Origin of the sequence: Pseudomonas sp. 15A4 (assembly GCF_016925575.1) — a bacterium.
Taxonomy (GTDB): domain Bacteria; phylum Pseudomonadota; class Gammaproteobacteria; order Pseudomonadales; family Pseudomonadaceae; genus Aquipseudomonas.
Genome location: NZ_CP068986.1, coordinates 2,550,494 through 2,607,888 on the forward strand (window position 1 = coordinate 2,550,494; position 57,395 = coordinate 2,607,888).

Sequence of the window (57,395 nt, forward strand, 5' to 3'; positions counted from 1 at the left end):
CCGAGACCGATAAGAATCAGGATCACGCTGGCGAACAGGCTGCGATAGCCGCGCAATAACGTCCCGTTATGTGAAAGCTCCAGCTCGACCCAGCCCAGCAGGTGGTCGGCTTCAGCGGGAACGACGTCGCCCGTCAGGTGGCGACTGCGCCCGAACACCGGCATCAGGTAGCGTGTGGCGTCGTTTTCCGACCGCTGCAGCATGTGCGTGCTGTTACCGATGGGGGCCTGGTTGATCATGCTCGGGCCGGCGTGGGCCAACATCCCCCGGTCGGCATCGAGGAACGACACCGCACGCACGTCGGCCTGCTCCAGCACTTGCCCGGCAATCCGTTCAAGCATGGCCTGATCACCGCTGGCCAGCGCGCCGGCCGACAGCGGCGCCAGCTCGTTGGCAATCATCTCGCCACGTTTGAGCAATTGGGTCTGCAACTCGGTCAGCTGCATCCAGGTAAAATACCCCCCAGCAATGCCGCCATCAGGCAGGCCGGGAGCAGGGTCAGCAGCATGACGCGGCCTTTGATGCCCACTTTTTTCAGCACACTTCTTCTCCAGCAACCCGGCACGAATTCAGGCAAATGCAGCGCCCATGCAGCGCGTGAAGCGCAATCACTGCGCAGTGTAGTCATTTGCGCCTCGTGCACACAGTGGGGCCGGCGCGTGCACATCTGATGGAGCGGGACACTTCCCTTGTAGGACTGGCTTTAGCCGGGAAGGCGTCAAGTGTTACGCCGCAGAATTGAGGGTGTCCAAACCCGCCTCTTCCCGGCTAAAGCCGGTCCTACAGGACCGCGGGGTGTGCACATGATGGGACTGGACACTTCCCTAGTAGGACCGGCTTTAGCCGGGAAGGCGGCAGTCATCACACCGCAGATTTGATGGTGTCCAACTGGCCTATTCCCGGCTGAAGCCGGTCCTACTAAAGATCACCGCTCCGGCAGGCCAGCATTGCCCCGCCGCACGCAATCTTGAATAATCCCCTTCTTGAGAATCAGTCGCAGACGCCAATGACTCCCGCCAGCCTCCATCGCCCCCACATACTCGCCATCGAGGACGATGTCGTGCTCGGCGCTTTTGTCCACGATCAGCTTGATCGCTGCGGGTTTCAGGTGACCTGGTGCCAGAACGGTGCCGAAGGGCTGGCCTGTGCGCAACGCGAACCCTTCGATGTGGTGCTGATGGACATCCTGCTCCCTGGCATGAACGGCCTCGACATCCTCACCCATCTGCGTCGTCGCCATACCGTGCCGATCATCCTCATGTCCGCCCTGGGTGCCGAGGCCGACCGCATCACCGGCTTCCAGAACGGCGCCGACGATTACCTGCCCAAACCGTTCAGCGTCGATGAGCTGCGCGTGCGCATCGAGGCGATCCTGCGACGGGTCGACCTGGAACGACGCTTCCACGGCCTGACTGCCAACGAGCCCGCTGCCGGCGTGGAGAAACCTGAAGCAGACGGCCTGACCTTCGACGACGGACGCTGCGATGTCTTCTTCGTCGGCACCCCGGCGCAATTGACCGGCAGCGAATACCGTCTGCTGGAAACCTTGTGGCGCAACCAGGAAGACGTCCTCAGCAAAGCCTTCCTTTATCAGCACGTCCTGCAGCGCGGCTATTCCCAGCACGACCGCAGCCTGGACATGCACATCAGCCAGATTCGCCGCAAGCTCAAGGCCGTTGGCTATCAGGCACGGCAACTGCGCACGGTCTGGGGCAAGGGCTACGTGCTGACGGCTGCGGTGCTGGATGGTTGAGGTGTTGAATGGTTGAGGTGTTGAATGGTTGAGCCGCGCAAAAAACTGCCCGGTCGGCATTCGCTGTTCTGGAAACTGGCCGTTCTGCTGGTCGGCTTTTGCCTGCTGATGATCTGGCTCAGCTGGTATTGGGGCCGCTACATCGAGACCCGCAACGCCTATCTGAACGCTGAAGCCCACCAGGTGCTCAACGGCTATGCGGCGCAGGCCGAACAGGCATGGAACACAGGCGGCCAGCGTGGCATCGACGATTGGCTAAAGCAGGTCCGGCTGCAGGAAACGGGCTGGGTCGGGGTCATCGGCAGCGACTTGCAATCCCTCGGCAGCACGCCGCTGACCCGCGAGCAGTCGCAACGGCTGACCTTTATGCGCGGCATCGACTGGCCCATGAGCACGCGGCAGAAGACCGTGCCTTGGCTGAAGATCGCGTTTCCGGGCAACCCGGACGCCGGCAGTCTGGTGATCGAACTGCCCGAGCGCTTCAAGCCGGGCCGTTACGCGTGGATCGGGCAAATCCTGACCAACGGGCTGATTCCCGCGTTGTTCACCTTGCTGCTGTGCGTTGGGCTGTATCGCCTGCTGATTCGCCCGCTCAACCAACTGCGCGAACAGGCCAACGCGTGGCGCGCCGATCGGCTGAGCAGCAGGCTGTCGCCGCAGATGACCGAGCGCCGTGACGAGCTGGGCGAGCTGAACCGCGCCTTCGATCACATGGCCGCGCGCCTGCATTCGACGGTGCAGGTTCAGCAGCAGTTATTGCGTGACCTTTCCCACGAACTGCGCACGCCCCTGAGTCGCCTGCGGGTGGCCTGCGACAGCGAGCAGACCCTGCCCGAATTGCGCGAGCGCCTGAGCCGGGAAGTGGACGGCATGCGCCGCCTGGTCGACGACACCCTGCAACTGGCCTGGCTTGACACCGAGCGCGAGAAACTTCCCGGCGAGGATATTCAGGTGGTGGCGCTGTGGGAGATGCTGGTGGAGAACGCCTGTTTCGAAACCTGCTGGCCGTCCCGTCAGTTGCGCTGCGATCTAGACAGCGAGTGCTGGGTCAGTGGCCATCTCAATACGTTGGCGCAGGCGCTGGAAAACATTCTGCGTAACGCCATCCGCCACTCACCGCCTCACGGCATCGTGCGCCTGGACGGTCGCCGGGAAGGGGACGACTGGCTGTTGTGGCTCGAAGATCAGGGGGCGGGATCGACGAGGGCGATCTCGAGCGGATCTTCGCACCCTTTATCCGCCTGGATGGCGCCCGCCCCGGCGACGGCGGTTTCGGCCTGGGCCTGAGCATCGCGCGCAACTCGCTGCGCCTGCAAGGTGGCGACTTGTGGGCTGAGAACACGGGGCAGGGCCTGAGGATGATCATGCGCTTGCCGGCCCGTCAGGCCTGATGTCGCTGTTGGCTCTGGTCCCATTCCGAATTGTAGGAGTGAGCTTGCTCGCGATGCGGAATGTCTGTGACCAATGTTGCCGGCCTGAGTGCAATCGCGAGCAAGCTCACTCCTACAGCGTTCAGTACCCGGCCCACAAGCCCAAGAACACGCCTTATTCCATTCAGCGATAACCACCTCACTTTGCGTGATATGGCCCGGCAGCGATTGCCGGTATGATGGGCGACCCCCGCACGTCTGGATCGCGAAAACGCCATGACCCTGCAGTATCAAACCATCGCCGATTGCGTCGGCAACACCCCGCTGGTGCGTCTGCAACGCATGGCCGGGAACACCAGCAACACGTTGCTGCTCAAGCTCGAAGGCAATAACCCGGCCGGTTCCGTGAAGGACCGCCCGGCGCTGTCGATGATTACCCGTGCCGAAGCGCGCGGGCAGATCCACCCCGGCGACACCCTGATCGAAGCCACTTCGGGCAATACCGGCATCGCCCTGGCCATGGCTGCGGCGATCAAGGGCTATCGCATGATCCTGATCATGCCCGACAACTCCAGCGCCGAGCGCAAGGCGGCGATGACCGCCTATGGCGCCGAGCTGATTCTGGTCAGCAAGGAAGAGGGCATGGAAGGCGCCCGTGATCTGGCCGAGCGCATGCAGGCTGAAGGCCACGGCAAAGTGCTCGACCAGTTCGCCAACGGCGACAATCCTCAGGCGCATTACGTCGGCACCGGCCCGGAAATCTGGCGGCAGACCGGCGGCACTATCACCCATTTCGTCAGTTCCATGGGCACCACCGGCACCATCATGGGCACCTCGCGTTTCCTCAAGGAACAGAACCCGAACATCCAGATCGTCGGCCTCCAGCCTATGGATGGCGCGTCGATTCCAGGCATTCGCCGCTGGCCTCAGGAATACCTGCCGAGCATTTATCAGGCCGACCGCGTCGACCGGATTCTGGACATGGGCCAGGCCGAAGCCGAGGACGTCATGCGTCGTCTGGCCCGGGAAGAAGGCATTTTCTGTGGCGTGTCGTCAGGCGGCTCTGTGGCCGGGATGCTCCGGCTGTCCCAAGAAGTCGAGAACGCGGTGATGGTCGCGATCATTTGTGACCGCGGCGACCGTTACCTGTCGACCGGCGTCTACGATGCGCCCAACTGATGGCCAAGCGTGATGCAGGCCTGCGTTTCCAGCCCAGCGGCGGCACCCGGACCCCGCAGGTCCCCACCGGTAAAAAACAACGCCTGAATATCGAGCGGCTGGCCAATGACGGTCGCGGCATCGGTTTCGTCGACGGCCGCACCTGGTTTGTCATGGGCAGTCTGGCCGGCGAAGAGGTCGAGGCCCGCGTGCTCAATGCCCACGGCAAAGTCGTCGAAGCCCGCACTGAGCGGGTGTTCCAGGCCAGCCCGATACGGCGCCCCGCAGCGTGTCCGCATTTTGGCCGTTGCGGCGGTTGCAGCACCCAGCACATGCCCCACGCCGAACAGCTTGCCCTGAAACAGAGCATGCTCGCCGAGCAATTGAGCCGCATTGCCGGGGTCGAGCCGCAGGAGTGGGCCTCGCCGCTGACCGGTGATGAATACGCCTACCGCCGGCGCGCCCGCGTCGCCGTTCGCTGGGACGTCCGCGCCAAACGGCTGGACGTCGGCTTTCGCGCCGCGGCGAGTCAGGACATCATCGCCATCGAACAATGCCCGGTGCTGGTACAGGCCTTGCAACCGATCATGACAGCGCTGGCGCCCATGCTTCGCAGCCTGAGCAAACCTCAGGCGCTGGGGCATGTCGAGCTGTTCAGCGGCTCGGCCACCGCCGTGCTGCTGCGGCACAACCGCGCCGCTGCCTGAAAACGATCTGGCCATCCTCAAGGCGTTTTGCGAAACCCATGACGCGCAACTGTGGTTGCACGGCGAAGGCGAGCCACAACCGGTCGATCCGGCCGCGCAACTGGGCTACCGCCTGGAGCCGTGGAATCTGTCCCTGGCCTATCGCCCCGGCGACTTCGTGCAGGTCAATGCTCAGGTCAACACCGCGATGATCGAACAGGCCCTGGACTGGCTCGCGCCGGGCAAGGACGAACGAGTGCTGGACTTGTTCTGCGGTCTCGGTAACTTCGCTTTACCGCTGGCGCAAATGTCGCGCGACGTGGTAGCCGTGGAGGGCGTCGACGCCATGGTTCAGCGGGCGACGGCCAACGCTACCCGCAACGGTTTAAGCAATGTGAAGTTTTATCAGGCCGATCTGTCACAGCCACTGGACAAGGCGGCCTGGGTGGCGGAAGGTTTCGCCGCAGTGCTGCTCGATCCGCCCCGTGACGGGGCGTTCGAAGCAGTGGGCAAGCTCAAGTTGTTGGGCGCTCAGCGCGTCCTTTATGTGTCGTGCAACCCGGCTACGCTGGCGCGCGACACGGTTGAATTGATCAAACAGGGCTACCGTTTAAAACGTGCCGGAATCCTCGATATGTTCCCGCAGACAGCGCATGTCGAGGCGATGGCGTTATTTGAAGCGAGCAAGTGAAGCAGCGGCTCAGGAAAAGCCCATGCCTCACACGGAGTCTCGTTTAATCCGACTGGCCCGCGCGTTCGCGACCTTGCATGGCCCGCAAGGCGCACGCGCTCAAGAAGGCCGGCGACTGATGGCGCATTTCATCGCGCCGTAGGGAAGGTAAGCAACATGGTACAGGTGAGACCCCACCAGCCGATCAACACAGACGGCAGTATCAACCTCGACGCGTGGCTGGATCACGTGGTCAGCGTCGACCTCGCAGTGGACCGACAGGCCCTCAAAGAGGCCTGTGAATTTGCCCGGCACGCCGAGCAACAGGACAACGCCGCCAAGAACCTCTGGGCGGAGGGCACGTCGAGTTTTCAGACGGGTCTGGAAATCGCTGAAATCCTGGCCGACCTCAAGCTCGATCAGGACTCCCTCGTTGCCGCCGTGATTTATCGCGGCGTGCGCGAAGGCAAGATCTCGCTGCCCGACGTCAACCAGCGCTTTGGCCCCACCGTCGCCAAACTCATCGACGGCGTGCTGCGCATGGCGGCGATCAGCGCCAGTCTCAGCCCGCGTCAGTCCCTGGTGCTCGGCACTCAGGCCCAGGTCGAAAACCTGCGCAAGATGCTGGTGGCCATGGTCGACGACGTGCGCGTCGCGTTAATCAAGCTGGCCGAGCGTACGTGCGCCATCCGGGCGGTGAAGAACACCGACGACGAAAAGCGCAACCGCGTCGCCCGGGAAGTCTTCGACATTTACGCACCGCTGGCCCACCGACTGGGCATCGGTCACATCAAATGGGAGCTGGAGGACTTGTCCTTCCGTTACCTGGAGCCCGAGCAGTACAAGCAGATCGCCAAGCTGCTGCACGAACGCCGCCTTGATCGCGAGCGCTTCATCACCGATGTGATGTCCCAGCTTGAGAACGAACTGCTGGCCACTGGCGTGACGGCCGACATCAGCGGCCGGGCCAAGCACATTTATTCGATCTGGCGAAAGATGCAGCGCAAAGGCCTGGAATTCAGCCAGATCTACGACGTTCGCGCCGTTCGTGTGTTGGTGCCGGAGATGCGCGATTGCTACACCGCCCTCGGGATTGTCCACACGTTGTGGCGGCACATTCCCAAGGAATTCGACGACTACATCGCGAATCCGAAGGAAAACGGCTATCGCTCGCTGCACACGGCAGTGATCGGTCCGGAGGGCAAGGTGCTGGAAGTGCAGATCCGCACCCACGCCATGCACGAAGAGGCCGAGCTGGGCGTCTGCGCCCACTGGAAATACAAGGGCACCGACGTCAAATCCGGCTCCAATCATTACGAAGAGAAAATCTCCTGGCTGCGTCAGGTGCTCGAGTGGCATGAAGAGCTGGGCGATATCGGCGGGCTGGCGGAACAGCTGCGCGTCGATATCGAACCCGACCGCGTTTACGTGTTTACCCCGGACGGCCACGCGATCGACCTGCCCAAGGGGGCGACGCCGCTGGACTTCGCCTACCGCGTGCACACCGAGATCGGCCACAACTGCCGTGGTGCGAAGATCAACGGGCGCATCGTGCCCTCAACTACAGCCTGCAGACCGGCGAGCAGGTCGAGATCATCACCAGCAAGCACGGCACGCCGAGCCGCGACTGGCTGAACTCGAACCTGGGTTACATCACCACGTCTCGGGCGCGGGCGAAGATCGTGCACTGGTACAAGCTGCAGGCGCGCGACCAGAACGTCGCCGCCGGCAAGGTGTTGCTGGAGCGCGAGCTGGCGCGTCTGGCGCTGCCGCAAGTGGACTTCGACAAGCTGGCCGAGAAGGCCAACATGAAGATGGCCGAAGACATGTTCGCGGCCCTCGGTGCCGGCGACCTGCGCATTGCACAGCTGGTCAATCTGGCCCAGCAACTGGTGGAGCCTGAACGCGGCAACGAGCAGTTGGAGCTGATTCCGCGCAAGGCCACCGGCTACAAGCCGGGCAAGCGCGGCGACATTCAGATCCAGGGCGTCGGCAACCTGATGACGCAGATGGCCGGCTGCTGCCAGCCGCTGCCGGGCGATGCGATCGTCGGTTACATCACCCAGGGCCGCGGCGTGAGCATTCACCGTCAGGACTGCGCCTCGGTGCTGCAACTGGGCGGGCGCGAACCCGAGCGCATCATTCAGGTCAGCTGGGGCCCAGTGCCGGTGCTCACCTATCCGGTGGACATCATCATCCGTGCCTACGACCGCTCGGGGCTGCTGCGTGACGTCTCGCAGATTCTGCTCAACGAGCGCATCAACGTCCTGGCGGTCAACACCCGCTCGAACAAGGAAGACAACACCGCGCTGATGTCGCTGACCATCGAGATCCCGGGCCTGGACGCGTTGGGCCGGCTGCTGGGGCGCATCTCGCAACTGCCGAACATCATCGAAACGCGGCGTAATAGAACGCCGTGATTTTACGGCGGTTGATCGTTCCCACGCTCTGCGTGGGAACGCAGTCCGTGACGCAGAGCGTCACTCGTGGGACGCAGAGCGTCCAGGCGGGCATTCCCACGCAGAGCGTGGGAACGATCAGCTTCAAGCCGTACGCGGATAACTTGAAGCTTGTGGCTTGTCGCTTACAGCTGCGAACGAAGAGAGACCCCCATGTATAGCCTCCAAGACCTGCTCACGCTCATGGCCCGTCTGCGCGACCCGCAATTCGGTTGCCCGTGGGACGTGAAGCAGCATTACGCGAGCATCGTGCCGCACACCCTTGAAGAAGCCTACGAAGTGGCCGACGCCATCGAGCGCGGTGACTTTGATGACCTGCGCGGCGAGCTCGGCGATTTGCTGTTTCAGGTGGTGTATTACTGCCAGCTGGCGCGGGAAGAAGGGCGCTTCGAGTTTGACGGTGTGGTCGACGGCATCACCCGCAAACTGATTCGCCGCCATCCCCACGTGTTCCCGACCGGCGATCTGTACGCGCCGCTGGAAACGCCGCGTCTCAGCGAAGAGCAGGTCAAGCATCGCTGGGAAGAGATCAAGGCCGAGGAGCGTGCCGAGAAGGCCAGTGCCCCTGAGCAGCTTTCCCTGCTCGATGATGTGCCGGCGGTATTGCCTGCGCTGTCGCGGGCGGCGAAGTTGCAGAAGCGTGCCTCCCGGGTCGGTTTCGACTGGCCTGATGCGTTGCCGGTGGTCGACAACGTGCGCGAGGAACTCGACGAAGTCCTCGAGGCCATGGCCGACAACGACAGCGCTGCCATCACCGAAGAGGTCGGCGATCTGCTGTTTGCCGCGGTCAATCTGGCTCGGCACCTTAAGGTCGACCCGGAAAATGCCCTGCGCGCCGCCAATGCCAAATTTGAGCGGCGTTTCAGATTTATCGAACAGACCTTGCGCGACACCCGGCGCCCCATCGAAGATTGCAGCCTCGAAGAGATGGATGCGCTCTGGGGCGAAGCCAAGCGTCAGGAAAAGATCACGCCCAACTGCGGTTGAGTTGACTATTTAGAGAGAGAAGACAGATGGCGGGTATTTCCCTTCGTGACCAGTTGCTGAAAGCCGGACTGGTCAATGAGAAGCAGGCCAAGCAGGCCAGCAAGAGCAAGCAGAAGGAGCAGCGTCTGGTGCATAAGGGCCAGGCAGTGGCGGACGACACCAGCCAGCGCGCGGCCCAGGAAGCGATGGCCGAGAAGGCCAGACGGGATCAGGAGTTGAACCGTCAGCAGCAGGAAAAAATCGAGCAGAAAGCCCGTGCCGCCCAGGTCAAGCAACTGATCGAAGCCACGCGCCTGCCGAAGCTGACCACCGAGGACTACTACAACTTCGTCGACGACAAGAAGGTCAAGCGCCTGTCGGTCAACCCTCTGATGCGCAGCAAGCTAAGCAGCGGCGCGCTGGCTATCGTGCACCACGGCGGTACTTACGAGGTGATCCCCCGGGAAGCCGCCCTCAAGGTGCAAGAGCGCGATCCGCGCCGCATCGTCATGCTCAGCGCCCCGACCGAAGAGCCGGAGGGCGACGATCCGTACGCCGCGTACAAGATCCCGGATGACTTGATGTGGTAAGCGCCCGTCGCTCAATCAGCTAAAACAACAAAACCCGCCGAGAGGCGGGTTTTGTTTTGCTGCGATTCCGAAATTACGAATGACTGGCCTGAAGCTTCGCTTCCTGCTCGGCTAGTTCTGCTGCGTAACGCTGTGCGTCCGATTCGTAATGAAACATCCCTACCAATTGGTCTTGCTGGCGAACATCCCAGATCTGGATGCCATCGGCGATGGTTTCGTGGGAGATATGGGCGTCGTCGCGTTCAGTAACAGTTACGGTCATAGTGCAAACTCCTGACTCTTGGGTATCTGCGGCAGGACGTCGCAGGCCTTCTTTATAGTTTTTGGTAGCCAGCTAAGTAAATGTGCGCATCCAGCAACAGTTATTTACCGAATCCGTAACAGTGCGCTAAATGCTTGTATTCGAAGGGCGTGCGACGCTTTGTCACACCCGGTTGAGGGCCATGAAGAATCTTTCATGTAGGCAAATGTGTCTCTCGGCGCCAAGAAAAAACCCGCCATGGAGGCGGGTTTTTCGTAGTGCGCTCGGCGCTGGCGTGGATTAACTGCCTTTGACCGACTTACCGTTCACCGTGCCGTCCTGCAGCATGATGTTGTATTCCTTGCCGTCGGTTTCAACCTGTTGCAGGCGAACCAGCAGGTAGTCGTAGTCCTTGGCGAACCACATCACGGTGATGCGCTTGTTCTGCGTCGGGTCACGCACGCGCTCGACCTTGATGGCGTCGACCGAACCTACTTTGGTCTCGACCTTTTCAGTGCCCAGGACGCGGAAGTCATAGGTGTCGATCTCGTCACCATCGACCACCTGATACGACATGCTCTTTTTGCCCGCTGCCACGTCATGCTGCAGCGCGAGCTGGTATGTGGACTTGTCGAGAACGCCGGCATTCAGCGGGATTTTCACCGCGTCGCCACGGTCCGAGCCGGTGATGAATTTGGTGGGCCAGTCGAACACCAGATCGACCGTCTTGCTCTTGCCCAGGCCGCCACGTTCGAAGTGGTAGGTCTGCGGCAGCAACTGATCCTTGTCGACCTTGAGCGTGCTGACTTCGGTCAGGCTGGCGATCATCATCGATGCCTTGAAGTTCAGGGTCCAGGTGCCGTTGGCGTTCTTTTCGAGGCTGCGGCTGGCGCTGCCACCGCTCATGGGGAGTTGTTTCCAGTCAGCGGTGTAGCTGGCGGAGAAAGGTTGAAGATCGGCCGCGTTGACTGCGGGAAGTGCGAACAGAGCGAAAGCGAAGAGCAAAGCGCGACGCATAATATCTCCTAATGTCGGATCAAGTGGCCGCTGGGCCCTAGGCCCTGGCCGTCCAGTGAGGCGCCGTGTTCGTCGAGGGTCAAGCGTCCTTCGGCGAACCAGCGAATGGCCAGGGGATATATCAGGTGTTCCTGGGCGTGAACCCTCTGTGCCAGCGTGGCGGGCGTGTCGTGCAACTCTACAGAAACAACTGCCTGTACGACCAGAGGCCCCCATCGAGTTCCTCGGTGACAAAGTGCACGCTGCAGCCATGCTCGGCATCGCCGGCGTCCAGCGCCCGTTGATGGGTGTGCAAGCCTTTATACAGCGGAAGCAGGGAAGGGTGAATGTTCAGCAGGCGGCCATGGTAATGGCGCACGAACCCTGGCGTCAGGATACGCATGAATCCGGCCAGCACCACCAGCGAAGGCTGAAACGAATCGATGGCCTCGATCAGCGCTGCATCGAAGGCCTCGCGACCTTCGTAGCCGGTGTGATCGAGCACGCGAGTGTCGATCCCGGCGCGGGCGGCCCGCTCGAGCCCGAAGGCATCGGCGCGGTTGGAAATCACCGCCCGGATGCGCGCAGGGCTCGCGCTGTCCTGAAAGCTGTCGATCATCGCCTGCAGGTTACCGCCGGTGCCGGACAGCAGCACCACCACGTCACAGGGTTGGGGCATGTCAGGCATTAATGAGCCTTGACGTTCTTCAGCTCGACTTGTGCAGCGCCTTCGGCAGCGGTGCCGATCTGGCCGATGACCCAAGGCTGCTCGCCGGCTTCACGCAGGGCGTTCAGCGAGACTTCAACGTGTTCCTGGGCAACACAGATGACCATGCCGACGCCGCAGTTCAGCACGCGGTGCATTTCGTGCTCATCCACGTTGCCATTTTCCTGCAGCCAGTCAAACACCGCCGGGCGGGTCCAGCTCGCCACGTCGACGATGGCCTGTGCGCCTTCAGGCAGCACGCGCGGAATGTTATCCAGCAAGCCGCCGCCGGTGATATGGGCCATGGCTTTTACCGCGCCGGTGTCTTTGATCAGCTTGAGCAGTTGCTTGACGTAAATGCGGGTCGGCGCCATCAGCAGTTCGGTCAGCGGCTTGCCGTCGAGCTGGATGGTGTCGATGTCGGCGCCCGACACTTCGATGATCTTGCGGATCAGCGAGTAACCGTTGGAATGCGGACCGGAAGAGGGAGCGCGATCAGCGCGTCGCCCGCAGCAACCTTGGAGCCGTCGATGATCTCGGCTTTTTCCACGACGCCGACGCAGAAACCGGCCAGGTCGTAGTCTTCGCCTTCGTACATGCCGGGCATTTCAGCGGTTTCGCCGCCGACCAGGGAGCAGCCGGCCAGTTCGCAGCCCGCGCCGATGCCGGTGACCACTTGAGCAGCGGTGTCGACGTTCAGCTTGCCGGTGGCGTAGTAGTCGAGGAAGAACAGCGGCTCAGCGCCGCAGACCACCAGATCGTTGACGCACATGGCGACCAGGTCGATGCCGATGGTGTCGTGTTTGTTGAGATTCAGTGCAAGACGCAGCTTGGTGCCGACGCCGTCGGTGCCGCTGACCAGCACAGGCTGCTTGTAGCCGGCCGGGATTTCGCACAGAGCGCCGAAGCCCCCGAGGCCGCCCATCACTTCCGGGCGCTTGGTGCGCTTGGCGACGCTCTTGATGCGTTCGACCAGCGCTTCACCGGCGTCGATGTCTACACCGGCGTCTTTGTAGCTCAGGGAGGGTTGCTTGCTCATGATCCAGGCCTTTAAGGGGGGATTCGGGGTAACGACCGAGTGGCAACGACGCGGGGCCTTGTCATCGCCGGTCTGCGAAGGCGCGCGATTTTATCAGGGTTGGGCGCAAGCGGCCATCCTTGGGCCGACGGGCAGGACGACCGTGAAGAAAAAATAACCCGGTTTATCCTGCCGCACCCGTTCGTCGCCGCAAGGATCCGGTGTAACGTTGGCGCCTGAGTGAGCGATTCGGCTGCACCTGCGGTCTGAGTCGATTCATTCAAGTTTATGCAGCTATTTATAGCGTTGCCTTTTTACCCAGCGGGAATCCTTCATGCGTCCACCTTCATTCATGCGCGTAAAAAACTGCCTGTTCGTGGGTTGCCTCTCATTGATGAGTCTGCCGGCGCTCGCCGAGACGGTGAACACGCTTTATCAGGTGCGCGAGCCCGTCAGCGGCCAGACCCCGGACGAGAAAACCCGTGCCACCCAGGCTGCGCTGGAAACCCTGGTCATCCGCCTGACCGGCGACCCCAAGGCGGTGCAGAACGGCGGCCTTGCCGAGGTGCGCAAGGACCCTCAGCAAATTATCAGCCAGTACGGTTATGACGCCGGCCCACCCGAGACCCTGCAGGTCGACTTCGACCCGGCGAGCACCGAACGTGCAATGCGTCAGGCGGGGCTGTCGTTGTGGGGCTCCAACCGCCCGGTGATCATGGCCTGGTGGCTGAACGACGCGACTGACGGTGCCAATCTGGTCGGTGACGGCCAAGCCTCTGCCGAACCTCTGCGCCGCGCCGCCCAGCATCGCGGTCTACCGTTGCGTTTGCCGCTGGCCGATCTTGGCGAACAAGGCATCGGCAACGCCAAGACCCTCGACGGCAACGACGTTGGCCCGCTCAAAGAGGCTTCCGAGCGTTACGGTTCAGACGCGATTCTGGCGGTTCACGCTCAGGAAAACGGCGGCCAGTGGCAGGGCAAATGGCACCTGTGGCTGGGCGACAAGATGGAGCAGGGCAGCGCCAGCGGCGCGAGTTCGGCGGAACTGGCCGACGCGGTGCTGTTGGCGGTGAGCCAGCGTCTGGCGCCGCGTTTCGTGGTCAAGCCGGGAGCGGCGACCGGCATGGTGCTGGATGTGCAGGGCATGAATCTTGAGCGTTATGCGCAGCTGTTGCGCCTGCTCGAACCGTTCGGTGGCCGCCTGAAATCAGCCGACGGTGATCGCATCGCTTTCGACGTCAGCGGCAGCCCCGATCAGTTGCGGTCCCAGCTGTCGCTGGCGAAGTTGCAGGAAGTGCCGGCCAGTGAACTCGCCAGCGCGCCGGTCACCGCCGCGCCCGTTGCTGCGGATGGCACGCCGGCAGCACCGCAGCCGCCCGCTGTTTCTGATAGCGCATTGCACTTCCGTTGGTGAACAGGTTCATAACGACGTTGCGTAAAGCACATCATCTTGGGGAAAGAGGCAGTAATGACTGATACGCGTCGTTGGTTTTGGCTGGGCGGGGTCGTCCTGGTCTGTTTGTTCGTCTGGCTGCTGCATTCGATTCTGACGCCGTTCCTCGTGGCCTTGCTGCTGGCGTACATGGGCGATCCGCTGGCAGACCGGCTGGAAAAACTGAAAATGTCCCGCACCATGAGTGTGGTGACGGTATTCCTGTTGTTCACCCTGATTTTCATGGGACTGCTGTTGGTGCTGGTGCCGATGCTGGCCAAGCAGCTTTATCGCCTGTACGAACTGGCACCGCAGATCCTCGATTGGCTGCAGCACACCGCCATGCCGTGGACACAGGCGAAGCTGGGTCTGGCCGACGGGTTCTGGAAGTTCGACAAGGTCAAGGCGGCGATCTCGGAGCACATGGGTCAGACGGGCGACATCGTCGGCATCGTCCTGTCCCAGGCCACCACCTCGACCCTGGCGCTGATCGGCTGGCTGACCAATCTGGTGCTGATCCCGGTGGTCTGCTTCTACTTGCTGCGTGACTGGGACGTGATGACCGCCAAGGTCCGCAGCCTGTTGCCGCGTCACCGCGAGAAGAAGATTGTCGCCCTGGCGGACGAGTGCCATGAGGTCTTGGGCGCGTTCATTCGTGGTCAGTTGCTGGTGATGGTCGCGCTGGGCGTGATCTACGCCGCCGGGCTGATGCTGGTCGGGCTGGAGCTGGGGCTGTTGATCGGTGTCATCGCCGGCCTGGCGGCCATCGTGCCGTACATGGGTTTCGTGATCGGCATCGGCTCGGCGATACTGGCGGGCTTCTTCCAGTTCGGCGGCGACCTGTACCCGATGCTGGGCATCGTCGCAGTGTTCATGGTCGGTCAGGCGCTCGAAGGCATGGTGCTGACGCCATTGCTGGTAGGCGACCGCATCGGCCTGCACCCGGTCGCGGTGATCTTCGCCATCCTGGCGGGCGGCGAGCTGTTCGGCTTCACCGGCATCCTGCTGGCGCTGCCGGTGGCGGCGGTGATCATGGTGTTGGTGCGCCACGTTCATGACCTGTACAAGGATTCTGACATCTACGGCGGTCTGGACGACCCGGATCTCTGATTCCCGCGAATCAGGATGCGTACCGGCGCGCGGTGCTCACCGCGCGCCTCCTTTCTCGGCGGGTTTTGCCCGTATTCCCCAGTGATACCAGTGACCTACGCAAGCCTTTGATTTTGCTGGCGGTCTGCCGCATTGTGCGGCTAGCCTTGCGGGTATAGACTTTGCGCACTTTTCACAGAGGCCATTTGGCGGTTCGTCTCGAACCGTTCAGCCAGCATGAAACCAGTTCAGCTGCCCCTGAGTGTGCGTCTGCGTGATGACGCCACCTTCATCAATTACTATCCAGGCGCCAATGCCGCTGCACTCGGCTATGTCGAGCGGCTGTGCGAAGCCGAGGCTGGCTGGACAGAAAGTCTCATCTATCTGTGGGGCAAGAACGGGGTAGGGCGCACGCACCTGTTGCAGGCCGCCTGCCTGCGATTCGAGCAGATGGGCGAGCCAGCCGTTTACCTGCCGATGGCCGAGTTGCTCGATCAAGGCATCGGCCTGTTCGATCATCTGGAGCAGTACGAACTGGTGTGCCTCGATGACCTGCAAGCGGTGGTCGGCAAGCCTGAGTGGGAAGAAGCCTTGTTCCATCTGTTCAACCGTCTTCGCGACAGCGGCCGACGCTTGCTCATCGCGGCTTCATGCTCGCCCAGGGAGCTGCCGGTCAAGCTGGCCGACTTGAAATCACGGCTGACCATGGCGCTGGTGTTCCAGATGCGCCTGTTGTCCGACGAGGAAAAACTCCGCGCCCTGCAGTTACGCGCCTCGCGTCGCGGGCTGCACCTGACCGATGAGGTGGGGCATTTCATCCTTACCCGCGGCAAGCGCAGCATGAGCGCGCTGTTCGACCTGCTTGAGCAACTCGATCAAGCCTCGCTCCAGGCCCAGCGCAAGCTGACTATTCCTTTCCTGAAAGAAACCCTCGGTTGGTAAGCGCGTCCGTGGTCGATCCGGCCTTGGTGCTGCAAACCGCCGCGGCCCTGCGCCATGCCACACGCATCCTCATCATCACTGGTGCCGGCCTCTCGGCGGATTCGGGTTTGCCGACCTATCGCGGTGTCGGTGGCTTGTACAACGGCGAGACTGATGATGGCCTGCCCATCGAAATGGCCTTGTCCGGCCCGATGCTGCGTCGTGATCCCGCGCTGTGCTGGAAGTACATCGCACAATTGGGCAGCGCTTGCCTGGGCGGACGTCCCAATGCGGCGCACTACGCCATCGCTGAATTGCAGCGACGCAAGCCGGAATGCTGGGTGTTGACGCAAAACGTCGACGGCTATCATCGCGCGGCGGGCAGTCCGCCAGAGCGGCTGATCGAAATTCATGGCCAGTTGGCGCCGCTCTACTGTCAAACTTGTGGCGCCGAGGATCCGCAGTTGAGCGAACATCTCGACCAGCCATTGCCACCACTGTGTCCCCGCTGTACTGGCGTTCTGCGGCCATCGGTGGTGTTGTTTGGGGAGATGCTGCCGGAGTTGGCACTGAACGTGCTTCAGGAAGAGATGGCAAAAGGCTTTGACGCTGTGCTCAGCATCGGAACCACCGCCAGCTTCCCGTACATTCATGAGCCCATGCTGCGCGCTCGGGTGACGGGAGGCTTTACTGCCGAGATAAACCCCTCGCCAACCGATCATTCCGCGCATACGGATGCGTTTCTGAGGTGTAGAGCCTTAGAAGTGACGGACGACATCGTAAGTCACATTTGTTTCGATTGAATTTGCAAATGGGTACGATAGCGGGCATAGTCTCGGCTTCTTTACACTTCAGCCACGGTCGTGCACATGCTAAACCGCTTCGCACCCCTCGTGCCTCTCGCACTCGTAACGCTGTTGTTCGGCTGCTCGGCCCAGATGCCGACGTCGCAACAACAGTCGCAAAGCCCCAGTTCCGGGACTCTGCCACTGCTCAATCCGCTACCAAGCGCGCCGACTACGCTTCTTCCGTACTGGATGACGAAGTCGCCACCGAAGACGAGCTCGCTCAGTTTGCCGACAACAAGCCGTACCGTTTGCCGGTTCTGGCTGACAGCATCCTCGAACGCGGCAAATCCTTGATAGGCACTCGCTATCGCTTTGGCGGCACGTCGACCACCTCCGGTTTCGACTGCAGCGGTTTCATCGGTTACCTCTTCCGTGAAGAGGCGGGCATGAGCCTGCCGCGGTCTTCCCGCGAAATGATCAATATCGATGCCCCTCTCATCAAGCGCAATGACCTCAAGCCGGGCGATCTGCTGTTCTTCAGCACCGCCGGCCGTGGTCGTGTCAGCCATGCGGGCATCTACCTGGGCGATGACCAGTTCATCCATTCCAGCAGCCGCCGCAGCGGTGGCGTCCGCGTCGACAGCCTCGACGATGCCTACTGGGCCAAGACCTTCATCGAAGCCAAACGCGCACTGGCCATGGCACCTTCAACGGTACCTGAAACCACCACCGCGATGACCTCGACTACCATCAAGCGCCAACACCGTTAATTCCGGGCGCGCAAAGGGTTCGACCCTCTTGCGCGCAACCCCGGCTCTCGGCAAAGTAAGCTGCACCCCGCACAGGTTGTCGTGTTTATGTCGTTAACGGTTCGCCTGATGGTTGCCTCTCTGGCTGTGCTGCTGGCCGCGTGTTCCAGCACGCCACCGCCCGCTCCGCGCAAGGTCGTCTACCGGCCTGTGGTTTCCGCTCCTCCCCAGTTTTCTTCACCGCTTGCCGATGATGTCCTGTTGCGCGCGATCGGCCTGGTTGGAACGCCCTATCGTTGGGGCGGCAACACGCCTGATTCGGGTTTTGATTGCAGTGGCCTGATCGGCTACGTCTACCACGATGCGGCGGGCATCACGTTGCCGCGATCGACGCGGGAGATGATCACCCTGCGTGGCCCCGACATCGACCGCAGCCAGTTGCAGACCGGTGATCTGGTGTTCTTCGCCACTGGCGGCGGCTCCCACGTCAGCCACGCCGGCATCTACGTCGGGGAAGGGCGATTCGTTCACGCACCAGCCACCGGCGGCACGGTTAAACTCGACAGCCTCGACAAGCCCTATTGGCAAAAAGCCTGGCTGAATGCCAAGCGCGTTATCCAGCCATCGAATCTCGCCAGGCAATAGTCGCTTCTGAGGCAATGTGTTCATGGGCTGTTGCTGCATGAACACCTGTGCATTTCAGGGTGAAATCCCGTAAACCCGTGGGCCGCTCTGCCCACGGTTCGATTGACGCTCCCCAGTCAACCCTCTAACCTTCGCGCCATGTTTCAGGTGCCCGGGACTTCGTTGTTCCACAGGGTGAAACAGGGAAGCCGGTGCGATTGCTTGTGCGATCAATTCCGGCGCTGCCTCCGCAACGGTAAATGAGTCTGGGCCACGCACGATGCCACTGTGTTCGCTGAACATGGGAAGGCGCCTGGCCTGCCACGCTTGTGGCAACTCATGAGTCCGGAGACCGGCCTGATCCATCGAACAGCATCACGGAGGGCGATGCTCTGCTGCAGGCCGGGCTATGTCCGGTGCCTGCTGACAGTCTTTGCCCGTGCCCTCCGTCTGCCACACCTGCCCTCAAGCGGAGAGCTGAGATGAGCGAATCCCCCGAACGTGACGAACGCCACCTGGCGCGCATGCTGCGCAAAAAGGCGGTGATGGACGAGCGCATTTCCAGCGCGCCGAATGAATGCGGATTGCTGTTGGTGCTGACCGGCAACGGCAAAGGCAAGAGCAGTTCGGCGTTCGGCATGCTCGCCCGCGCCATGGGCCACGGCATGCAGTGCGGCGTCGTGCAGTTCATCAAAGGCCGCCACAGCACCGGCGAAGAGCTGTTCTTCCGCCGCTTCCCCGAACAAGTGCGTTACCACGTGATGGGCGAGGGCTTCACCTGGGAAACCCAGGACCGCCAGCGTGACATCGCCGCCGCCGAAGCCGCCTGGGCCGTGACCCGGGAGATGCTCAAGGACGCCTCCATCGGTATGGTCGTGCTCGATGAGCTGAACATCGCCCTCAAGCACGGTTATCTGGACCTGGAGCAGGTGCTGAGCGATCTGCAGGCACGGCCACCGATGCAGCATGTGATCGTCACCGGTCGCGGGGCGAAGCAGGAGTTGATAGACCTTTCAGACACCGTGTCGGAAATCGGCGTGGTCAAGCATGCCTTTCAGTCCGGGATCAAGGCGCAGAAAGGCATCGAACTGTGAGTGAGCGCCAACCCCGGCACTGCCCGGCAGTATTGATCGCCGCTCCCGCGTCCGGTCAGGGCAAAACCACCGTCACCGCCGCACTGGCCCGTCTGCATCGCAATCAGGGGCGCAAGGTGCGCGTGTTCAAATGCGGGCCGGACTTTCTCGACCCGATGATTCTCGAACGCGCCAGCGGCCATCCGGTGTACCAACTGGACATGTGGATGATCGGCGAGGCCGAAAGCCGGCGCCTGTTGTGGGAAGCCGCCGCCGACGCCGACCTGATCCTCATCGAAGGCGTCATGGGCTTGTTCGACGGTACGCCGTCCAGCGCAGACCTGGCCCGGCGTTTCGGCGTGCCGGTGCTGGGGGTGATTGACGGCACGGCCATGGCCCAGACCTTCGGCGCACTGGCGTTGGGATTGGCGCGCTATCAGCCGGACCTGCCATTTGCCGGCGTGCTGGCCAATCGCGTCGGCACGGTGCGCCATGCGCAGTTGCTCGAAGGCAGCCTGACCGAAGGCCTGCGCTGGTACGGCGCGTTGTCCCGTGAAACCGGCATTGAGCTGCCCAGCCGGCACCTCGGCCTGGTGCAGGCCAGCGAATTGAATGACCTGGACATGCGCCTTGACGCTGCGGCCACCGCGCTGGCCAGCACCTGCGACGCCACGTTGCCGCCGGTCGTGACCTTCACCGCGCCCGAGTTCGTTCCGGCTGAACCGCTGCTGGCCGGCGTGAAAATCGCCATCGCCCACGACGAGGCGTTTGCGTTTTTCTACGGCGCCAGCCTCGACCTGTTGCGGGAGATGGGCGCCGAACTGTCGTTCTTCTCGCCGATCCGCGACCGCGAACTGCCTGACGCCGACAGCCTGTATCTGCCGGGCGGTTACCCGGAACTGCATCACACGGCGCTGGCGGAAAACCACAGCATGCTCGCCGCAATTCGCGCGCACCACGCCGCCGGCAAACCCTTGCTCGCCGAATGCGGCGGCATGTTGTACCTGCTCGATGCCCTGACCGATGTCGACGGCCAGCGCGCCGAAGGCGTGGGCTTGCTCAAGGGTGAAGCCGTGATGCAAAAGCGTCTGGCAGCCCTGGCCCTGCAATCGGTCGAACTGCCGGAAGGCACCCTGCGTGGTCACACCTATCACCATTCCCTGACCAGCACCGAACTGACCCCCATCGCCCGCGGCCTCAGCCCCAATGGCGGGCGCGGCGCCGAAGCGGTGTACCGCGAAGGGCGCATGACCGCGTCGTACGTGCACTTCTACTTCCCCTCGAATCCCCAGGCGATGGCGGCGCTGTTTTTGCCATGAGCCTGGCCAATGCAATCGCCGCATTCTGTGGGAGCGAGCTTGCTCGCGAAGGCTGTCTGTCTGACGTAATTGCCTGTCTGACCCAACGCTTTCGCGAGCAAGCTCACTCCTACATGGGGCGCATCGCAGGCGATTGCTGTGTTTCATGCGCGGGACAGGCGACTCCATGACTGAGCACACCTTCACCGACTCCGAACGCGCCGCCGTTTACCGTGCCATCGCCGAGCGTCGCGACATGCGCCACTTCTGCGGCGGCACGGTCGCGCCCGAGTTGCTGGCCCGCCTGCTCGAAGCCGCGCACCACGCGCCAAGCGTCGGATTGATGCAGCCGTGGCGTTTCCTGCGCATCACCGATCCGGCGTTGCGCACGCAGATTCAGGCGCAGGTGGAGGAGGAGCGTATTCGCACTGCCGAAGCCCTCGGCGAGCGCTCTGACGATTTCATGAAGCTCAAGGTCGAGGGCATCAGCGACTGCGCCGAGGTATTGGTCGCCGCGCTGATGGACGACCGCGACAAGCACATCTTCGGCCGTCGCACCTTGCCGGAAATGGACATGGCGTCGTTGTCGTGCGCGATCCAGAACCTCTGGCTGGCGGCGCGTGCCGAAGGCCTCGGGATGGGCTGGGTCTCGCTGTTCGACCCCCTGGCCCTGGCCGATCTGCTGAAGATGCCAACCGGTTCAAAACCCCTGGCGATTCTGTGCCTGGGCCCGGTCAAGGAATTCTACCCGGCGCCGATGCTGGTGCTGGAGGGCTGGGCGCAGCCGCGCGCGCTGCAGGAACTGGTCTACGAGAACACATGGGGAGTGATTGCATGAGCGTGGCGTTATTGAGCGTTGCCGGGGTCGCGCTGGACGCGTTGCTCGGCGAGCCAAAACGGAACCACCCGCTGGTGGCGTTCGGCCGTTTTGCCGAGCGCATCGAACAGCGCCTGAATGCCGCCGGCCGAGGCTGGCGCAGCCATGGCGTGACCGCATGGTTCATCGCCGTGATTCCCCTGACCCTGATCGCCACGCTGCTCAGTTGGCTGCCGTTGATTGGCTGGCTGGTGGAAGTCCTGGCGCTTTATTGCGCGTTGGGTTTGCGCAGTCTGGGTGAGCACGTCGAGCCGGTCGCTCAGGCGCTGCGCAGCGATGATCTGGACGAAGCACGCCGACGGGTCGGCTATCTGGTCAGTCGCCAGACGTCCGAACTGGACAGCACCGAAGTGGCCCGCGCGGCCACGGAATCGGTGCTGGAAAACGGCAGCGACGCGGTGTTCGCGGCAATCTTCTGGTTCGTCGTGCTGGGCGCGCCGGGCGTGGTGCTCTACCGCCTGAGCAACACCCTCGACGCCATGTGGGGCTATCGCAACGAGCGCTTCGAACGCTTCGGCTGGGCGGCGGCGAAAATCGACGACCTGCTCAACTACATTCCGGCCCGCCTGGTGGCGTTGACCTACGCGCTGCTGGGCAACACCCGATTGGCCCTGCGCTGCTGGCGCACCCAGGCACCGAGGTGGGACAGCCCCAACGCAGGCCCGGTGATGGCCGCTGGCGCCGGTGCGTTGGGCGTCGAACTGGGGGGCCGGCGATTTATCACGGCGAGTTGCATGAGCGCGCGACCCTGGGCGAAGGCGTCCCGGCGGACGCGAATTCCATTGATCGCGGTTGGCAACTGGTGCAGCGCGGCGTCTGGCTGTGGTTGCTGATCTTGTGTCTGGGGACAGAATTCTATGCTTGAACATGGCGGCCGATTGCGTGGCGCAGTCCTGAAATATGGCATTGAAGAAGCGAACTGGCTCGACCTGTCCAGCGGGATTTCGCCGTGGTCGTGGCCGATCCCGGCGATTCCTGAAGCGGCTTGGGCGCGCCTGCCGGAAACCGATGACGGTCTGGAAGCCGCCGCCCGCCGCTACTACGGCGCCACGGACGTGCTGCCCGTGGCCGGCTCGCAAGCGGCGATCCAGGCGCTGCCGCGTCTGCGTCAGGCGGGCAAGGTCGGCGTGCTGTCGCCGTGCTACGCCGAGCACGCCGAGGCCTGGCGCAACACCGGCTTTCTGGTGCGCGAGGTACTGGAGCACGAGGTGGAGCGGTTCATCGACACCCTAGATGTGCTCGTCGTGGTCAACCCGAACAATCCCACCGGCCTGAGCCTGCCGCCCGAACGCCTGCTGGAATGGCACGCCCGTCTGGCCCAGCGCGGCGCCTGGCTGGTGGTGGACGAAGCGTTCATGGACAACACGCCGGAGTTGAGCCTGGCGGCGTACACCCAGCGCGCGGGCCTGATCGTGTTGCGCTCGTTCGGCAAGTTTTTCGGGCTGGCGGGTGTGCGCCTGGGCTTTGTGCTGGCGGAGCCGCGGTTTCTGAAAGTCATGGCGCGGCAGATCGGCCCCTGGTCGGTCAGCGGACCCACGCGGATCATCGGTCAGGCCTGTCTCAACGACGTGGCCGGCCATCAACGCCAGCGCCAGCGCACCGAGCAAGCCAGCCAGCGTCTGGTCGACGTGCTTAATCGCCACGGCTTCGCGCCCAAGGGCGGCTGCGCGCTGTTCCAGTGGCTGATCACACCGCTGGCGGAAGAACTTTACGAATTCTGTGCGCAGCGGGGCGTCCTTCTGCGGATCTTTACTCACAACAGCAGCCTGCGCTTCGGCCTGCCCCGCGAGGAAGCCGACTGGCATCGTCTGGAACAGACGCTCAGCGAATTTTCCCGGGAGCGCTTATGACCCTCGGCAAAACCCTGATGGTGCAGGGCACCACCTCCGACGCCGGCAAAAGCACGCTGGTGACGGCGCTGTGCCGCTGGCTGACCCGTCAGGGCGTGCGCACCGTGCCGTTCAAGCCGCAGAACATGGCGCTGAACAGCGCAGTGACTGCCGACGGCGGGGAGATCGGTCGCGCCCAGGCGGTCCAAGCCCAGGCCTGTGGCCTCGAGCCCCACACCGACATGAACCCGGTGCTGCTCAAACCCAACAGTGATACGGGCGCCCAAGTGATCATTCACGGGCGCGCCGTGACCACCATGAACGCCGTCGCCTACCACGATTACAAAGCCATCGCGATGCAAGCGGTGCTGGCCTCCCACCGCCGTCTCAGTGAAGGCTGGCCGGTGGTCGTGGTCGAAGGCGCCGGGTCGCCAGCGGAGATCAACCTGCGCGCCGGCGATATCGCCAACATGGGCTTTGCCGAAGCGGTGGATTGCCCGGTGCTGCTGGTGGCGGACATCAATCGCGGCGGGGTATTTGCCCATCTGGTCGGCACGCTGGAATTGCTTTCGCCCAGTGAACAGGCGCGGGTCAAAGGCTTCATCATCAATCGTTTTCGCGGTGACATCGCCCTGTTGCAGCCGGGCCTCGACTGGCTTGAACAGCGCACTGGCAAACCGGTTGTCGGGGTGCTGCCCTACGTGATGGACCTGCATCTCGAGGCTGAAGACGGCCTTGACCAGCGCCAGACCGACAAGGACGAGCAGGTGCTTAACGTCATCGTCCCGGTCCTGCCGCGCATCAGTAACCACACCGATTTCGACCCGCTGCGCCTGCATCCCCAAGTGAATCTGCAATTCGTCGGGCCGGGGCAGGCGATTCCCGGCGCCGATCTGATTATCCTGCCCGGCTCGAAAAGCGTGCGCAGCGATCTTGCCTATCTGCGCGCCAATGGCTGGGACACCGCCATCGGCCGCCACCTGCGTTACGGCGGCAAAGTGCTGGGCATCTGCGGTGGCCTGCAAATGCTCGGCGAGCAGCTGCATGACCCACTGGGGCTCGAAGGCGCCGCCGGTTCCAGTCCGGGGTTGGGGTTGTTGGCCCTGAGCACGGTGCTGGAAGAAGAGAAACAGCTGCGCAATGTGAGCGGTCGCCTCACCCTCGAAGACGCCGACGTCAGCGGCTATGAGATTCATGCGGGCGTGACCACTGGCGCGGCGCTGGAACGTCCATTGGTCCAGTTGGCCGACGGTCGCTGCGATGGCGCGCGCAGCCCTGATGACCAGGTCCTCGGCACGTACCTGCACGGGCTGTTCGAGAACCCGGCGTCGAGCAGCGCCTTGCTGCGTTGGGCCGGGCTGCAGAACGTGCAGTTGGTGGATTACCACGCCCTGCGCGAACGCGACATCGAACGCCTGGCCGATCTGGTGGAAACCCACCTGGACGGCACACTGCTGCGTGAACTCTGCGGCCTGGAGCAACCTTGATGCTGCAATTGATCCTCGGCGGGGCGCGCTCCGGTAAAAGTCGGCTGGCGGAAAAGCAGGCCAGCGAAAGCGGCTTCGATGTCATCTATATCGCCACCAGTCAGCCGCTTGATGGCGAAATGAATCAGCGCGTCGCCTTGCACCGCCAGCGTCGTCCGGCGCAATGGGGGTTGATCGAAGAACCCATCGAGCTGGCCCGCGTGCTCCGGGAAAACGCCGGGGAGGGCCGCTGCCTGTTGGTGGATTGCCTGACCCTGTGGCTGACCAATCTGTTGATGCTGGACGATCCGCAGCGCCTGGCTGAAGAGCGCGAAGCCTTGCTCGACGGCCTGGCTAAACTGCCGGGCGACATCATTTTTGTCAGCAACGAAACCGGGCTCGGCGTCGTGCCACTCGGTGAGCTGACCCGTCGTTATGTCGATGAAGCCGGCTGGCTGCATCAGGCGCTGGCCGAACGCTGCCATCGCGTGGTGTTTACCGTCGCCGGACTGCCCATGATCCTGAAAGGACCCGCACTATGAGTAACGCCTGGTGGCTCGCGCCTGCCCGTGACGTCGATCAAGCCAGCCGCGACCACGCGCTGGCCCGGCAGCAGCAATTGACCAAGCCGACCGGCTCACTGGGCCGGCTGGAAGACGTTGCGGTTCAGCTGGCTGGCCTGCAGGGTCTCCTGAAGCCGAAGGTCGATGAGGTCTGGATCGCGATTTTTGCCGGCGATCACGGCGTGGTCGCTGAAGGGGTTTCGGCGTACCCCCAGGAAGTGACCGGGCAGATGCTGCACAACTTCATCATGGGCGGCGCGGCAATCAGCGTGCTGGCCCGGCAATTGTCCGCGCAACTGGACGTGGCCGATCTGGGCACCGTTGCGCCGCTGGATCTGCCGGGCGTGCGTCACCTCAACCTCGGTCCGGGCACCGCGAACTTCGCCCACGGCCCGGCGATGACTGAGGCGCAGCTGCATGCTGCCCTTGAAGGCGGTCGCGACAGCGTGTTGCGCGCCAAGGCGTCGGGCGCCGAGCTGTTCATCGGCGGCGAAATGGGCATCGGCAACACCACCGTCGCCACTGCGCTGGCCTGCGCCTTGCTCGACTGCCCGGCCACCTCGTTGGTCGGCCCCGGCACCGGTCTGGATGCCGAGGGGGTGAACCACAAAGCGCAAGTGATCGAGCGGGCCCTGCGGCTGCATGCCGATGCTGTCGATGATGCGCTGGACAGTCTGCGTGCCCTCGGTGGCTTTGAAGTCGCGGCGCTGGTCGGCGCCTACCTGGCCTGTGCCCAGGAGGGCATTGTTGCGTTGGTCGATGGCTTTATCTGTTCCGTGGCGGCGCTGGTAGCAGTGCGCATCAATCCGTCGTGCCGGGAATGGTTGTTCTTCGGCCACCGTGGAGCCGAGCCAGGCCATCGTCTGGTGCTGGACGCGCTGCAGGCCGAGCCGTTGCTGGACCTTGGATTGCGTCTGGGCGAAGGCAGTGGCGCAGCGCTGGCAGTGCCGTTGTTGCGTCTGGCCTGCGAGTTGCACAACGGCATGGCGACCTTCGCCGAAGCCGCCGTGGCAGACCGCCCGGCATGACCTTGCATCTGGACCTGTTGCGTCACGGCGAAACCGAATTCGGCGGCGGCCTGCGCGGCAGTATCGATGACGCGCTGACCGACACCGGCTGGCAGCAGATGCGTGCGGCGGTGGCTGATCGTGGCCCCTGGGACCGCATCGTCAGCTCGCCCCTGCAACGCTGCGCCCGTTTCGCGGACGAACTGGCCGAGCGACTGGGCTTGCCCGTCGAACTGGCGCCCGATCTTCAGGAATTGCACTTCGGTGACTGGGAAGGGCAGAGCCCCGCGCAATTGATGGAAACCGATGCTGCCGGGCTGGGGCGCTTTTGGGAGGATCCGTACGGGTTCACGCCACCCAACGGCGAGCCGGTCCAGGCGTTTGCTACCCGCGTGTTGGCCGCCGTCGAGGGGTTGCAGCGGGTATATGACGGTCAGCGCGTGCTGCTGATCAGTCACGGCGGGGTAATGCGTCTGCTGTTGGCCCGCGCTCGCGGTCTGCCTCGCGAGCAATTGCTGCAGGTCACCGTGGCCCACGGCGGTCTGTTCGTTCTCGATGTGCAGGCCGACGGCGAGCTGAAGGAGGTCTAAATGCTGCCGTTCTGGATCGCCTTGCAGTTCCTCAGCAGCCTGCCGATTCGTCTGCCCGGCATGCCGACGCCCCAGGAGTCGGGGCGTTCGCTGCTCTATTACCCTGCGGTGGGATTGCTGTTCGGCGTACTGTTGATGGCGATGGATCATCTGCTCGACGGCGCGCCGACACTGTTGCATGCCGCCTTGCTGCTGGCGGCCTGGGTGATGCTCAGCGGAGGGCTGCACCTGGACGGCCTCGCTGATAGTGCGGATGCCTGGCTCGGTGGATTCGGCGACCGCGAACGCACGCTGACGATCATGAAAGACCCCCGGAGCGGGCCGATTGCCGTGGTCACCCTGGTGGTGGTGTTGCTGTTGAAGTACAGCGCGGTGGTGGCGTTGATTGAAACCCACCATGGTGTTGGTCTGCTGCTGGCGCCGGTGATCGGCCGCGCGGCGATGCTGGCGCTGTTTCTGAACACGCCCTATGTGCGCGCCGGCGGGCTGGGCCAGGCGCTGGCCGATCATCTGCCGCGCAAGAGCGGGATGCGGGTGCTGGCGGCGGTGGCGGTGGTCTGCGTGCTCATCGGTGGCGGTCCGGCGGCGTGGGTGCTGGTGGTGGCAGCGGGTGGGTTCTTCTGGCTGCGCCGGGTGATGATGCAACGTTTGGGCGGCAGCACCGGCGACACCGCCGGCGCGATGCTCGAACTGCTCGAAACGTTGGTGCTGGTGACATTGGCGCTGATGGGCGATTGATTTGTCGTTTAACATCCTGCATCGGCGCGCGGCAAACACCGTCCATGTCGGAGCGAGGTTGCTCGCGAAGACGCCATTCCAGCCGCTGAAAATTTATTGGATGTACCGACGTCTTCGCGAGCAAGCTCGCTCCCACAGGATCTGCAGTCTGAGTTCGATATCTACGGCAAGCCACTGAACCTGTGGGACTGACCAGGGTGGCGCTCCACCTTGCTCAAGAAGGGGCCGGAACTGTTAGCCACTTCTCTGGTGACTGAAAGTGAGCCTTCGGGAGCAAGCTAGCTCCCAAATTGATGAGTCGGCAGATCAGCCGGAGAGGTGTCATGCATAACGTTGCGCTGGTGGTGTACCCGCATTTTCAGTCCCTCAGCCTGTCGGTCGGGTCCGTGCTGGCCTGCGCGAACCTGATGCAGGGCGAGTCGGCGTACTCCTTTCATCTGGTGTCGGAGAGCGGCGGGGCGGTGATGTCGTCCGAAGGCTTTTCGGTCCACACCACGCCATTGCAGCCCGAGGGTTACGACACGATCATCGTCAGCGGCTACATGGACCTGCAATTGCCCACCCCCAGCCTGCTTGAGTTCGTGCGCGCCGCTTCGGCTCAATCGCGGCGGGTGGCGTCGCTGTGCACAGGCGGGTTTGTGCTGGCGGAGGCCGGTCTGCTCGACGGCAAGCGCGCCACCATGCACTGGATTCACGCCCCCGAGTTTCGCAAGCGCTACCCCAACGTTCGGGTCGAGGACGACAAACTGTTTACCGTGGACGGCGAGATTTGGACCGGTGCGGGCATGAGCGCCGGCCTTGATCTCGCACTGGCGATGGTCGAAAACGACCTCGGCGCCGACATCGCCCGGCAGGTCGCTCGCAAGCTGGTGATCTATCAACGGCGCGGCAGCGAGCATTCCCAGCTGTCGACGCTGCTGGAACTGGACCCCAAGTCCGATCGCGTGCAGCTGGCGCTGGCCTATGCCCGCGAGAACCTCAAAAGCGATCTCTCCATCGATGCACTGGCGGCCATTGCCCGGTTGAGCCCCCGCCAGTTCAGTCGGGTGTTCCGCGAGGAAACCGGGCAGACCCCGGCGAAAGCCATCGAATGCCTGCGGGTGGAAGTGGCGCGGGCGATGATGGAAACCAGTCGACATCCCATTGAAGTGGTTGCTCGGGAGACCGGTTTCGGCGATCGCGAAAGAATGCGCCAGGCGTTTCTGCGCAACTTCGGTGAGCCGCCCCAGGCGATGCAGCGAGCGTTCACAGCCACCGACAAAGCCAGCTGATGGCCCCGTTTCCCTGGCGCGCTAGGCATTCATCGCGCGGCGGAGTAGCGTAGCGGCAGCCCCACTTTTCCTGCCCGCTCATGAATGGACGTCGCCATGGCCTTACGCTGGATTTTCGCGCCTCTGCTGTTGCTTGCCCTCAGTGGCGCTGCGTCCGCCGCCGATTGCCCGCCATTGTTGCAAGGCGAGCTGCCCAAGCTGCGGGCGAAACAGGATATCGACCTGTGCAAACAGTTCGCCGGCAAGCCGATGCTGGTGGTCAATACCGCGAGCTTCTGTGGCTTCGCGCCGCAGTTCAAAGGGCTTGAAGCGCTCAATCAGCGCTTCAAGGGTGAGGGGCTTGAAGTGCTTGGCGTGCCTTCGGACGATTTTCTGCAGGAGTCCAGGGACGCTGCCGAGACCGCCAAGGTTTGCTACGTGAACTATGGCGTCACGTTCACCATGACCGAGCCGCAGCCGGTGCGTGGCGCCGATGCCATCAACCTGTTCAAGGTCCTCGCCGAGCAAAGCAGTCCACCGCGCTGGAACTTCTATAAGTACGTGGTCGACCGCAAGGGCAATGTGGTTGCCAGCTTCTCCAGCAAAACCGCGCCGGACGATCCCGAGCTGATTTCAGCCATCGAGAAGGCCATCGCTTCCAAGCCATAAAGCGGCCCGACACAAAACAGACCGACCACAACGAAAAACCCCGCAGCCATTGCTGGCTGCGGGGTTTTCTGTCTGGCGAACAGGTGATCTGCCTGTCCCGCCAACTGCATCAGAAGCGGTAGGTCATGCCCACGCCGAAACCGTTGGCGCTGTTGTCGTACTTGGCGTTGTAGCTCTGACCCAGCGCGTTCGCGTCGGCGACCTTGACCTTCTCTTCCTGGAGGTAGGAGTAAGCCACATCGATGGTGATGTCGTCGGTCGGGCTGTAACCGGCGCCCAGGCTGAAGATCGTGCGATCGCCTGTCGGGATGCGCGGCGAGCGGTTTTCGTTGTTGGTCGGCGACTGGTCGAACGACAGGCCGGTACGCAGCACCCACTGCTTGTTCAACTGATACGACGTACCCACGGCGTAGGCCCAGGTGTCGTGCCAGTTCTGCTCTTCACGGATGGTACCGACCAGAGACTGGGTCGCGTCGCGGCGAGACACCGGCGAGATACCGGAGTTTTTGACGGTGATGTCTTCCAGGCGGCTCCAGCGGGTCCACGTTGCACCGGCGTACAGCTTCCAGTCGTCATTCATTTTCTGAGTGACGGAGAAGTCGACGGTTTCCGGTGTATCGATGTTCAGCTTGGCGTCGTAGCGACCGCCCGGCAGGATGGCTGAAGGCACACCTGCACCCGGGGTCACTTCGGTGTGGCCTTCGAGCTTGTAAGTCACTTTGGAGTGGTAGGTCAGGCCGACGCTGGTGGTGTCGGTGGCTTGCACCAGGATACCGGCGTTGAAACCGTAGCCAACGTCATCGCCCTTGACCTGCACGCGGCCGTCGCCGGTACGGGCGCCCAGCAACGGGCTGACATTGAGTGCCGATTCCAGCGCACCGGAAATACGGTTGATGGTCGGACCGAAACCGATCGACACCTTGTCATTGAATGCGTAGCTGACGGTCGGCTGAAAGGTCACGACCTTGACGATGCTCTTGCTGCCGAAGTTGCGGCCCTGGAAGTTGTCTTCGTAATCGGTGACCAGGCCGAATGGCGCGTAGACACCAAAGCCGAATGCCCAGTGCTCGTCGACCGGGTTCACGTAGAAGCCCATCGGCACGGCGATGAAAGGGACCATGTCGCCTTTGTTCGAACCGGTGCTGCGGCCGCTGGTGTCGGTGATATCAGTCGAGGCATCGATTGCGGCGACCCCCACGGTCGCCTGCGCGCGTTTGAGACGCGACATGCCGGCCGGGTTGCCGTACACGATGCTGGCGTCATCGACGGACGAGGTACGGCCCGCAAAACCGGTCCCCATGCCGCTGATACTTTGTTCGTTCAGGGCAAAGCCGGATGCAAAAATCTGAGTGGAGGCAAGAGTGATGGCGAGACTGAGGCTGGATTTGATCATTGTTTTTTTCATTGTTAGAACTCCTTGTTGATCACCGCGCGGAAATTACCAATATTTCTTCCCACGCGCCATAGCCTGGATCAGCCGATTTAGAGCGGTTCTTGTAGGACAATCCTGAAAGTTCGCGGCTTTTTCGTTTAATACCGGTCGGTCACGAAATGGCTGGTGAGGGCTGGAACAAGGGGCTGACCCACGTTTGCCAGGCCGAGGTGAAATCCTGCAACTGCCCATCGGGCTGAAATATCTCGCGCCACATGTGTGCCATGGCCAGAGAGTCATCCGCATCCGGCAGCGAAATATGGCTTGCTTCGACCATCAACCAGGCGATGGCGGTCGAGTAACGCAGGTTGACGGTCAGTTCGAGATCGGGACCTGTGAGGAACGCGTGCTGGCTGGCCAGGCCTCGCACAAGGCTGGCAAGGTCCGGATCCCGGGCCAGGTATTCGTCCCAAAGCTGGCGGTGTTGAGTGTCGGCGATGCTGTAAAGCCCGTGGCCGGGCGGGTTATCCAGCTCGGCGCCTAGCGCTGACTGGCTGGCGGCAATGCCCAATAACAGGGCTTCGGCGGCCCGATTGTGCCGGCCAAGGTAGATGAGCGTCGGGCGAATGACGTAGCGACACAGTTCACTGGCGGCGATTCCCATAACACCCTCGAGGAGTTGATGAGTCGGCGGGCCATGGCGCTTGGCAGCATTGATGGAGTGGGCCCACCGGCAGCGACCTGAGCCGCTGACTTGAAGTGTAGTGTGATATTCACGATGTAAAGGTCTGTTTTACGGTCAGTTCCCATGCAGTGTCAAAATGGTGACTGGCATTCATTACCGCATCTGTCGCTGTTTCTGTAAGTAAAACAGATACAAAAAAGCCCCACCGTTATCGGGTGAGGCCTTGTCGATGCAGCGGTATTTACCGACGGACGGTATCAGGCAACGGTATCAGGCAACCAGGGCCTGACGAGTACGGTCGATCACCGCCTGCAGCGGAGCATCGCTGGAGTACTGGTTCGGGTACAAACGCTCGCTATGGCGGGCGATGCCGTGCTCGTTGACGATGGTGAAGCTGAAGCAGCCTTTGCGTGCTGCCATGATCAGGCAGTCCATTGGGGCGAAAGCGTTGGTCAGTGTACGAATAGCGTTTTGGGTCTGGATATGAGTAGTCATGTTATGGGTGTTTCCTGAATCGACACGCAATAAGAGGCGTGCAAAATTAAAACGTTCCAGTAAACGCGGACCCATGCTCCAATGCGAGTCAAGGGCAGGGCGCAGAACCTGTCTGGAACAAAAGCAGCCAGTTGAGCGCATTTAAAATGTGGCGCGGGGCTGACTGGTAGGTACTTAGGAGGGCAGGCAACACAACGCGAGCTAAGGTTCGATGCTCGAGGTGAAGATCCTGATCAATTTGCAGGCTGGTTGAGGAGAGCATGAATGTTTTGCACACCCCTCCGTTTCGACGGCAGGTCATGTGAGTTCATGTCTGGAAACCATCGAGGTGATCGATCCCTTTTTTCAATCCGTTCGCTCATTGGCGAACCGGGATTGGGGGATTTGTTCGATCAGAATTGACTTTCAGCTTGGTACTAACGGCGGCGATGCTAATAGAGTTACTGGCGCAGCGCAAGCACTGATTTGCAATGCTTCAGTTGAACGGCACAACGCGGGGCAGAAGAGACTACAGGATATCGAGCGGAAAGGGTGGCCCTGTGCCTTATTCCCGCGAATTTTGAGCGGATGCCATGGCTGCTGAAACCGGCTTGTGCAGAGACAAAATCAACTTGTGCACATTGCGATAGGTATCTGTCATGTCACTGTCACGTCGTCCGCTAACCGCTTGATTTAATGCAACGAATTATTAAGTCAATGAAAACCATCGTTTTTTTGCGCTGGTGAAAAAATCGTCAGTTTGAACGCAGGCCCCATTCTACGTGCGTTTCCGAGAGCTTAAGGGGTGTTGTCCACTGAGTTATCCACAGGTTCTGTGGATTGTCCCAAGCACTGGCTCTATCACGCCGCTCTTGAAGCATCCGCTTGCTTTTTTCTCTTCCCCTGGCGCGGTTTTACCCGAATCGTACGTCGAGCTCGCTTCTGCGCATAATGCTGACTGCATGAATGGAGGAGTCTGGATTTTATGGTGTTTGAGTTAACCAGCCTGTTGCTGGGTTTGGCGGTGGCGGCATTGCCTTTGTTGGGGCTGGCGTGGCAGTTGCAGCGGCGTCTGGCGCAACGTGAAGCGGACGCCGCGTTGCTGGACGAGCGCTTGAGTAATGCGCAGATGGCGCAGGACGGGCTCAACGCCCAGCTTGACGCCAGCCGCGATGAGATCAGCGACCTGGCCCAGGCCAATGCGGTCAAGCAGGCGGACCTGGCGGCCCTGCGCCGGGAAGTGGAGTTGCTGCGTCAACAGCATGAAGGCGCGCGCGAGGCTCAGGAAGACTGGAGCCGCGAACGGACCGCCAGGGAGGCTGAGTTGCGCCGCCTTGACGCCCAGTGCGCGTCCCTTGGTGCCGAGCTGCGCGAACAGCAGGACAGTCACCAGCAGCGCCTGACCGACCTGCAGGGCTCCCGCGATGAGCTGCGTGCGCAGTTTGCAGAGCTGGCCGGCAAGATCTTCGATGAGCGCGAACAGCGCTTCGCCGAAACCAGTCAGCAGCAATTGGGGCAGTTGCTCAACCCGCTCAAGGAACGCATCCAGTCGTTCGAAAAGCGCGTTGAAGACAGTTACCAGAACGAAGCCCGCGAACGCTTCTCTCTGAGCAAGGAACTGGAGCGCTTGCAGCAGCTCAACCTGCGCCTGAGCGACGAAGCGAACAACCTTACCCGTGCGTTGAAGGGCCAGAAGACCCAAGGCAACTGGGGCGAATTGATTCTGGAGCGCGTGCTCGAACATGCCGGCCTTGAAAAGGGCCGCGAGTACCAGACCCAAGTCAGCCTGAAGGGCCCCGACGGCGAGCGCTTCCAGCCTGACGTGTTGATCATGCTGCCGGGCGATAAGCAGGTCGTTGTCGACGCGAAGGTCAGCCTGACCGCCTATCAGCAGTACGTGTCGGCTGACGATGAGGTGATTTCCCAGGCGGCGTTGAAACAGCACGTGCTGTCTCTGCGAAATCACGTCAAAGGCTTGTCCGGCAAAGACTACAAACGCCTTGAAGGGCTGCACAGCCTCGATTTCGTTTTGCTGTTCGTGCCGATCGAGGCGGCGTTTTCGGCGGCGTTACAGGCCGAGCCGAACATGTTCCAGGAGGCCTTTGATCGCAACATCGTGATCGTCAGCCCAACCACACTGCTGGCAACGCTGCGGGTCATCGACAGTCTGTGGAAGCAAGAGCGACAGAGTCAGAATGCCCGTGAGATCGCTGAGCGGGCAGGGTGGCTCTACGACAAGTTCGTGCTGTTTATCCAAGACCTGGACGAGGTCGGCAACCGTCTTCAGCAGCTCGACAAGGCCTACGGCGCAGCGCGCAACAAGCTCGTCGAAGGGCGGGGCAATCTGGTCAGCCGCAGTGAACAGCTCAAGCTGCTGGGCGCGCGGGCGAGCAAGAGTCTGCCGGCGGATCTGCTGGAGCGGGCGATGACCGACCCGGAGGGATTGGTGCAGTTGCCGGAGTGACCCGGAACTGTTTTTCATGACGCTGCGCGCTCACGCAGGCTTATAAGTTAGAACAAAGTCCGTGCTGATCGTATACAGATTTTATTTCGTTCTTGTGCCTGTTTACTGCCTGGCAAAAATGCACCGACATTGATCACGGTGCACTGCCAGCAGGCGCTCGGCGCGCAATCCCTGCTGTTCAAGATCGCACCTGGCGACGTGCCCGATTGCCGGTAACCCGCTATCTTGGCGCCTTGCCAGACCGCCAAGCAGGCAATGGCACGCATTCTGCCTCTCATTTCGTATACAACCCACACGCGCTCCCGTACGCAGTGTGCGCACGTGTGATGTCGGGAGCCGGTTCGTCCTTAGAGGGAGATATGCGATGACCGAGCCATTGCCCAAAGGCTACAGCCCCCGCCTGTACAACGAGGATCTGGGCCCCGTGCCGCAGAAGTGGACCTGGTACAACATTTTCGCGTTCTGGATGAGCGATGTGCACAGCGTGGGCGGCTACGTCTTCGCGGCCAGCCTCTTTGCCCTCGGGCTGGCGAGCTGGCAGGTGCTGATCGCGCTGCTGGTGGGCATTTGCATCATTCAGGTGATCGCCAACCTGCTGGCCAGGCCCAGTCAGCAGGCGGCGGTGCCGTACCCGGTGATCTGCCGTCTCGCGTTCGGCGTGTTCGGTGCGAATATTCCGGCGGTGATTCGCGGCCTTATCGCGGTGGCGTGGTACGGGGTGCAGACGTATCTGGCCTCGAGCGCGCTGATCATCGTGGTGCTGCGCTTCTTCCCACACATGTCGTTCTATGCAGAGCCGCACTTTGCCGGCTTGTCCTACCTCGGCTGGATGGGCTTCCTGGCACTTTGGGTGGTACAGGCAGCGGTGTTCTGGACCGGCATGGACTCGATCCGGCGCTTCATTGATTGGGCCGGACCCGTGGTCTATGCCGTGATGTTCATCCTGGCGGGGTGGATTGTCTGGAAGGCGGGCTGGGCCAACATCAGCTTCACCCTGTCCGAGAAATCCCTGACGGGCTGGGAAGCGTTTTCCCAAGTGATCATGGCCACGGCGCTGGTGGTGTCGTACTTCTCTGGCCCTACGCTCAACTTCGGCGATTTCAGCCGCTACTGCCGAAGCATGTCCGAAGTGCGTCGCGGCAATTTCTGGGGGCTGCCTATCAACTTTCTGGCGTTTTCGCTGGTCACCGTCGTCATTGTTTCGGGAACGCTGCCGGTGTTCGGTGAGATGCTCCATGACCCGATCGCCACCGTGGCGCGCATCGATAACGATGTCGCAGTGCTGCTCGGCGCGTTTGCCTTTGTGACCGCGACAATCGGCATCAATATCGTCGCCAACTTCGTGTCGCCGGCGTTCGACTTCGCCAACGTCGCGCCCAGCAAGATCAGCTGGCGTGCAGGCGGGATGATCGCAGCGGTGGCGTCGGTCTTCATTACACCCTGGAACCTGTTTAACAACCCCGCCGTCATCCATTACACCCTGGACGTGCTGGCGGCGTTCATCGGGCCGTTGTTCGGCATCTTGCTGGTGGACTATTACGTGATCAAGAAGCAGCAGATCGATGTCGATGCGCTGTTCAACGATGGGCCGACCGGGCGCTACTGGTACACCGGCGGAGTGAACTACACGGCGGTCAAGGCGCTTATCCTGGCGACAGTGGCAGGCATCGCAATCACCTTCGTCCCGGCATTGCAGCCAATGGCCAACTTCGCATGGTTTACAGGATGTTTCCTGGGCGGCGGGCTGTTCTATCTGTTTGCCAGACGCCGGCAGGCCCATGAATGCGCGGCGTTGACCTCCGCGGTTGCTGGCTGACGTCCCTGCCGTCTGTCGCGTGAAGTCTTCGAATCGGCGATTTGCAGTGTCACAACGTCATGCAAGGCAAAAAATTCCTGCCGCGACACTCGGTAGCAGGCGTAAAGTGCGCCTTAGCACTATGATCTGCTTTAGGCAGTTCGGACATTGGCTGCCGAGTATTTCCCTGAAGGGGGCGTTATATGAACAGCAAGTTGCAAGAATGGCTTCACGATGTAGGCGTCGCGCTCGGGTTGATTGAAAAGCCAAAGCTGCAACCCATTCCCGTGCGCAGCAATGATGATGAGCGTCGTCGTCCACGGCGCTAATCGCTTTCTAAAGACGCGTCTGAAAGCGGCGCTATCGCCCGATAGCCCGCTCCCGATTTGTCTCCCGACCCTTTGATCAGCCCTCTGATTCTCCTCTGGATCTTTTCTGAGCCATTAACGTCTGCGGCTCAGTGATGAGTCCTGCGTTTCCTTTCGACGAGAATCTGGTCGACAAGACCCTGCAGCGTCAGTTGTCCATAAGGTGATTGCGGTGACATACCCGCAATATCGGCTTTGATCTGGTTGGGGAGGACGATGCCAAAGTCACTTTGCAGAATTGAAAAAACTCTCTGAAGTCTTCCTCATCCAGTTCAAGCGCACTCAGCATCACATCGTCTTCTTCCTGAATCAGCGTCTTGTCGACCAGGATCTTCCCGATCGTGTCGATGACATGTTGTCTGACTTCACTCCGTTTCATGGCCGGCCTCTGCTTTGATCTAAGTGGTAATCACCCCAACATCAAAATACAGAGGGTTGTGGCAGGAATGCCTAATGAGCAACCACCCTGAAAAACCTGCGCTGCAATGCACAACGCCGGCGGTCTCGGATTAAGGCTAGCCCAAGTTTGCGGGAGAGGAATGACAGGTGTGTGGAGATTTTTTGTAACGGCGTGCAATGGAAGAACGGCGCGCCCGATGCAGCGCAGACATCGTGGTACCGGCTTCAGCCGGGGAGGCGTCAGGCGCCACACCGCAAGAGTGAGGGGGCTCATACGGGTCTCTTCCCGGCTGAAGCCGGTCCCGCTAAAAAGCAGCGCGCTTGGTCCCATTAAGCAATTCGTCCAGTCCCGCTGTCAGCGGTGCGCCACACCCGGCAGCACGCAGAGCATTTCATAGAGCAGGTTCGCCCCCAGCAGCGAGGTATTGCCGGTGGTGTCATACGGCGGCGAAACCTCGACAAGGTCGCAGCCAATCAACTCCAGCCCTTGGCACCCACGAATGATCTCGATTGCCTGAATGGTCGTCAGACCGCCGATCTCGGGTGTGCCCGTGCCCGGCGCCCAGGCCGGGTCGATGCCGTCGATGTCGAAACTCAGGTACACCGGACCTCCGCCCACCTTCTCGCGCACTTCGGCCATCAGCGGCGCCAGCGACTTGTGCCAGCATTCCTCGGCCTGAACCACCCGGAACCCTTGCTTGCGACTCCAATTGAAGTCTTCAGCGGTATATCCCTGGGCACGCAAACCGATCTGCACCACGCGATCGCAATCCAGCAGACCTTCCTCCACCGCCCGACGGAACGTGGTGCCATGGGCAATCTTTTCGCCAAACATATGATCGTTAACGTCCGCATGGGCGTCGATGTGCACCAGCCCGACCTTGCCATGTTTCTTCATCATGGCGCGCAGGATCGGCAGGGTGATGGTGTGATCGCCGCCGAGGGTCAGTGGAATGATGTCGTGTTCGAGAAAGCCGTCGTAGGCTTCTTCGATGATGCGCACGGCATCCAGCAGGTTAAACGTGTTGATCGCCACGTCGCCGATGTCCGCCACGGACAGCGAATCAAACAGGGCGGCGCCGGTGGCCATGTTGTAGGGGCGAATCATTACCGATTCGGCACGGATTTCCCGCGGGCCGAACCGAGTACCGGCGCGCAGCGACGTGCCGATGTCCAGGGGCACGCCGACGAAGGCCGCGTCCAGCCCGGCCGCCGTTTGCAGGTGCGGCAGGCGCATCATGGTGGCGATGCCCGCGAAGCGCGGCATTTCGTTGCCGCCCAGTGGTTGGTGAAAAATCTTGTCCACGAGAATGCCTCGTCAGTGGTAATCAAAAAGGGGCGGAAGCGGGCTTCCAGCATGGCCCCGATTCTGTTGACCGGGCCCACCGCGAACAATCGGCCAGGCAAAATACTTAGTTCAGATATTCCTGAAGTATCGGGTAAGCTGCGCGCAAAACCCTCCCTGGAACAACCATGCCCAGCGCGCTCCCCGACCTCAAATTGCTGCGCATCTTCGCCTGCGTGGTGCGCCATCAGGGCTTTGCCAGCGCCCAGCAAGAACTCAATCTGTCGACCTCGGCAATCAGCACCTACATGAGCCAGCTCGAAGCTGCGTTGGGCATCGTGCTGTGTCATCGCGGACGCGGCGGTTTTAGCCTGACCAGCAAGGGCGAGCTGTTTCATCAGGAAACCCTGCGGCTGTTGGGCGAGCTGGAAGGCTTCGAGCGCTACGCCGCTGCGCTCAAGGGCGAGCTGCGCGGCACGCTGAACCTGGGGGTGCTGGACTCGACGGTCAGCGACCGCGCGCTGCCCTTTGCGGAAGTCATCGGCGCCTACAGTGCAGAGCATCCGGCCGTGCATTTGCACCTCGCCGTGATGAGTCCGTATGAACTGCAGCTGGGCGTGCTGGACAACCGGCTGGACCTCGCAATCGGCTCGTTCTCCACCCGCATGAACGGCCTGCTCTATCAGCCGCTGTACCGCGAGCAGCACTGGCTGTACTGCAGCAATCGCCACACGCTGTATGCCGAACGGCGGATTCCGGAACCGGTCATCACTCAACAACGCATGGTCGGGCGCGGCTACTGGAGTCAGGCCGAACTGGCTCGCCACGGCTTCAAGCACAGCGCCGCGACCGTCGAGAGTATGGAAGCGCAACTGATTCTGGTGCTGTCCGGGGCCTACATCGGTTACTTGCCCGAGCATTACGCGCAGTCGTGGGTGGACTCCGGGCACCTGCGCGTCTTGCTGCCTGCCACATTCGGCTATCAGGCGCCGTTTTCGATGATCCTGCGTCGTGGCCGCAGCCGTGAGCCGCTGATTCAGACCTTTCGCGATCTGCTGAAAGCGCAGCTCAATCCACTGTAGGAAACCGACGATGTCCCGTGCCCGTTGTGAACGCTGCCTGCGCCCGACCGATCACTGCCTGTGTGCGTTGATTCCCGCGTTGGGCAGTCGGACGCGCGTGTTGATCCTGCAGCATCCCAGTGAAGTCAATCACGCGCTCAACACCGCCCGCCTCGCAGCCCTTGGCCTGACGAATGCGGAATTGCAGGTGGGAGAGGTGTTCGAGGATCTGGCGCTGTGGCTGAGCCGGGATGGTTACCGGGCCTGTTTGCTGTTTCCGGGGGAGGAGGCTGTTGCGTTGAAGGCTTACAGTGCCGACGACGTGTCCGTGCTGCTCGTGGTACCCGATGGCACTTGGCGCAAGGCGCGCAAGCTGCTGCACCTCAATCCTCTGCTGGCAGCATTGCCCAGAGTGATGCTGACGAATGCGCCAGCGTCACGCTATCGTTTACGCAAAGCGCCGGGGCCCGACGCGTTGTCAACGCTCGAGGCCATCGTCCATGCGCTGCATACGCTGGAGCCGGAGACGTCATTTGATAGCTTGTTGCGTCCGTTCGATGCGCTGATCGACGGGCAGATCGCAGCAATGGGCGAAAAGACCTTTCGCCGCAATCATTCGTGAAAACGGGCTGAATCAGCCGTTGAGCGAGGAGGGCATGCCTGGCTGATACGCACTGACCGCCTGCATGCGACGGATATAGACCTCGGTTTCCCGAGCAGCGTCTTCCTTGCTCATGAACGGACCTTCGAGGGTGTTTTCCCGGGTGCTGAAGAAATACTGGCCATTGACTCGGGAAACGCGGTCGCTGCGAAAACGTACGGTGGGGGCTGGATCTTGTTCACGCTTGCTTAACATGGCCTTCTCCGGGCATTGGGTGGGTACGCGAGTGATCTGAATGGGCGACAGCCGCCGCCACAGCGTAAGTCAGAGCATTTGAATAGTAGCGTTGTTAACGGTTCCATCAACGTGCGAGCCCACGCGCCATTACTGACCGTGCGGGCATCACCTTCAGCGCTTGCCCAGTGCCTCGGCGTCACGAATCCACTGCTGACGCTGCTCTTCGGTAGAAGTGCGCACCGGCGCGAACTCCGTCAGCCGCGTGGTCTTGATGCCGCAGAACTCGAGGATCGTCCTGACCATCTGCCGATGGGCCGGGGCCTTGAAAACCCAGCGGAAGTAGCGTGACGGCGTGTCCATCGTCACCAGCAATTCAGCCGTCCGGCCCTTCAGCAACTCATTGGAGGGGTGATGCCTGCCGTGGGCTTTGAAAGCGAAGCCGGGCATGAACACGCGGTCAAAGAATCCACCAAGCAGGCTCGGCAGCCCGCCCCACCAGACGGGATACACGAACACCAGATGCTGCGCCCAGTGCACCTCGCGCTGGGCTTCGAGCAGATCGTGTTCAAGCGTCTGTGCGGATTCATAACCACCACGCAGCACCGGGTCGAAATCCATTTCATCAAGCTTGAGCACCCGCACGACATGACCTTTGCTCCGCGCGCCCTGGGCATAAGCCTCGGCCAGCGCGTGGCCGAGGCTGATGCTTTTCGGCGTGCCGATGATCATCAGAATGCGTTTGCCATAGCCTTCCAGTGGCGTGGCGCCGCTGATGGGTTCAGCCATTGCTGCCAGCCTCGAGCATGTGTTCCGGGCGCACCCAGGCGTCGAACTCGGCGTCGGTGAGGAAGCCCAGTTGCAGCGCCGCTTCGCGCAGGGTCAGCCCTTCGCTATAGGCTTTCTTGGCAATCTGCGCCGACTTGTCGTAGCCGATGTGCGGGTTCAGCGCGGTCACCAGCATCAGGCCGCGTTCCAGATGCTCGGCCATCTTGGCGGCATCCGGTTCCATGCCGGCAATGCAGTGCTCGTTGAAGTTGCGGCAGCCATCGCCCAGCAAGCGGATCGATTGCAGCAGGTTGTGGATGATCACCGGCTTGAACACGTTCAGTTGCAGGTGGCCCTGACTGGCAGCGAAGGTGATCGTGGTGTCGTTGCCCATGACCTGACACGCCAGCATCGACAGCGCCTCGCACTGGGTCGGGTTGACCTTGCCCGGCATGATCGAGCTGCCCGGTTCGTTGGCCGGCAGCTTGACTTCGGCCAGGCCGGCGCGAGGGCCGGAACCGAGCAGACGCAGGTCGTTGGCGATTTTCATCAGCGTCACGGCGAGGGTTTTCAGCGCGCCGGACAGCGCGGTCAGCGGCTCATGCCCGGCCAGCGCGGCAAACTTGTTCGGCGCGGTGACGAAGGGCAGGCCAGACAGCGCAGCCAGTTCAGCGGCGACGGCTTCGGCGAACCCATGGGGCGAGTTCAAACCCGTACCAACGGCGGTGCCGCCCTGGGCCAGTTCACATACAGCCGGCAACGCAGCGCGAATGCTCTTTTCGGCGTAGTCGAGCTGGGCGACATAGGCCGACAGCTCCTGGCCGAAAGTGATCGGCGTAGCGTCCATCATGTGCGTGCGACCGGTTTTCACCAGTTTCATGTGCCGCGAAGACTGCTCGGCGAGGCCGCTGGACAATTCAGCGATCGCCGGCAGAAGGTGTTCTTTCACTGCTTGTACAGCGGCGATGTGCATCGCGGTGGGGAAGCAGTCGTTGGAGCTCTGTGAGCGATTGACGTGATCGTTGGGGTGAACCGGCGACTTGCCGCCGCGAACGCCACCCGCCAGTTCGTTGGCACGGCCGGCGATGACTTCATTGACGTTCATATTGCTTTGCGTGCCGCTGCCGGTCTGCCAGACCACCAGGGGAAACTGGTCGTCGAGCTGGCCTTGCAGCACTTCGTCGGCGGACTGCTCGATCAGGTTGGCGATGTCGGTGGGCAAGTCGCCGTTGCGGTTGTTGACCCGGGCGGCGGCTTTTTTGATCAGTGCCAGCGCGTGCAATACGGGCAGTGGCATGCGCTCCTGGCCAATGGCGAAGTTGATCAGAGAACGCTGCGTCTGCGCCCCCAGTAAGCGTCTTCGGGGACTTCGATCGGACCTATGCTGTCGGTTTCGGTACGGCTCACTGGACTCTCTCCTTAAGATCGATTTGCGCAGTTTAGTAACCAGGCGAGCCGGTGGGGTTCCCCGTGGCTGCTGTGCGGTCGGAACAGGTACGGCCAGTGTGCGACAAAACGACCGGGGCGGTCGCCCTAAACCTGCATACGGGGGAGTGCGTCAGGTCCGCGGGATAACCGCTCGTAGGGTCGGGGGTTGAGGGAAATGCGCAAAGGGGCGCAGAATGGCCGCCCTTGGGGTTCTGCCTCGCCTGCTAGATAAGGAAACTCGATGACCCGTCTTCGTGCCATTTGTGCTGCGGTTGCTCTGGTATGTGCCAGCGGCCAGGTTCTTGCCGATACCGCCAGCCATGAAGCCAGTGCTGTAGCGTTCCTCAAACTGGCTCACGCCGATCAACTGGGTGCGCCGGTTTACATGCAAGTCCAGCAGATGTTCGCTCAGCGTTTCGCTGAAACCAAAGCGCCTGCGTCCAAGCAAGCCACCCTCGAAACCTACCAGGGCAAGGCCAACGCCGCGCTGGATCAGGTGATCAGCTGGCCAAAACTGCAGCCTGACATGGTCAAGCTGTACACCTCCAACTTCAGCGAAAGCGAGCTGAAAGACCTGGTTGCCTTCTACCAGTCTCCACTGGGCCAGAAAGTCCAGGCCAAGATGCCGCAGATCAGCCAGCAGTCGTTCCAGCTGACCCAGAGCAAACTGGAAAGCGCGGTGCCTGTGGTCAACAAGCTGCTCGCCGACATGACCAAGGAACTGACCCCGGCCGGCGCCAAGCCTGCTGCACCGGCTGCTCCTGCCAAGAAGCCATAAGCGAAGCCTGACATGAGCATGCAACAGCGAATCGAATCCGCGTTGACGGTCTTTCAGCCCGAGTACCTTCAGGTGCTCAACGAAAGCCACATGCACAGTCGCGGCACGGACACTCACTACAAGGCGGTGGTGGTCAGCGAGCAGTTCGCTGGCCTCAACGCAGTCAAGCGCCATCAGAAGGTCTACGGCCTGCTCGGTGGCCTGATGGGTGAGTTCCACGCTCTGGCGCTGCACACCTACACCCCGGAAGAATGGGCGAAGCTCGGCTCGGCGCCGTCTTCCCCGACCTGTGCGGGTGGGCATGACTGACCCGCGCCGCCCGAAGCCGTGGTACAGGTTTCGGGCGCAAGCGGGCGTCATGCCGGCAGTGGGCCGTAGGCGCGATAGGCCTCGATTAACGTATCGAACAGTGTGATGTCCGACCTGCTTCGTGCGATGAGCTGCGCCCCCGCGACGGCCGAGAAAATGGCGCGCGCGCGAACTTCGCTGTCGGCTTCCTCGCAGTATTTCGCGGCGACCAGCAGTCGGCCAAGCCAGGCAATATTGACCTGAGCAAATGTCTGAATCTCCTCGGCCATGGCCGTAGGTAGATTATCGGTTTCCGCCCCCACAAAACTCGCCAGACACAGCCGGTTGTCGGTCTCCAGCGAGCGACGAAAAATTTCGGGGAATCGGCCCAATGCCTCCGCCGGATCCGGCGTCTCCTCGGAAATAGTCTCGAGGGCAGCGGCACCGTCTTGCCAATACCGCTTGGCAACGGCGATACCCAGATCGGCCTTGCTCGGGAAGTGGTAGTAGATACTGGCTGGCTTGATGCCAACCTCTTGGGCGAGATCGCGAAAATTCAGTCCGTTGTAGCCCTGTGACTGGGCAATGTTTCGAGCAGCCAGAAGTATGGCTTCGCGGGCGTTGATGCTCATTGTCGTGCCTTTCATGGGTCGGACGAGTTGCAGTGGAGCCGGCCATCTTAAAGCAAAAGCTCCAGCCCTCGTCCTCTCAGATCATGACGTGCCCATCCAGTCGGATCACGCGGGAGGCGAATCCAGTTCCGGTATGCCACTGCTGCGATCGGCGTAGGCGGCCTGGAAAGCCGGACGTTTCTGCCAGCGCTGCCAGTAGCTGTCCAGGTGCTCGAAGCGCTCGTCCAGCGGGGTCGCGTTTACCGGGAACTTGGAGAAGGCAATGGCGGTTGCCAGCGTGATATCGGCAAACGTCGGTTCGGCCCCGCCCAGCAGCCATTCGCGACCGTCGGCCAGATGACGATTCACCAAGGCAGCGTGCATCAGTGCCTCTTTGCGGCAGTGCTCACCCCATGCCTCATTCTTCGTCAACTCCAGCTTGAAACCCAGCCCGGTGTGCAAGACGTGAAAGGCCGTGACGATCCGATAAAGGATATGCACCCAGATGCGGTTATCCCACATGTTGTCCAGGCCCTGCTCCAGCGCGGTTTCGCCCATGATCTTGCGGCCGGGATAAGACTGGTCGAGAAAACGGGCAATGGCCGGTGTTTCGGAAATAAAGCTGCCATCCGCCAACTGCAGCGTAGGGGTTTCTCCCCACGGGTTCATGTTGAGGTGACGCCAGCCACGCTGCTCGCCACCGGGCGCCATGTCATAGATGGTTTCATCGAACTGATCGGCGATGCCCTTTTCGTGCATAAACAAGCGCAGCCGTTGGGGATTGGGGAACGCCGAAGGAGAGGTGAATAGCTGCAGTCTGGTCGTCATGGCGCTGTCCTGTAATGGAAGATTAAGCACCTAACGGTTGTTAGGTAGGCCAACCTTAGGCTTGAATACCGCCTCGGTCAATAGGCTACCTAACATTCGTTAGGTACGAGTGCATCCCTGATTTGACGGGCGTTCATGTCAGGTCGGCCGCCAGCTTCGAGGCCTGCGCCAGCGCCGCGTTGAAGTTCTTCTCCGCCGTCGTCGCATCCGCGAGGGTGGCTTCCGACACCACCGCATCGATGGCCGGTACACCCACCATGCGCGCCCAGGTTCTCAGGTAAGCGACCTGATGATCGTAGTCCTCTGTGGGGAAGTCCTCCCCAAGCGCTACCCCACGGGTCGCAAACACCACCACTTTCTTGCCTTTGAGCAGACCGCGCATGCCCTGAGCGTCGAAATCGAACAACACGCCCCGTTGCGACACGGCGTCGATCAGATGCTTGAGGCGGTAAGGAATACCGAAATTCCACATCGGCACGCTGAAAACGATGACGTCGGCGCGATGGAAACGCTCGCCCAATGCATGTATCTGCTCCCACACCGCCTGTTGCTCGGCGTTCATCTGCACGCCTTGCAGATCGGCGTACTTGGCCTCCAGCGCGGCACCGTCGAAGGGCAGCAGATCGGTCGTCCAGACGTCCAGGACATCCACCGTGGCGTCGGCGTGCAGCGAGGTCAGGGTCTCGATATAGCGCGCAGCGAGTTTGAGAGAGGCAGAGCGATCGCCGCGGGGAGAGCTGGCGAGGTGAAGAATATGCATGGGATTCGTTCCTGTGGGGGTGGGAAAGCGATGTCATTTAGTCCGTGACGCTCAGGCCGATGTTCCCGGCAGGTGGACGGGGTGATGAGGCGATTGATCAACCCTCCTGCCTGCCCACGTTCGATTCTTGATAGAATCCGCGCCGCGTTGCCCGGTCGGCACGCGTTCATCTGAATCATTCACCCGGTAGGCCCTTTGCGAGGGTCACCACCTGGAGACGCCACATGACCCAAACCGCACCCATCGTCGTCGCGGCGCTGTACAAATTCGTCACCCTTTCCGATTACGTCGCACTGCGCGAGCCACTGCTGCAGGCGATGGTCGACAACGGCATCAAGGGCACCTTGCTGATCGCCGAAGAAGGCATCAACGGCACCGTCTCCGGCAGCCGCGAGGGCATCGACGGCTTGATGGCCTGGCTGAAGAAGGACCCGCGCATGGTCGACATCGACCATAAGGAATCCTACTGCGACGAGCAGCCGTTCTACCGCACCAAGGTCAAACTCAAGAAAGAGATCGTGACCCTCGGCGTGCCGGGCGTAGACCCGAACAAGGCCGTGGGCACCTACGTCGATCCCAAGGACTGGAACGCGCTGATTGCTGACCCTGAAGTGCTGCTCATCGACACGCGCAACGATTACGAAGTGTCCATCGGCACTTTCGAAGGCGCGATCGACCCCAAGACCACGTCATTCCGTGAGTTTCCCGATTACATCAAGGCGAATTTCGATCCGGCCAAGCATAAGAAAGTCGCGATGTTCTGCACCGGCGGTATCCGCTGTGAAAAGGCCTCCAGCTATATGCTTGGCGAAGGCTTCGAAGAGGTCTATCACCTCAAGGGCGGCATTCTCAAATACCTGGAAGAAGTGCCCCAGGAAGAAACCCGCTGGCAGGGCGACTGCTTCGTGTTCGACAATCGCGTCACCGTGCGCCACGACCTGACCGAAGGCGACTACGATCAGTGTCACGCCTGCCGCACACCGATCAGCGCAGAAGACCGCGCCAGCGAGCACTATTCGCCGGGCGTCAGTTGCCCGCATTGCTGGGATTCACTGAGCGAAAAAACCCGCCGCAGCGCCATTGACCGGCAAAAGCAGATCGAATTGGCGAAGGCGCGCAATCAGCCGCACCCGATCGGGCGCAATTACCGCGCGCTCGACGGCCAGGCCATTGAAACTCAAAGCAACGAGGGCTGAGCCATGTCCACCCGCCTGCTGTATGTGATGGACCCGATGTGTTCCTGGTGCTGGGGATTTTCTCCGGTGGCCGAAGCATTGGTCGAGCAGGCGGGAGCGGCGGGGGTGCCGTTGCATCTGGTGGTAGGCGGGTTGCGCACCGGCAGTGGCGCGGCGCTGGAACCGACGACCAAACGCTACATCCTCGAACACTGGCAAGCGGTGCACGAGGCCACGGGCCAGGCGTTCCGTTTCGACGGCGCCTTGCCCGACGGTTTCGTCTACGACACCGCGCCTGCCTGCCGAGCGATTGTCGCGGCGCGCAGTCTGGCCCCGGACGTGGCCTGGCGGCTGGTCAAGGAAATCCAGCAGGCCTTTTATCTGGACGGCCGCGACGTGACCCACGGCTCGGTGCTGGCCGAGCTGGCCGAAAAAGCCGGCTTGCCGCGCATCGAGTTTGCCGAAGCCTTCGACAGCGTCGAACAGCACACCGCAACTGCGTCGGATTTCTCCTGGGTTCAGGACTTGGGCATCGCGGGTTTTCCGACATTGCTTGCCGAGCACAACGGCCAGTTGGCGCTGCTGACCAACGGTTATCAACCCCTTGATGTCCTTGAGCCCTTGCTGGGTCGCTGGCTGGAGCGTAATGCCAGTGCCTGATGTCGAGAATCCGGACCGTCGCAGCACCGCCCCATCGGTTGATGAGCATCCCGCCGTTGATCGCTTGAACTGGGCGCAGATCCGCCGCCTTGCCCTGCAGCACAGGAAATCGCTGTGGGTGGCCAATGGCGTCGCGGTTCTGGCCGTGCTCTGCTCGGTGCCGATACCGCTGCTATTGCCGTTACTGGTCGATGAAGTGCTGCTGGGCAAAGGCAATTCGGCGCTGATCTTCATGAATCAGTTCCTGCCCGACAGCCTGCACAAGCCCGTCGGCTACATCGGTCTGATGCTGGTGGCGACACTCTGCCTGCGCCTGGGCGCGCTGGTGTTCAACGTGATTCAGTCGTGGCTGTTTGCCGGCCTGGCCAAAAACATTGTCTACCGCATTCGCACGCGCCTGATCGAGCGACTCAAGCGCATCTCGCTGTGCGAATACGAAAGCCTGGGCAGCGGCACGGTCACCGCGCACCTGGTGACGGATCTGGACACCGTCGACAAATTCGTCGGCGAAACGCTCAGCAAGTTTCTCGTGGCGATGCTTACCCTCACGGGCACTGCCGCGATCCTGATGTGGATGCACTGGCAACTGGCGCTGCTGATTCTGCTGTTCAACCCCCTGGTGGTGTTCGCCACGGTGAAACTCGGCAAGCGCGTTAAACACCTCAAGAAGCTGGAAAACGACAGCACTTCGCGCTTCACCCAGGCGCTCACTGAAACCCTCGACGCGATCCAGGAGATCCGCGCCAGCAACCGTCAGGGGTATTTCCTCGGATTGCTCGGCCTGCGCGCCCGGGAAGTGCGCGATTACGCGGTGTCGTCTCAATGGAAGAGCGACGCGTCGGGCCGGGCCAGCGGGTTGCTGTTTCAGTTCGGCATCGACATTTTCCGCGCTGCCGCGATGCTGACGGTGCTGTTCTCCGACCTGTCCATCGGTCACATGCTCGCCGTGTTCAGCTACCTGTGGTTCATGATCGGTCCCGTCGAACAGCTGCTGAACCTGCAGTACGCCTACTATGCGGCGGGCGGCGCGCTGACCCGGATCAACGAGCTGCTAGCCCGTGCGGACGAACCTCAGTACCCGGGACAAATCAATCCGTTCGAGGGTCGGCAGACGGTGAGCATTGACGTGCGCGGGTTGAGCTTCGGCTACAACGACGAGCTAGTCCTCGATCAACTTGACTTGTCGATCAATCCGGGCGAGAAGGTCGCCATTGTCGGTGCCAGCGGCGGCGGCAAAAGCACGCTGGTCCAGTTGCTGCTCGGCCTGTACACCCCCAATCCGGCGTCATTCGTTTTGGAGGCTCACGCATGCAGGAGATTGGTCTGGACACCGTGCGCGAGAACGTCGCGGTGGTGCTGCAGCATCCGGCGCTGTTCAACGACACCGTCCGCGCCAACCTGCTGATGGGTCGCGAGCAGGACGACAGCGCCTGTTGGCAGGCGCTGGAAATCGCGCAGATGGGTGCCACGATCCGCGCGCTGCCCCTCGGGCTGGACAGCGTGGTCGGTCGCTCGGGTGTTCGGTTGTCTGGTGGCCAGCGACAACGGCTGGCCATTGCGCGCATGGTCCTGGCCGACCCCAAGGTAGTGATTCTCGACGAGGCCACTTCTGCCCTGGACGCTGCCACCGAGTACAACCTGCATCAGGCGCTGAACCGTTTTTTAAGTGGCCGCACCACGCTGATCATTGCCCACCGACTGTCGGCAGTGAAACAGGCGGATCGGGTGCTGGTGTTCGATGGCGGGCGCATTGCCGAGGACGGTGACCATCAGCAGCTGATTGCAGACGGGGGCTGTACGCCCGGCTCTACGGACACCTGCAACAGGTGTGACTCAGCCTGTGGGGTTCCGGAGGTTCATGGTGAAATGGCGTATCGCCACTGGAACACGTCAATTGTTGGGCTATGCTTCGCGTCGACGCTCAACTGAAATGTGAGAAGCGTCATGTTTACGTCTCACCACTCAATTGGCTGGTTACGTCCTGTAATGAATGTGAGAGATTGTCTGCTGCATCGTGGAAATTAGCGAAGTCCCTCAGGCTCCAGGAAGGTTGCCTGGCAGGGGGCTGAGTATCTGGCAGTGCTGATCAAAGGGACACCATGAAGCAAAAGCGGATTCTCGAGAAGCCTCGCCTTCTGGGCATCGTATGGCCATTTATCGCCGTTGTGCTGTTACAGGCACTGCTCGGCTGCGTCAGCCTGTATATGATGTCGGCGGTGCGCAGCTACATTGGCGGGGAGAGCCTATGGTCGAAGGGCCAGAAAGACGCCATTTATTACCTGAATCTCTACGCCAACAGCCGCGACGACATTAATTACCTGAAATACCAGAAAGCCATTGCCATTCCCCAGGGCGGCCATGACCTGCGCCTGGCCATGGATCAGCCGGTGCCCGACATCGCGCGCGCCAAGGCTGGGATTCTGCAAGGGGGCAACCACCCTGACGATGCCCAGAGCATCATCTGGCTTTATCTGAATTTTCAGCACTTCAGCTACCTGGAAAAGGCGATTGACCTGTGGAAGGTCGGTGACAACTACCTGGTCCAGCTCGATGAAGTCGCCCGGGAAATGCATGCGCGGATTCAGGAAGGCAACGTCACCAATAGCGAGGTCCTGGGATGGCGGCAGCGCATCAGCGCCATCAACGAAGGCGTCACGCCCGCGGCCATGGCCTTCAGCGACGCGCTGGGCGAGGGCTCGCGGGTCATCCTGCGAATTCTGCTGGTGGTCAACCTCGCCACCGCGCTGTGCCTGATCATACTGGCGCTGCTGCGCACCCATAAGTTGCTGGAGCAGCGCCACGCCTTCGCGGTCGCGCTGCAGATGGAAAAGGAGCGCGCGCAAATTACCCTCGAGTCCATCGGTGATGGCGTTATCACCACCGATGTCGACGGCTCCATCGTCTATATGAATCCCGCCGCCGAACTCATGACTCACTGGAAGAACGAGCAGGCGGCCGGCCTGCCGCTGGCCGCGCTGTTCAGCCTGCTCGACGAGAACGATCAGAAAGACACCTCGACCCTGATCGAGCGCATGCTCAGTGGCAATCTGGGCGGCGGCAGTGAAAGCTCACGACTGATTCAGCGCCTGGACGGCAGTACCGTTTCGGTCGCGTTGGTCGGCTCGCCGATCCGCACCGAAGGCAAGGTCAGTGGCGCGGTGCTGGTGCTGCACGATATGACCCAGGAGCGTCAGTACATCGCCAACCTGTCCTGGCAGGCGACCCACGATGCGCTGACCGGACTGACCAATCGCCGCGAGTTCGAATACCGCCTCGAGCTGGCCCTCAACGGCCTGGCCGAGCAGCCGGCGCAGCATGCATTGATGTTCCTTGACCTCGATCAGTTCAAGCTGGTCAACGACACCAGCGGTCATGCCGCGGGTGATGAGCTGCTGCGGCACATTTGCACGCTGCTGCAGCAGGGCGTGCGCGAAGGCGATACGCTGGCGCGCCTTGGGGGCGACGAGTTCGGCATCCTTCTCGAACACTGTGCGCCGGAGGCCGCTGAGCGCGTGGCCGAAGGCCTGCGGCAAACGGTGGAAAGCCTGCACTTTGTCTGGAAAGGCCGGCCTTTTGTCACCACCGTCAGCATCGGTCTGGTGCACATCGACGAGGTCCCGACCACGCTGGAGACCTCGCTGCGCGCCGCCGACATGGCCTGCTACATGGCCAAGGAAAAGGGCCGCAACCGGGTTCAGGTCTACCACGACGACGACTCTGATCTGTCCACCCGCTTTGGCGAAATGGCCTGGATTCAGCGCCTGCACATGGCCCTCGAAGACAACCGCTTCTGTCTGTACTCCCAGGAAATTGCAGCACTGGGCCGCAACGCCGTGCAAGGCCCTGGCCATATCGAGATTCTGCTGCGGCTGCGCGACGAGTCCGGGCGCATGATCCTGCCGGACAGTTTCATCCCCGCCGCCGAGCGCTACGGCATGATGACCACCCTGGACCGCTGGGTCGTGCAGCACGTTTTCATGATCATCGCCGACTGTCTCAAGTCCGGACACGGCAAAGGGCCGATGGCCGTGTGTGCGATCAACCTGTCCGGCACCAGCATTGGCGACGACGCATTTCTTGAATATTTGCGACAGCAGTTCCAGATCTACGCAATCCCCCTGAACTTATCTGTTTTGAAATCACCGAAACCAGTGCGATCGCTAACTTGGGCAGCGCCATTCGGTTTATCAATGAACTCAAAAGTCTGGGATGCCGTTTCTCTCTGGATGACTTCTGTGCAGGCATGTCGTCATTTGCGTACTTGAAGCACTTGCCTGTGGACTTCCTGAAGATTGATGGCAGTTTCGTAAAGGACATGCTCGACGATCCGGTCAACCGGGCGATGGTGGAAGTGATCAACCATATCGGGCACGTGATGGGCAAACAGACGATCGCCGAGTTCGTCGAGAGCCCTCAGATAGAGCAGGCGTTATTGGAAATCGGTGTGGACTACGCTCAGGGGTATGTTATCGAGCGACCGCAATTATTCACCTGTGAATGTCTGCACGCACGGCCCGCGAGGCAGACCCCCTGTTGTTCAGCGCTCCCGGGACTTTTCGCTGAACACACCCTACGCAACTCACATAAGGAGCTACACAGTGATCGATATGTTCATTAGAACCGGTCCGCTGATGGATGCCAGCAGTTACCCCGCTTGGGCACAGCAATTGATCAATGATTGCAGTGACGCCAAGGCCAAGGTGGTAGGGCATGAACTTTATCAACGCATGCGTGACGGGCGGCTCAGTTCTAAGACCATGCGCCAGTACCTGATTGGTGGCTGGCCGGTTGTCGAACAGTTCGCGGTCTATATGGCGCATAACCTGACCAAAACCCGATTCGCCCGACACCCGGGTGAAGACATGGCGCGACGATGGTTGATGCGCAATATTCGGGTCGAACTCAACCATGCCGATTACTGGGTCAACTGGAGCGCCGCCCATGGGGTGACACTGGAAGACCTGCAGGCGCAAAGGGTACCCTCGGAACTTCACGCATTGAATCACTGGTGCTGGCACAGCTGTTCGTCGGATTCGCTGGTGGTGGCCATTGCGGCGACCAACTACGCCATTGAAGGCGCCACTGGTGAATGGTCTGCGGTGGTCTGTTCCCAGGACACCTACGCAGACCTGTTCCCGCCGGAGACACGAAAGCGGGCGATGAAGTGGCTGAAGATGCATGCGCAGTACGACGATTCCCACCCTTGGGAAGCGTTGGAAATCATTTGCACCCTGGCCGGCAACAACCCCAGCGAGCAATTGCAGGCCGACCTGCGAATGGCGGTCTGCAAGAGTTACGAGTACATGTTCCTGTTCCTCGAACGGTGCATGACGCTGGAACGATCTCAGGAAGGTAACGGCTCGGTCCGGGAACACCGGATACCTGCTCGCGCCTGATCGGTCAGCCCGCCATTTCCAGGCGGTTGCGGCCCTTGCGCTTGGCGGCGTACAGGGCCGTGTCGGCGCGGCGCAACATGCTGTCGGACGATTCGCCCGGCAGCAGCGTCGAGCAACCGAGGCTGACGGTCAGATGCAGAGGCCGTCCTGTCACCGGATAACTCAGTTGCAGTGCCGCACTGCGCAGGCGCTCACCCACCAGCGCGGCTGACTCACGACTGGTGTTGCTCAGCACGACAAGAAATTCCTCACCGCCAAATCTGAACACTTGATCGATATTGCGCAGGCGATCCTTGACCGCGTTGGTCACGGCCCGCAGCACTTCATCGCCCGTGGCATGGCCATGGGTGTCGTTGATGCCCTTGAAATGGTCGATGTCCAGCATCAGCACCGACAGCGGTTGCTGCTGGCGGCGTGCGATTTCGAACTCGCGAATGAGCGACTGTTCCATGGCAATCCGGTTACCGGCGCCGGTCAGCGGGTCACGCAGCGCACTCAGGCTGGCATGGCGGTACAGCAGGGCATTGCGCAGGGGATAGAGCAAGCTCGACAGCAACGATTCGAGTTGCTCCAGCTCGTGCTCGGCAAAACGATGATCACGCTGGAACGAAAGCTCGCCAAGTTGCTTGCCTTCGTGCGTCATGCTGTACGTGGCGTTATGCCGGGCGCGTTCGCCGAGCTCCAGACGCAGATCGGTGGGCAGGTGTTTAAAGTTAAGGGCATTCAGCGGGATGAGCTGCTGAATGCTCTGGAAGAGCATCGACAGGATCTTGTCCGCTTCAAGGCTGGTTTGCAGTTGCAGGTCGAGCTGACGCCGGAGCTGCTCGTAATCGAGGGCAGGCCGAACGACGCTGTGCTGCGGCGCGAAACCATGGCGTTGCAGCCGGGCGCTGTCGAAATCTATGGCATTGGTGGTGGTTGGAAAACTCATGGTTCCGCTCCTTCGCCTCTACGGGCTTGAAATGGAGAGAGCGAAACTCGTGCCAATTCGACTGCCTGCGTGAAAAGCGTTGTCAATCAATAAGTTGCGGCGGATTGTGACAGGTTTGGTACCTATCGGCGCCTTGGATTTGACTTACGTATCGATTCCAAAGGCGTTGGGCGATACAAGATGCCGGGAAACTGCCGAGTGGAGGGTACCCGGCGCCAATTGATATTCAGATGAGGGAGCGCAGCGTCAGTGCGCTCGCTCCCATGAGCTGCGACGAACCCACAGCCGGGTTCAGCGGGTCTGCGCATCCAGTGCCTGCCCGTTGATGCCCTTGCTATCGGGACCCATCAGGTACAGGTACACCGGCATGATCTCTTCCGGCGTCGGGTTATTGGTTGGGTCCTCGGCCGGGTACGCCTGGGCGCGCATGTCAGTGCGGGTTGCGCCCGGATTGATGCTATTGGCGCGTAGCGACCCCAGCCCATCGATTTCATCGGCCAGCGTCTGCATCAGCCCTTCGGTGGCGAACTTGGACACACCATAGGCGCCCCAATACGCGCGGCCTTTGCGCCCGACGCTGCTGGAGGTGAACGCAATGGATGCGTCACCCGAGAGCTTGAGCAGAGGCAGCAACGCAGTGGTGAGCATGAAGGTGGCGTTGACGTTGACGTGCATGACTTGCATGAACTGCTTGCCAGTGAGCTGTTCGATCGGCGTGCGCGGGCCGATGATCGAGGCATTGTGCAATACACCGTCTAGCCGACCGAACTCGGCTTCGATCATCGCGGCGAGTTCATCGTATTGATGGGGCAGGGCAGTCTCGAGGTCGAACGGGATGACCACGGGCTGCGGATGTCCGGCAGCCTCGATCTCGTCATACAGCGCGCTCAGGTTCGATTCGGTCCTGCCCAGCAGCAAGACCGTTGCACCGTGGGCGGCGTAGGTTTTCGCGGCAGCGGCGCCAATACCACGGCCGGCGCCGGTGACCAGAATCACCCGGTCCTTGAGCAGATCGGGTCGGGCGGAGTACTTGAACATGGGGTCTCCTTGTATAGGTAAAGCGCTGGGTTATGCCGAGCTGCGCTGATAAGCGATCAGCAGCTGCACAACGCATCGTCCAGCACCCGGCGCAGCTCCAGCGGGTGATTCACCACCACGTCCGCGCCCCAATGATCGGGGTTGTCGTGGGGATGGATATAGCCATAGCGAACGGCGGCGGTCTTGGTGCCGGCGTCGCGGCCGGATTCGATGTCACGCAGGTCATCGCCCACGAACAACACGCTGGCCGGGTCCAGATCGAGCATCTTGCAAGCCAGCAACAGCGGCTCCGGGTCGGGCTTGCTCTTGGTCACATGGTCCGGGCAGATGAGCAGCGCAGAGCGCTCCGACAAACCCAGCTGCTCCATGATCGGCTGGGCGAAGCGCGCCGGTTTGTTGGTCACCACGCCCCAGATCAAGTTGGCTTTTTCGATGTCGGCCAGCAACTCGGCCATGCCGTCGAACAGCTTGCTGTGCACTGCGCAATCAGTCTGGTAGCGCGCCAGGAACTCCAGTCGCAGCGCCTCGAATTCCGGTGCGTCGGGGGACATGGCGAATGCCGCCGAGACCATGGCCCTGGCGCCGCCTGAGATTTCATCGCGAATCAGCTTGTCGTCCACACGCGGGAAGCCGCGTTCGGCCAGCATCGCCTGGCAGATCGCGATGAAGTCCGGCGCGGTGTCGAGCAGCGTGCCGTCCATGTCGAAGAGAACTGCCCTCAGGCGCATGGCTCAGACCCCTCGCAGTGTCTGGATCATGTAATTGACGTCGACGTCGGACGCCAGCTTGTAGTGCTTGGTCAGCGGGTTGTAGGTCAGGCCGGTGATGTCCTTGACCTGAAGCCCGGCATCACGGCTCCACGCGCCCAGCTCGGACGGGCGGATGAATTTCTTGAAGTCATGGGTGCCGCGGGGCAGCAGGTTCATGATGTATTCGGCGCCGATGATGGCGAACAGGTACGCCTTCGGATTGCGGTTGATGGTGGAGAAAAACACCTGACCGCCCGGCTTGACCATCTGGTAGCAGGCGCGAATCACCGACGAAGGGTTCGGCACATGCTCGAGCATTTCCAGGCAGGTCACGACATCGAACTGCTCGGGCATTTCTTCGGCCAGCGCTTCGGCGGTGATCTGCCGGTATTCAACGCTCACGCCGGATTCCAACTGATGCAGTTGCGCCACGGCCAGCGGGGCTTCGCCCATGTCGATGCCGGTCACGGTGGCGCCGCGCAAGGCCATGGCCTCGCTCAGAATGCCGCCGCCGCAGCCGACGTCGAGCACCTTTTTGCCGGCCAGATTCACGCGCTCGTCAATCCAGTTCACCCGCAGCGGATTGATGTCGTGCAGCGGCTTGAACTCGCTATTGCGGTCCCACCAGCGATGGGCGAGGGCCTCGAATTTGGCGATTTCGGCGTGGTCGACGTTGCTCATGTGTGATCCTCTAAAACTTGAATTCGGTGTCCGGCCACGGTATCTGACCGTGGCGGCGCTCAATGGGTCAGGCTTTATCTGACGCGATGCGGTCGCCCCAGGCTTTGGCGGTTCGGGTCAGCGCTTCTTCGTCCATACGGGTCAGGCGTTTATCCTGCAGCAACTGCTTGCCGGCGACCCAGACGTGGGTCACGCAGTCGCGTCCCGTTGCGTAAATAAGTTGTGACACCGGGTCGTAGACCGGCTGTTGCGCGAGCCCTGAGAGGTCGAACGCGACCATGTCGGCGGCCTTGCCGATTTGCAGCGAGCCGGTGTGATCATCGATGCCCATGGCGCGCGCGCCGTTCAGCGTGGCCATGCGCAGCGCGCGGTGGGCGTCCAGCGCGGTAGCCGAGCCGGCGACGGCTTTCGCCAGCAGCGCAGCGGTGCGGGTTTCGCCAAGGAGATCAAGGTCATTGTTGCTGGCCGCACCGTCGGTGCCGATGGCGACGTTGACCCCGGCCTGCCACAGGCGCTCGACCGGGCAAAAGCCGCTGGCCAGTTTCAGGTTCGATTCGGGGCAGTGAATGACGCTGGAGTTGCTTTCGACCAGCATCGCCAGGTCGTCATCACTGATCTGGGTCATGTGCACCGCCTGGAAGCGCGGGCCCAGCAGGCCAAGGCGCTGCAGCCGCGCAAGGGGGCGTTCCTGGCGTTGCTGGACGGCCTCATGCACTTCAAAGGCGGTTTCGTGAACGTGCATCTGGATCATCGCGTCCAGCTCATCGGCGATGACCCGGATCTTCTCCAGGTTCTCGTCGCTGACGGTATAAGGCGCGTGGGGGCCCATGGCGATCTTGATGCGATCGTGGTGGGCGAGGTCGTTGAACAGCTCGATGCCAATGTGCAGGGATTCGTCGCTGTTACGCGCGCCGGGTATCGGGAAGTCCAGCACCGGCACGGTGATCTGTGCGCGAATGCCACTGTTGTGCACCCGCTCGCAGGCGACCT

48 protein-coding genes, 10 pseudogenes and 1 riboswitch (2 of these 59 running past the window's edge) are annotated in these 57,395 nt (G+C 61.7%); of the genes and pseudogenes, 37 read left to right on the forward strand and 21 right to left on the reverse strand.

The annotated features are described in order from the left end of the window. Positions 1–541: pseudogene (locus JN403_RS11475) on the reverse strand (response regulator) (it extends 2,211 nt beyond the left edge of the window). 465 nt (positions 542–1,006) lie between these two features. On the opposite strand from JN403_RS11475, the gene JN403_RS11480 reads away from it, so the two are divergent. The 7 genes and pseudogenes from JN403_RS11480 to JN403_RS11510 all read left to right on the forward strand — a co-directional run bounded on the left by JN403_RS11480 (position 1,007) and on the right by JN403_RS11510 (position 9,652). After that, a complete protein-coding gene (locus tag JN403_RS11480; RefSeq protein ID WP_205487034.1) occupies positions 1,007–1,753 on the forward strand; it encodes a response regulator transcription factor in 747 nt (248 codons plus the stop codon). Between the two features lie 24 nt (positions 1,754–1,777). Continuing rightward, positions 1,778–3,144, forward strand: a pseudogene (locus tag JN403_RS11485) (sensor histidine kinase). 255 nt (positions 3,145–3,399) lie between these two features. Continuing rightward, positions 3,400–4,302, forward strand: coding sequence for a cysteine synthase CysM (gene cysM / locus JN403_RS11490; protein WP_205487035.1), 903 nt, complete (start codon positions 3,400–3,402; stop codon positions 4,300–4,302). Next, positions 4,302–5,658, forward strand: a pseudogene (rlmD, locus tag JN403_RS11495) (23S rRNA (uracil(1939)-C(5))-methyltransferase RlmD). The gene cysM and the pseudogene rlmD overlap by 1 nt, the downstream one beginning before the upstream one ends. 156 nt (positions 5,659–5,814) lie before the next feature. Further along, positions 5,815–8,057 (forward strand): annotated as a pseudogene (gene relA, locus JN403_RS11500) (GTP diphosphokinase). Positions 8,058–8,249: 192 nt separating this feature from the next. Continuing rightward, on the forward strand, positions 8,250–9,083 hold the full coding sequence (gene mazG, locus JN403_RS11505; protein WP_205487036.1) for a nucleoside triphosphate pyrophosphohydrolase: 834 nt from the start codon (positions 8,250–8,252) through the stop codon (positions 9,081–9,083). A 26-nt stretch (positions 9,084–9,109) separates the two neighbouring features. Then, the gene (locus JN403_RS11510) at positions 9,110–9,652 is read left to right on the forward strand and encodes a DUF2058 domain-containing protein (RefSeq protein ID WP_205487037.1); all 543 of its coding nucleotides are present in this window, start codon (positions 9,110–9,112) and stop codon (positions 9,650–9,652) included. 73 nt (positions 9,653–9,725) lie between these two features. Here the strand turns inward: JN403_RS11510 and JN403_RS11515 are convergent, their stop codons facing one another. The 4 genes and pseudogenes from JN403_RS11515 to purM all read right to left on the reverse strand — a co-directional run bounded on the left by JN403_RS11515 (position 9,726) and on the right by purM (position 12,634). Further along, complete coding sequence (locus tag JN403_RS11515; protein WP_172609298.1) at positions 9,726–9,914, reverse strand: hypothetical protein; 189 nt, start codon at positions 9,912–9,914, stop codon at positions 9,726–9,728. 279 nt (positions 9,915–10,193) lie between these two features. Continuing rightward, complete coding sequence (locus tag JN403_RS11520) at positions 10,194–10,910, reverse strand: DUF3108 domain-containing protein (protein ID WP_205487038.1); 717 nt, start codon at positions 10,908–10,910, stop codon at positions 10,194–10,196. A gap of 8 nt (positions 10,911–10,918) precedes the next feature. Beyond that, positions 10,919–11,568 (reverse strand): annotated as a pseudogene (gene purN, locus JN403_RS11525) (phosphoribosylglycinamide formyltransferase). An 8-nt stretch (positions 11,569–11,576) separates the two neighbouring features. Then, positions 11,577–12,634 (reverse strand): annotated as a pseudogene (gene purM / locus JN403_RS11530) (phosphoribosylformylglycinamidine cyclo-ligase). Between the two features lie 331 nt (positions 12,635–12,965). Here purM and JN403_RS11535 point away from each other — a divergent pair. The 18 genes and pseudogenes from JN403_RS11535 (at position 12,966) to JN403_RS11620 (ending at position 29,576) form a co-directional block, all read left to right on the forward strand. Continuing rightward, the gene (locus JN403_RS11535; protein WP_205487291.1) at positions 12,966–14,027 is read left to right on the forward strand and encodes a DUF2066 domain-containing protein; all 1,062 of its coding nucleotides are present in this window, start codon (positions 12,966–12,968) and stop codon (positions 14,025–14,027) included. A 54-nt stretch (positions 14,028–14,081) separates the two neighbouring features. Then, positions 14,082–15,155 (forward strand): AI-2E family transporter, encoded by a 1,074-nt coding sequence (locus JN403_RS11540; RefSeq protein WP_205487039.1) that lies wholly within the window; start codon positions 14,082–14,084, stop codon positions 15,153–15,155. 216 nt (positions 15,156–15,371) lie between these two features. Further along, positions 15,372–16,076, forward strand: a complete 705-nt coding sequence (gene hda, locus JN403_RS11545; protein WP_074890952.1) for a DnaA regulatory inactivator Hda — start codon at positions 15,372–15,374, stop codon at positions 16,074–16,076. Between the two features lie 8 nt (positions 16,077–16,084). After that, a complete protein-coding gene (locus tag JN403_RS11550) occupies positions 16,085–16,858 on the forward strand; it encodes an NAD-dependent deacylase (protein WP_205487040.1) in 774 nt (257 codons plus the stop codon). 8 nt (positions 16,859–16,866) lie between these two features. Next, entirely contained in the window at positions 16,867–17,613 is a 747-nt protein-coding gene (locus JN403_RS11555; protein WP_345945843.1) for a C40 family peptidase, read from the forward strand. Between the two features lie 87 nt (positions 17,614–17,700). Continuing rightward, positions 17,701–18,237: a C40 family peptidase gene (locus JN403_RS11560; protein ID WP_122535694.1), complete on the forward strand. Its 537-nt coding sequence runs from the start codon at positions 17,701–17,703 to the stop codon at positions 18,235–18,237. A gap of 128 nt (positions 18,238–18,365) precedes the next feature. Then, positions 18,366–18,592: riboswitch (cobalamin riboswitch) on the forward strand. Positions 18,593–18,698: 106 nt separating this feature from the next. Next, entirely contained in the window at positions 18,699–19,310 is a 612-nt protein-coding gene (gene cobO, locus JN403_RS11565; protein WP_205487041.1) for a cob(I)yrinic acid a,c-diamide adenosyltransferase, read from the forward strand. Continuing rightward, entirely contained in the window at positions 19,307–20,608 is a 1,302-nt protein-coding gene (locus tag JN403_RS11570; RefSeq protein WP_205487042.1) for a cobyrinate a,c-diamide synthase, read from the forward strand. Before cobO ends, JN403_RS11570 begins: the two co-directional genes overlap by 4 nt. A gap of 166 nt (positions 20,609–20,774) precedes the next feature. Continuing rightward, positions 20,775–21,425, forward strand: coding sequence for a 5,6-dimethylbenzimidazole synthase (gene bluB, locus JN403_RS11575; RefSeq protein ID WP_205487043.1), 651 nt, complete (start codon positions 20,775–20,777; stop codon positions 21,423–21,425). Next, a pseudogene (gene cbiB, locus JN403_RS11580) lies at positions 21,422–22,329 on the forward strand (adenosylcobinamide-phosphate synthase CbiB). Before bluB ends, cbiB begins: the two are co-directional and overlap by 4 nt. Next, positions 22,322–23,314 (forward strand): threonine-phosphate decarboxylase CobD, encoded by a 993-nt coding sequence (gene cobD / locus JN403_RS11585; protein ID WP_122622211.1) that lies wholly within the window; start codon positions 22,322–22,324, stop codon positions 23,312–23,314. The pseudogene cbiB and the gene cobD overlap by 8 nt, the downstream one beginning before the upstream one ends. Further along, complete coding sequence (locus JN403_RS11590) at positions 23,311–24,780, forward strand: cobyric acid synthase (RefSeq protein WP_205487044.1); 1,470 nt, start codon at positions 23,311–23,313, stop codon at positions 24,778–24,780. Before cobD ends, JN403_RS11590 begins: the two co-directional genes overlap by 4 nt. After that, positions 24,780–25,301: a bifunctional adenosylcobinamide kinase/adenosylcobinamide-phosphate guanylyltransferase gene (cobU, locus tag JN403_RS11595; RefSeq protein WP_205487045.1), complete on the forward strand. Its 522-nt coding sequence runs from the start codon at positions 24,780–24,782 to the stop codon at positions 25,299–25,301. Before JN403_RS11590 ends, cobU begins: the two co-directional genes overlap by 1 nt. Then, positions 25,298–26,350: a nicotinate-nucleotide--dimethylbenzimidazole phosphoribosyltransferase gene (cobT, locus tag JN403_RS11600; RefSeq protein ID WP_205487046.1), complete on the forward strand. Its 1,053-nt coding sequence runs from the start codon at positions 25,298–25,300 to the stop codon at positions 26,348–26,350. Before cobU ends, cobT begins: the two co-directional genes overlap by 4 nt. Beyond that, on the forward strand, positions 26,347–26,919 hold the full coding sequence (gene cobC / locus JN403_RS11605; protein ID WP_205487047.1) for an alpha-ribazole phosphatase family protein: 573 nt from the start codon (positions 26,347–26,349) through the stop codon (positions 26,917–26,919). The genes cobT and cobC overlap by 4 nt, the downstream gene beginning before the upstream one ends. Then, positions 26,920–27,657, forward strand: a complete 738-nt coding sequence (locus tag JN403_RS11610; protein ID WP_205487048.1) for an adenosylcobinamide-GDP ribazoletransferase — start codon at positions 26,920–26,922, stop codon at positions 27,655–27,657. A gap of 323 nt (positions 27,658–27,980) precedes the next feature. After that, entirely contained in the window at positions 27,981–28,928 is a 948-nt protein-coding gene (locus tag JN403_RS11615; protein ID WP_205487049.1) for a GlxA family transcriptional regulator, read from the forward strand. A 96-nt stretch (positions 28,929–29,024) separates the two neighbouring features. Next, positions 29,025–29,576: a glutathione peroxidase gene (locus JN403_RS11620; RefSeq protein WP_205487050.1), complete on the forward strand. Its 552-nt coding sequence runs from the start codon at positions 29,025–29,027 to the stop codon at positions 29,574–29,576. Positions 29,577–29,685: 109 nt separating this feature from the next. Here the strand turns inward: JN403_RS11620 and JN403_RS11625 are convergent, their stop codons facing one another. The 3 genes from JN403_RS11625 to JN403_RS11635 form a co-directional block, all read right to left on the reverse strand. After that, positions 29,686–30,981 carry an outer membrane protein transport protein gene (locus tag JN403_RS11625; RefSeq protein WP_205487051.1) on the reverse strand — a complete coding sequence of 432 codons (1,296 nt, stop codon included), beginning with the start codon at positions 30,979–30,981 and terminating at the stop codon, positions 29,686–29,688. A gap of 139 nt (positions 30,982–31,120) precedes the next feature. Next, the gene (locus tag JN403_RS11630) at positions 31,121–31,612 is read right to left on the reverse strand and encodes a hypothetical protein (RefSeq protein ID WP_122622202.1); all 492 of its coding nucleotides are present in this window, start codon (positions 31,610–31,612) and stop codon (positions 31,121–31,123) included. Positions 31,613–31,903: 291 nt separating this feature from the next. Continuing rightward, positions 31,904–32,128 (reverse strand): hypothetical protein, encoded by a 225-nt coding sequence (locus JN403_RS11635; protein WP_172609282.1) that lies wholly within the window; start codon positions 32,126–32,128, stop codon positions 31,904–31,906. A gap of 1,078 nt (positions 32,129–33,206) precedes the next feature. On the opposite strand from JN403_RS11635, the gene rmuC reads away from it, so the two are divergent. The 3 genes from rmuC to JN403_RS25775 all read left to right on the forward strand — a co-directional run bounded on the left by rmuC (position 33,207) and on the right by JN403_RS25775 (position 36,695). Continuing rightward, positions 33,207–34,571, forward strand: coding sequence for a DNA recombination protein RmuC (rmuC, locus tag JN403_RS11640; protein WP_205487292.1), 1,365 nt, complete (start codon positions 33,207–33,209; stop codon positions 34,569–34,571). A 364-nt stretch (positions 34,572–34,935) separates the two neighbouring features. Next, positions 34,936–36,387: an NCS1 family nucleobase:cation symporter-1 gene (locus JN403_RS11645; protein WP_205487052.1), complete on the forward strand. Its 1,452-nt coding sequence runs from the start codon at positions 34,936–34,938 to the stop codon at positions 36,385–36,387. Between the two features lie 182 nt (positions 36,388–36,569). Continuing rightward, complete coding sequence (locus JN403_RS25775) at positions 36,570–36,695, forward strand: PA1414 family protein (RefSeq protein WP_122535674.1); 126 nt, start codon at positions 36,570–36,572, stop codon at positions 36,693–36,695. 187 nt (positions 36,696–36,882) lie between these two features. Here JN403_RS25775 and JN403_RS11650 read toward each other — a convergent pair whose 3' ends face one another. Both JN403_RS11650 and speB read right to left on the reverse strand, forming a co-directional pair. Further along, on the reverse strand, positions 36,883–37,113 hold the full coding sequence (locus JN403_RS11650; protein WP_205487053.1) for a hypothetical protein: 231 nt from the start codon (positions 37,111–37,113) through the stop codon (positions 36,883–36,885). A 375-nt stretch (positions 37,114–37,488) separates the two neighbouring features. Further along, the gene (gene speB, locus JN403_RS11655) at positions 37,489–38,439 is read right to left on the reverse strand and encodes an agmatinase (protein WP_205487054.1); all 951 of its coding nucleotides are present in this window, start codon (positions 38,437–38,439) and stop codon (positions 37,489–37,491) included. A 167-nt stretch (positions 38,440–38,606) separates the two neighbouring features. Here speB and JN403_RS11660 point away from each other — a divergent pair, with 167 nt between their 5' ends. Together JN403_RS11660 and JN403_RS11665 are read left to right on the forward strand one after the other, a co-directional pair. Beyond that, positions 38,607–39,500 carry a LysR family transcriptional regulator gene (locus JN403_RS11660; RefSeq protein ID WP_172609278.1) on the forward strand — a complete coding sequence of 298 codons (894 nt, stop codon included), beginning with the start codon at positions 38,607–38,609 and terminating at the stop codon, positions 39,498–39,500. 10 nt (positions 39,501–39,510) lie between these two features. Then, entirely contained in the window at positions 39,511–40,101 is a 591-nt protein-coding gene (locus JN403_RS11665; protein WP_205487055.1) for a DTW domain-containing protein, read from the forward strand. 12 nt (positions 40,102–40,113) lie between these two features. Here the strand turns inward: JN403_RS11665 and JN403_RS11670 are convergent, their stop codons facing one another. The 3 genes and pseudogenes from JN403_RS11670 to JN403_RS11680 all read right to left on the reverse strand — a co-directional run bounded on the left by JN403_RS11670 (position 40,114) and on the right by JN403_RS11680 (position 42,489). After that, on the reverse strand, positions 40,114–40,335 hold the full coding sequence (locus JN403_RS11670; protein WP_122535669.1) for a DUF6316 family protein: 222 nt from the start codon (positions 40,333–40,335) through the stop codon (positions 40,114–40,116). Between the two features lie 153 nt (positions 40,336–40,488). Further along, positions 40,489–41,103, reverse strand: coding sequence for an NAD(P)H-dependent oxidoreductase (locus tag JN403_RS11675; protein WP_205487056.1), 615 nt, complete (start codon positions 41,101–41,103; stop codon positions 40,489–40,491). Continuing rightward, positions 41,096–42,489 (reverse strand): annotated as a pseudogene (locus JN403_RS11680) (class II fumarate hydratase). Before JN403_RS11680 ends, JN403_RS11675 begins: the two are co-directional and overlap by 8 nt. A 262-nt stretch (positions 42,490–42,751) precedes the next feature. On the opposite strand from JN403_RS11680, the gene JN403_RS11685 reads away from it, so the two are divergent. Beyond that, entirely contained in the window at positions 42,752–43,288 is a 537-nt protein-coding gene (locus tag JN403_RS11685; protein ID WP_122535666.1) for a DUF2059 domain-containing protein, read from the forward strand. Positions 43,289–43,300: 12 nt separating this feature from the next. Next, positions 43,301–43,597 (forward strand): BolA family protein, encoded by a 297-nt coding sequence (locus tag JN403_RS11690; RefSeq protein ID WP_122535665.1) that lies wholly within the window; start codon positions 43,301–43,303, stop codon positions 43,595–43,597. Positions 43,598–43,644: 47 nt separating this feature from the next. Here the strand turns inward: JN403_RS11690 and JN403_RS11695 are convergent, their stop codons facing one another. From JN403_RS11695 to JN403_RS11705, 3 genes are all read right to left on the reverse strand, one after another. Continuing rightward, positions 43,645–44,208 carry a TetR/AcrR family transcriptional regulator gene (locus JN403_RS11695; protein WP_205487057.1) on the reverse strand — a complete coding sequence of 188 codons (564 nt, stop codon included), beginning with the start codon at positions 44,206–44,208 and terminating at the stop codon, positions 43,645–43,647. A 105-nt stretch (positions 44,209–44,313) separates the two neighbouring features. Then, positions 44,314–45,015, reverse strand: a complete 702-nt coding sequence (locus JN403_RS11700; RefSeq protein ID WP_205487058.1) for a glutathione S-transferase C-terminal domain-containing protein — start codon at positions 45,013–45,015, stop codon at positions 44,314–44,316. 133 nt (positions 45,016–45,148) lie between these two features. Beyond that, positions 45,149–45,775: an NAD(P)H-dependent oxidoreductase gene (locus JN403_RS11705; RefSeq protein WP_205487059.1), complete on the reverse strand. Its 627-nt coding sequence runs from the start codon at positions 45,773–45,775 to the stop codon at positions 45,149–45,151. 224 nt (positions 45,776–45,999) lie between these two features. Between JN403_RS11705 and JN403_RS11710 the strand changes: the two genes are divergently transcribed. The 5 genes and pseudogenes from JN403_RS11710 (at position 46,000) to JN403_RS11730 (ending at position 53,006) form a co-directional block, all read left to right on the forward strand. Beyond that, positions 46,000–46,971, forward strand: coding sequence for a rhodanese-related sulfurtransferase (locus JN403_RS11710; protein WP_205487060.1), 972 nt, complete (start codon positions 46,000–46,002; stop codon positions 46,969–46,971). A 3-nt stretch (positions 46,972–46,974) separates the two neighbouring features. After that, positions 46,975–47,610, forward strand: a complete 636-nt coding sequence (locus tag JN403_RS11715) for a DsbA family protein (RefSeq protein WP_122535661.1) — start codon at positions 46,975–46,977, stop codon at positions 47,608–47,610. Then, positions 47,597–49,442 (forward strand): annotated as a pseudogene (locus tag JN403_RS11720) (ABC transporter ATP-binding protein). The gene JN403_RS11715 and the pseudogene JN403_RS11720 overlap by 14 nt, the downstream one beginning before the upstream one ends. Positions 49,443–49,709: 267 nt before the next feature. Continuing rightward, a pseudogene (locus JN403_RS11725) lies at positions 49,710–52,173 on the forward strand (EAL domain-containing protein). A gap of 35 nt (positions 52,174–52,208) precedes the next feature. Beyond that, entirely contained in the window at positions 52,209–53,006 is a 798-nt protein-coding gene (locus tag JN403_RS11730) for an iron-containing redox enzyme family protein (RefSeq protein ID WP_122622188.1), read from the forward strand. Between the two features lie 4 nt (positions 53,007–53,010). Here the strand turns inward: JN403_RS11730 and JN403_RS11735 are convergent, their stop codons facing one another. From JN403_RS11735 to JN403_RS11755, 5 genes are all read right to left on the reverse strand, one after another. Further along, complete coding sequence (locus tag JN403_RS11735; RefSeq protein ID WP_205487061.1) at positions 53,011–53,937, reverse strand: GGDEF domain-containing protein; 927 nt, start codon at positions 53,935–53,937, stop codon at positions 53,011–53,013. A gap of 291 nt (positions 53,938–54,228) precedes the next feature. Continuing rightward, a complete protein-coding gene (locus JN403_RS11740) occupies positions 54,229–54,975 on the reverse strand; it encodes a YciK family oxidoreductase (protein ID WP_205487062.1) in 747 nt (248 codons plus the stop codon). 56 nt (positions 54,976–55,031) lie between these two features. Beyond that, the gene (gene mupP / locus JN403_RS11745) at positions 55,032–55,703 is read right to left on the reverse strand and encodes an N-acetylmuramic acid 6-phosphate phosphatase MupP (RefSeq protein WP_205487063.1); all 672 of its coding nucleotides are present in this window, start codon (positions 55,701–55,703) and stop codon (positions 55,032–55,034) included. Between the two features lie 3 nt (positions 55,704–55,706). Beyond that, positions 55,707–56,405, reverse strand: a complete 699-nt coding sequence (gene ubiG / locus JN403_RS11750) for a bifunctional 2-polyprenyl-6-hydroxyphenol methylase/3-demethylubiquinol 3-O-methyltransferase UbiG (protein WP_205487064.1) — start codon at positions 56,403–56,405, stop codon at positions 55,707–55,709. A gap of 67 nt (positions 56,406–56,472) precedes the next feature. Next, positions 56,473–57,395: the 3' portion of a TRZ/ATZ family hydrolase gene (locus JN403_RS11755; RefSeq protein ID WP_122622184.1), read on the reverse strand. 409 nt of this gene lie beyond the right edge of the window; the window shows 923 of its 1,332 coding nt (coding positions 410–1,332); the start codon falls outside the window, past its right edge; its stop codon occupies positions 56,473–56,475.

Coding starts and splice junctions, on each gene's coding strand:
- JN403_RS11520 (WP_205487038.1), bottom strand. CDS start 10,910: ATGCGTCGCGCTTTGCTCTTCGCTTTCGCTCTGTTCGCACTTCCCGCA.
- JN403_RS11480 (WP_205487034.1), top strand. CDS start 1,007: ATGACTCCCGCCAGCCTCCATCGCCCCCACATACTCGCCATCGAGGAC.
- JN403_RS11555 (WP_345945843.1), top strand. CDS start 16,867: ATGGGTACGATAGCGGGCATAGTCTCGGCTTCTTTACACTTCAGCCAC.
- JN403_RS11660 (WP_172609278.1), top strand. CDS start 38,607: ATGCCCAGCGCGCTCCCCGACCTCAAATTGCTGCGCATCTTCGCCTGC.
- cobD (WP_122622211.1), top strand. CDS start 22,322: ATGCTTGAACATGGCGGCCGATTGCGTGGCGCAGTCCTGAAATATGGC.
- JN403_RS11610 (WP_205487048.1), top strand. CDS start 26,920: ATGCTGCCGTTCTGGATCGCCTTGCAGTTCCTCAGCAGCCTGCCGATT.
- mazG (WP_205487036.1), top strand. CDS start 8,250: ATGTATAGCCTCCAAGACCTGCTCACGCTCATGGCCCGTCTGCGCGAC.
- mupP (WP_205487063.1), bottom strand. CDS start 55,703: ATGCGCCTGAGGGCAGTTCTCTTCGACATGGACGGCACGCTGCTCGAC.
- JN403_RS11710 (WP_205487060.1), top strand. CDS start 46,000: ATGACCCAAACCGCACCCATCGTCGTCGCGGCGCTGTACAAATTCGTC.
- JN403_RS11735 (WP_205487061.1), bottom strand. CDS start 53,937: ATGAGTTTTCCAACCACCACCAATGCCATAGATTTCGACAGCGCCCGG.
- cysM (WP_205487035.1), top strand. CDS start 3,400: ATGACCCTGCAGTATCAAACCATCGCCGATTGCGTCGGCAACACCCCG.
- JN403_RS11670 (WP_122535669.1), bottom strand. CDS start 40,335: ATGTTAAGCAAGCGTGAACAAGATCCAGCCCCCACCGTACGTTTTCGC.
- JN403_RS11700 (WP_205487058.1), bottom strand. CDS start 45,015: ATGACGACCAGACTGCAGCTATTCACCTCTCCTTCGGCGTTCCCCAAT.
- cobO (WP_205487041.1), top strand. CDS start 18,699: ATGAGCGAATCCCCCGAACGTGACGAACGCCACCTGGCGCGCATGCTG.
- JN403_RS11515 (WP_172609298.1), bottom strand. CDS start 9,914: ATGACCGTAACTGTTACTGAACGCGACGACGCCCATATCTCCCACGAA.
- JN403_RS25775 (WP_122535674.1), top strand. CDS start 36,570: ATGAACAGCAAGTTGCAAGAATGGCTTCACGATGTAGGCGTCGCGCTC.
- JN403_RS11625 (WP_205487051.1), bottom strand. CDS start 30,981: ATGAAAAAAACAATGATCAAATCCAGCCTCAGTCTCGCCATCACTCTT.
- JN403_RS11560 (WP_122535694.1), top strand. CDS start 17,701: ATGTCGTTAACGGTTCGCCTGATGGTTGCCTCTCTGGCTGTGCTGCTG.
- JN403_RS11635 (WP_172609282.1), bottom strand. CDS start 32,128: ATGACTACTCATATCCAGACCCAAAACGCTATTCGTACACTGACCAAC.
- ubiG (WP_205487064.1), bottom strand. CDS start 56,405: ATGAGCAACGTCGACCACGCCGAAATCGCCAAATTCGAGGCCCTCGCC.
- cobT (WP_205487046.1), top strand. CDS start 25,298: ATGAGTAACGCCTGGTGGCTCGCGCCTGCCCGTGACGTCGATCAAGCC.
- JN403_RS11650 (WP_205487053.1), bottom strand. CDS start 37,113: ATGAAACGGAGTGAAGTCAGACAACATGTCATCGACACGATCGGGAAG.
- JN403_RS11620 (WP_205487050.1), top strand. CDS start 29,025: ATGGCCTTACGCTGGATTTTCGCGCCTCTGCTGTTGCTTGCCCTCAGT.
- hda (WP_074890952.1), top strand. CDS start 15,372: ATGAAACCAGTTCAGCTGCCCCTGAGTGTGCGTCTGCGTGATGACGCC.
- JN403_RS11715 (WP_122535661.1), top strand. CDS start 46,975: ATGTCCACCCGCCTGCTGTATGTGATGGACCCGATGTGTTCCTGGTGC.
- JN403_RS11695 (WP_205487057.1), bottom strand. CDS start 44,208: ATGAGCATCAACGCCCGCGAAGCCATACTTCTGGCTGCTCGAAACATT.
- JN403_RS11675 (WP_205487056.1), bottom strand. CDS start 41,103: ATGGCTGAACCCATCAGCGGCGCCACGCCACTGGAAGGCTATGGCAAA.
- JN403_RS11685 (WP_122535666.1), top strand. CDS start 42,752: ATGACCCGTCTTCGTGCCATTTGTGCTGCGGTTGCTCTGGTATGTGCC.
- cobC (WP_205487047.1), top strand. CDS start 26,347: ATGACCTTGCATCTGGACCTGTTGCGTCACGGCGAAACCGAATTCGGC.
- JN403_RS11740 (WP_205487062.1), bottom strand. CDS start 54,975: ATGTTCAAGTACTCCGCCCGACCCGATCTGCTCAAGGACCGGGTGATT.
- JN403_RS11590 (WP_205487044.1), top strand. CDS start 23,311: ATGACCCTCGGCAAAACCCTGATGGTGCAGGGCACCACCTCCGACGCC.
- JN403_RS11705 (WP_205487059.1), bottom strand. CDS start 45,775: ATGCATATTCTTCACCTCGCCAGCTCTCCCCGCGGCGATCGCTCTGCC.
- JN403_RS11535 (WP_205487291.1), top strand. CDS start 12,966: ATGCGCGTAAAAAACTGCCTGTTCGTGGGTTGCCTCTCATTGATGAGT.
- JN403_RS11690 (WP_122535665.1), top strand. CDS start 43,301: ATGAGCATGCAACAGCGAATCGAATCCGCGTTGACGGTCTTTCAGCCC.
- JN403_RS11540 (WP_205487039.1), top strand. CDS start 14,082: ATGACTGATACGCGTCGTTGGTTTTGGCTGGGCGGGGTCGTCCTGGTC.
- JN403_RS11630 (WP_122622202.1), bottom strand. CDS start 31,612: ATGGGAATCGCCGCCAGTGAACTGTGTCGCTACGTCATTCGCCCGACG.
- bluB (WP_205487043.1), top strand. CDS start 20,775: ATGACTGAGCACACCTTCACCGACTCCGAACGCGCCGCCGTTTACCGT.
- JN403_RS11510 (WP_205487037.1), top strand. CDS start 9,110: ATGGCGGGTATTTCCCTTCGTGACCAGTTGCTGAAAGCCGGACTGGTC.
- JN403_RS11615 (WP_205487049.1), top strand. CDS start 27,981: ATGCATAACGTTGCGCTGGTGGTGTACCCGCATTTTCAGTCCCTCAGC.
- JN403_RS11665 (WP_205487055.1), top strand. CDS start 39,511: ATGTCCCGTGCCCGTTGTGAACGCTGCCTGCGCCCGACCGATCACTGC.
- JN403_RS11645 (WP_205487052.1), top strand. CDS start 34,936: ATGACCGAGCCATTGCCCAAAGGCTACAGCCCCCGCCTGTACAACGAG.
- cobU (WP_205487045.1), top strand. CDS start 24,780: ATGCTGCAATTGATCCTCGGCGGGGCGCGCTCCGGTAAAAGTCGGCTG.